This window comes from Naasia sp. (assembly GCF_025465545.1).
Classification (GTDB): Bacteria; Actinomycetota; Actinomycetes; order Actinomycetales; family Microbacteriaceae; genus Naasia.
In genome coordinates, this window is record NZ_JAODMK010000001.1 from 57,672 (window position 1) to 113,559 (window position 55,888).

Here is a 55,888-nt window from a genome sequence, read left to right on the forward strand (position 1 = left end):
GGGCGGAGCCGGCTCGACGGTGTTCGGTGAGCCGGCGGAGCGGCGGGTCTCGCCGGAGTGGGCGGCCTGGGCGAACGGCGTCGCGGTGCGCGAGCTCGACTACCACGACACCTTCCTCGCCGCGGAGTACTCGCATCCGGGAGACAACATCCCGCCGCTCGTCGCCGTCGCGCAGCACGCCGGCAGTGATGGGGCTGCTCTCCTCCGCGGCATCGCCACCGGCTACGAGATCCAGATCGACCTGGTGCGGGCGATCAGCCTGCACGCCCACAAGATCGACCATGTCGCCCATCTCGGCCCGTCGGCGGCCGCGGGCATCGGCACCCTTCTGGGATCGGATCCTGCGACGATCTTCCAGGCCGTGGGGCAGGCCCTGCACACGACCACCGCCACCCGTCAGTCGCGCAAGGGCGAGATCTCCAGCTGGAAGGCGCATGCGCCCGCCTTCGCGGGGAAGATGGCGGTGGAGGCGGTCGACCGGGCCCTCCGCGGCGAGACGAGCCCCACCCCCATCTACGAGGGAGAGGACGGCGTGATCGCCTGGCTGCTGGATGGTCCCGACGCGCACTACGAGGTGCCGCTGCCGGAGCCTGGAGAGTCGAAGCGGGCGATCCTCGACAGCTACACCAAGGAGCACTCCGCCGAGTACCAGGCCCAGGCGCTGATCGACCTCGCCCGGCGGCTGCATCGCGAGCACCCTGAGCTCGCCGACCCGGACCGGGTCGAATCGATCCTCATCGCCACGTCGCACCACACCCACAACGTGATCGGCACCGGCTCGGGCGATCCGCAGAAGTACGACCCGACCGCGACGCGGGAGACGCTCGACCACTCCATCCCGTACATCTTCACCGTGGCGCTCCAGGACGGTGAGTGGCACCACACCCGCAGCTACGCCCCGGAGCGTGCGCAGCGGCCCGGCACGGTGGCCCTCTGGCAGAAGGTGCGCACCGCGGAGGACCCCGAGTGGACGCGCCGCTACCACTCCGTCGACCCCGCCGAGAAGGCGTTCGGCGGGCGGGTGGTGGTCACCCTCACCGACGGCACCACCATCGCGGACGAGATCGCCGTCGCGGATGCGCACCCCCTCGGGGCGCGGCCGTTCGCCCGGGACCAGTACGTCGCCAAGTTCCGCACCCTGGCGCAGGATGTGCTGGAGCCCGCGGAGATCGAGCGGTTCCTCGACGTCGCCCAGCGGCTCCCGCAGCTGCGACCCGAGGACCTGGGCGGCCTCACTCTCACCGCCCGCCCGGGACTGCTCGACGCGGTTCCCCTGCCGAAGGGACTCTTCTGATGCTGCACTCCTCGACCCCTGCGGCGGAGAAGCGCGCGGCACTGCGCGCCCGACTGGCCGAGGGCGGCCTGCTTCAGCTGCCCGGCGCCTTCAACCCGCTCTCCGCGCGCCTCATCGAGCAGAAGGGCTTCGACGGCGTGTACGTGTCCGGCGCCGTGCTCTCCGCAGACCTCGGGCTGCCCGACATCGGGCTCACCACGCTCACCGAGGTCGCCGCCCGCTCCGGCCAGATCGCCCGCGTCACCTCGCTGCCGACCCTCGTCGACGCGGACACCGGATTCGGCGAGCCGATGAACGTCGCCCGCACGGTGCAGATCCTCGAGGACGCCGGAGTCGCGGGCCTGCACATCGAGGACCAGGTGAACCCCAAGCGCTGCGGTCACCTCGACGGCAAGCAGGTGGTGGGCTCGGACGTGGCCATCAAGCGCATCCGCGCCGCCGTCGAGGGCCGGCGAGACCCGAACCTCCTGGTGCTCGCGCGCACCGACATCCGCGCCGTGGAGGGCCTGCCTGCCGCGCTCGACCGCGCCAAGCAGCTCGTGGACGCCGGTGCGGACGCGATCTTCCCCGAGGCGATGCTCGATCTGGGCGAGTTCGAGGCGATGCGGGAGGCGGTGGGCGTGCCGATCCTCGCCAACATGACCGAGTTCGGCAAGAGCGAGCTGTTCACCCGAAGCCAGCTGGAGAGCGCCGGCGTCTCGATCGTCATCTACCCCGTCTCGCTGCTGCGTCTGGCCATGGGAGCTGCCATGCGGGGACTCGATACCCTCACGGAACAGGGCTCGCTGGCGAGCGCTGTGCCGGAGATGCAGACCCGCGCCGAGCTGTACGACCTGCTGGACTATGCGGGCTACAACCGGTTCGACGACGGGATCTTCAACTTCACCCTCGAGGGCTCCTCGGGGCTCTGACGGACGGGAAGAACGGACGCGAAGGAGCGGACATGAGCGACGACCAGGAGATCCGCAAGGGCCTCGCCGGCGTGGTGGTCGACCGGACTGCCATCTCCAAGGTGAACCCGGAGACCAACTCGCTGCTGTACCGGGGCTACCCGGTGCAGGAGCTGGCGGCGGGGGTGAGCTTCGAGGAGGTGGCCTACCTGCTCTGGCACGGCGAGCTGCCGGACGCCGAGCAGCTGGCGGCCCTCGTGGCGCGCGAGCGGGCGCAGCGCGCCCTCGACCCGCGCCTGCGGGAGCTCCTCTCCGGGCTCCCGCTGACCGCCCATCCGATGGATGTCGTGCGCACTGCGGTGAGCGTGCTCGGCACCCTCGACGCCGGCACCGAGGACAGCTCCCCCGCGGCGAACCAGGCCAAGGCCGAGCTGCTCTGGGCCGCCCTGCCCGCGGTCGTGGCGTGGGATCAGCGCCGTCGGCAAGGTCTCCCGCCGGTGGACCCGCGCGACGACCTGGACTACTCGGCCAACTTCCTCTGGATGACCTTCGGCGAGGAGCCGGGCGACATCGAGGTGGACGCCTTCCGCGTCTCGATGGTGCTCTACGCCGAGCACTCGTTCAACGCCTCCACCTTCGCCGCCCGGGTCATCACCTCCACCCTCGCCGACCTCTACTCGGCCGTGACCGGAGCGGTGGGCGCGCTGAAGGGCGCGCTGCACGGCGGCGCGAACGAGGCCGTGATGCACACCTTCGACGAGATCGGCTTCGGCCCCGGATCAGCGGATCGCGCCACCGCCTGGCTGGACGAGGCGCTCCGCGAGAAGCGCAAGATCATGGGATTCGGCCACCGCGTCTACAAGCACGGGGACTCCCGGGTGCCGACCATGCGGGCGGCGCTCGACCGGCTGGTCGCGCACTACGGCCGCCCGGACGTGACCGAGCTGTACGACGCGCTGGAGGCGGGCATGACCGAGCGGAAGAACATCCTGCCGAACCTCGACTACCCGTCCGGTCCCGCCTACTACCTGCTGGGCTTTGACACCCTGACCTTCACCCCGCTGTTCGTCGCGTCCCGCGTGGTCGGCTGGACGGCCCACATCATGGAGCAGCTCTCCGCCAACGCCCTGATCCGGCCACTGTCCGCCTACGTGGGCCCCGACGAGCGCCACCTGGACGCGCCGCCGCCCTCCTAGCACTCCGCACCTTCGCTCAGCAGGCAGAATGACCGCCACCCCGCCTATGGGGCCGGTTCTGCCTGTTCAGGGCAGAACCGCCTGCTGAGCGAGAGGTCCGGCGGAACTGCCTGCTGAGCGAGAGGTCCGGCAGACCTAGTCGCGGCGGGAGAGCGCTGCGAGGCGCTCGTTGTAGGCGGCGAGCTCCGCGTCGCCGTCGCGCTCCGCGGCCCGGTCGGTGCGGCGCGCCGTGCGGGTGTCCGAGGAGATCCACTGGCGCACGACCATCATCGCGACGAGCACGGTGGGCACCTCCCCCGCACCCCAGGCCAGGCCGCCGCCCGTGTTCTGGTCGGCGAGCAGCGCCGCGTCGTCCGTTCGGCCCAGCGCATGCCACCAGTCGAGCGCGAGCACCTCGGTCTGCGACATCAGGGCGAGCCCGAAGAAGGCGTGGAAGGCGATGGTCGCGAGCAGCACCAGGAGCCGCAGCGGCGGGCTGGGCCGCTGCGGACCGGGGTCGACGCCGATCAGCACCCAGTAGAAGAGGTAGCCGCTGAGGAGGAAGTGCAGCACCATCAGGACGTGACCCTGGTGCTCCGAGAGGGAGAACGGGAACCAGCCGGTGTAGTAGAACGCGACGAGGCTGGTGGCGAAGATGCCTGCGGCGACGATCGGGGTGGAGACGACCCCGGCGACGCGCGAGTGCACGAGGAGCAGCAGCCACTCGCGGAGGCCGCGGCTGGCGTCGTGCCGCACCGGCAGCGCCCGCATCGCGAGCAGGATCGGGGCGCCGAGCACGAGGAGCGGCGGCACGCCCATCATCAGGCCCATGTGCTGGATCATGTGGGTGCTGAAGCTGGTGGGCCCGTAGACGCCGGGGCCCCCGCTCGTGAGGTAGACGAGAGCCAGGCAGCCGGCGACCCAGGACACTCCTCGCAGCACGGGCCAGGGATCCCCGCGGCGGCGCAGCTTGACGACGCCGGCCAGGTAGGTGCCGAGCAGGATGCCGGCGAGGGTCAGGAAGGCCCAGTCGGGGTGCCACTCGGTGAGCATCCGGCCGAGGGTGAGCGGCGGCGGCTCCGGGTAGCCGACCAGGCCGCGGAACGCGTCGGCGGCGGGCGCCGCCTGGGACACCGGCGGGGTGGATCGGGACAGCGCGACGGCGAGGCCCATCGCGGCGGTGAGGAGCAGCACCTCGGCGAGGGCGAGCCGAACGAATGCGCGCCGGTCGGCGGGCGCCGCCGCGAGCCGCGGGAGGATGCGACGCCGATGCCAGATGCCGGCCAGACCGAGCAGCACGAGCAGCACCGACTTGGCGAGAACGAGCAGTCCGTAGCCGGTGAGCAGGTCCGCCGGGGACTCCAGCCGGAGGGAGGCGTTGACGATGCCGGAGAGGGCGACCGCGAAGAAGGCCCAGCCGGCCAGCACCGAGTAGCGAGCGGCGACCGATCCGAACGCCGCTCCCACCCGACGGCGCAGCAGGAGCAGGGCGACCAGCCCGCCCGACCAGGCGGTCACCCCGACGAGGTGGATGGCGAGGCTGCTCACGGCGTTGCCATGCTCGTCGGAGCCGGCGGCGTGCCCGGAGAGGGAGAGGGGCAGGAGCGCGAACACTGCGAGCGCCCCCGCGAAGGCGATCCAGGAGACGCGGCGGGTGCACAGCAGCGTGAGCAGGACGATCGCGACGCAGGCGAGCGAGAGCAGCAGGGCCTGACCGAGCTCGAGCCGGGTGGCGAAGAACAGGAACTGGGTGCGGAACGCGGCGCTGCCGAGCGGTCCGCCGAGCACGTCCGCGCCGGTCAGCACGAGCACCGCGGCCGACGCGAGGAGCCAGACCGCCGCGGAGCGCCGGGCGAAGCGGAGCGCGGCGCGCTGGCTCTCGCTCGCTTCGCCGGGGATCGCGCGCTGCCCGGGCAGGGCGAAGGTCGACAGCAGCAGGAGCCCGATCGTGACCGCGGCGGCCCCGTCCGACACGAGCCGCGCGACAGGAAGGCCGCGCGTCACGAGCGGGCCGGGATCGGCGAGGAGAGCGCCACCCAGGGCTCCCGTCATGAGGAGCCCGGCGAAGAGGAGGAGGGCGGCGAGCGGGATGCAGCCGAGGAGCACCGCCTCGACCGCGCCGACGCGGCTCGCGGTCGGCACCGCGGGCGCCGGAGGCGCCTGCAGGTCCTCGGCGGTCATCGACTGCTCACCCCTCCAGGGTAGACCGGCGCTCCTGCGGGGTTCGCGTGCGCCGCCGGAGCCGTCAGCGGCGGCCGTCAGTCGTAGACGCGGACGACCCGCCAGCCCCGGTCGCCCTCGACGATCTCGAACATCAGCGAGAAGCCGTTCGCGGTCGTCCCCTGGAAGCGCCAGCCCACGATGCGCCGTGCGGCGTGCGTGAGGAGCGGGCTCCAGGCGTCCTCGGCGAGCGGCGTGGGGGTATCGGTCACCCGATAGCGCACCCGATCCCAGACGAGCCGTGCCGGGATCCCGTTGACCAGCCAGACCGCTACATCGGTCGTCGCCACCACCATGCTCATCAGCCGCTCCGTTCGAAGATATGTTCGAATGAAGGAACGATAAGCCGTCCTGGCGCGACACGCCAAACGCGGCGCGGCGCAGGGCGGCCCGCGGGACCGGAGGGATTGCGGGCACCCGGTATCGTCGGGGGATCATGGCGTGGCGCACCGCAATGGGCTCGGCGCGCCTGCTCGCCGCAGCGGCCGGCATCGTCGCACTCGTCGCGCGCTTCCTCTACGGTCTGGGGTTCCCGAGCTTCGGATCAGCGAACTACTTCGCCTACCTCACGATGCAGAGCAACATCGCGGCGGTCGTCGTGAGCGCCGTCGCGGGGATCCGTCTCCTCCGCGGCGTGCCGGAGACCCGGGCGCTGTCGACCGCGCGTGCGCTGGTGGCCAGCTTCCTGATCGTCGCGGGATTCGTGTTCGCGCTGCTCGCCAGCCAGGCGCCGGCTCAGGGGTACCGGCTGGACGTGCCATGGTCGGACCAGGTCCTGCACTTCTATCTGCCGGCCTTCGCGCTGGCCGACTGGCTGATCACGCCGGGGCGCCGACCGGTCCGCTGGCGTGCCCTCGTCGGCGCGCTCGGCTACCCGACGGTGTGGGGCATCGGGACGATTCTCCGCGGCCAGCTGGTCGGGTGGTACCCCTACTTCTTCCTCGACCCGAGGCTGCCCGGCTATCCGCTGTCGTTTCTCGCCTACTCGGCCGGCGCCCTCGCGCTCTTCGTGGCAGTGGCCGCGGGTCTGATCGCCGCGAGCCGGACCTCGCCCCTCGGTCAGCGGGAGCTGCCCCGGCGTCGGCACGGGGCGGACCACGGCCCGACCCTGCTCGGCCTGGCGCTGCTGCTGCTCAGCCGACCGGCACGAAGGGTGCGAGGCTCGCGAGCGCGGCGGCCGTGAGGGCGGCGTCGTCGAGGACGGCGAGCGCGTCGGCCGTCCCCGCTCCCATGAGGCCCACGAGGATCGGCTGCCCGGTCAGCGGCTGGAGGTTGATCCAGTCGGTGATGGGCAGCGCGCTGTCGAGGACCACCCAGCGCACCGCATCGGTGTCCCAGAACGCCTCGGCGAAGCTCAGCCAGACGGCGTCAGCCGATCCCACCCCGAGTTCGGCGATCGCGGTGCGCTGCGCGAACGGCAGAGCAGGGTCGAAGGCGATGGCCCGGTCCTTGAGGACTCCCAGCGGAGCCGTGACGATCACCCGGTCGACGCTGACCCCCTCGCCGGTGGCGAGGCGCAGGCTCACCCCCGAGTCGCTGTAGCCGACCCCGGTGACCGGGGTGGAGAGGGACACCGGGATGCCCTCGAGCAGCTCGCGGATGATTCCGTCGAAGCCGCCGAGCACCAGGTCGCCGCTCGTCGCCGAGGCGTCCAGGCGTGCATACCAGGACGAGAGCTGATCGGCTTCGGCGCCGAGCGGGATGCCGACGCGGTCGCGGAGGTAGGCGTCGAGCCGGTCCTCCGGGGACGGATCGCCCTCCGCGCTCGGCGTGCCCGCCGTCGCCGTCACGGCGTCGGCGAGCGAGACGTCGGCGGCCTGGTCGAGCGCCCAGCGGAGCGCGGCGGCCACCGCGTCCTCGCCGTCGGCGGACTGGGACTGCGCCAGCCCGGCTCCGCTCACGAGCAGCGCGGGGTCTGCCACCGGCGCGGTCGCGATGCCGAGGGATTCGAGCCGCGCGCTGAGGCTGGCCGCGTCGGCGCCCCGCACCCACGCCGCACCGCGTTCTACCGGCACTGGCCAGCTCTCGGTCTGCGTCGTCCAGATCCGGCCGCCCACCCGGTCCCGCGCCTCGAGCACGGTGACCTCGTGGCCGTAGGTGGTGAGCCGACGCGCGGCCGCCGCTCCGGCGGCACCGGCCCCGATCACCGCGACGCGCTCGGTGCCGGAGGTCAGCGCCTCGATCTCCGCCGCGGCCCGCAGGCCAGAGTCGAGCGCTCCGGCCACCGTCGAGGGCTGGTCGTCGGAGGTCGCCTCCCCCGCGAAGAACACGCGGTCGCCGAGCGGGGTCCGCAGCACGGCGCGCTGCTCGGGCGACGCGCCCAGGGCGACGAAGCTGTGGGCCCCACGGGCGAACTGGTCCTCACCCCACGCGCTTCGTGCCATCGCGGTCGGCGACGGCACGGCGGGCGACGGCACGGGCGAGGGCGGCGCGGACGGGGTGCCGGACGGGACGGACCGGGTCGGCGTGCATGCGGCCAGCACCAGCACCGAGAGGCCGGAGGCGGCGCCGGCGAGGAGGGTTCGTCGCGTGAAGCTCATCCTGGGCACAGCCTACTTCCCCCCTCCTCCCGCCCGAGGGGGACGCCGCACGCCTCTCCCCTGGGACATCTCATATCCGATTCGAGGCCTTTCCCCACCTCCACCGGGCCGAAGTGCCCGGGACGGCGGGTACGGTTGTCGGCGTTTGTGTCCACTCCTCGGAAGGAAGCCGCGTGCGCCGCGCCCTGCCCCTCTTCGCCGCCTCCGCACTGCTGGTCGGCCTCTCCGCGTGCTCAGCCACGCCATCGCCGACGCCGTCGGGCAGTGCCGCCCCGAGCGCTCAAGACGCTGCGGCCGCCATCGACGTCTGCTCCGCGGATGCCGGCACCGCGTCGGAGGCGGTGAAGGTGTCAGGAGACCTCGGCGCGGCGCCGGAGGTGAGCTTCGACAAGGGCATCGACGCGAAGACCACCGAGCGCAGCATCCTCGTCAGCGGGACCGGCGATGAGGTCGCCGCGGGGACCAGCGCGGAGGTCGCCTACTCGATCTACAACGGCGCAACGGGCGACCTGATCGAGAGCTACGGCTACCAGGACGACCAGCCCGTCACCTTCGCAGCGGACGCTGCGGCGCTGCTCCCCGGCCTGGCCAAGACCATCGGCTGCCAGACCGTGGGGTCCCGGATCGTCTCCGTCATCCCGGCCGCGGAGGCGTGGGGCGCCTCCGGCAACGATCAGGTCGGTGTCGCGGCCGGCGCGTCCCTCGTCGCGGTCATCGATGTGAAGTCCGTGGTTCCCACTCGCGCGACGGGCGTGGATCAGGACGTGCCTGCGGGCCTGCCGAAGGTGACCCTCGCGGACGACGGCACTCCGAGCGTCGCCATCCCGTCGGCGGATGCGCCCGCCGACCTGAAGGTCGCCGTGCTCAAGAAGGGTGACGGCGACGTGGTGCCGGACACCGCCACCGTGACGGTCCAGTACCTCGGCGTCGACTGGGAGACCGGCGAGACGTTCGACACGAGCTGGGGCAAGCCGGCTGCCACCTTCGCGCTCTCCGGCGTCGTCCCCGGCTTCGCCCAGGCGATCGCCGGCCAGACGGTCGGCTCCCAGGTGCTCGCGGTGATCCCGCCCGACCTCGGCTACGGCAAGGCCGGCACGGACAACACCAGCGCACTCGCGGGCAAGACGCTCGTCTTCGTGATCGACATCCTCGCCGTCAACTGACGGGGACACGAGGAACGGCCTCCGCTCGAGCGAGCGGAGGCCGTTCCTCGTGTCTGGCGACACGGTCAGCGCAGGCCCTCGACCTCCAGGGTCGCGGAGCCGCCGAGGCTGAGAGCGTCTCCGGGAACGACGAGCACCGGGGTGTCGGTGGGGACCAGCTGGGGCGGATTCCCGGGGCGCAGAAGGATCGTGCCGTTGGTCGAGCCCAGGTCGCGAGCCAGCAGGGCGTCGCCGTCGCTGCGGATCTCGAGGTGATTGCGCGAGATGTCCGTGAGGGTCGCGGGCAGGGCGATCAGCTCGGGCGACTCCGCCTCGTAGCCGGCCGCGCTGGGGCTGCGGCCGACGAGGACCGCGCCCTCCACCGCCACATGCCGTCCATCCGGGAGCACCAGCCCCGCGGAGCGGAACGGCCCCTCCGGTGCGACCCGGTCGGGCAGCGAGGGAAGGGACGAGCCGCGCTCGAAGCCGGCCACTCGATCGGTCCGATCGGCGTCCTCCTCAGCGTCCTCCGCGTCGTCGTCGTCCGCGGCGTCGTCCGCGGCGTCGGCCTGCGGCTGCTCGTCGGCCTGCGGCTGCTCGTCGGCCACCGCGGCGGGCTCGGCGACACCCACCGCCGCCGCGAGTGCGGCCTGAGCCTCGGCCGACGCCGGTGACGCCGTCTGCTCGATGGACGCGGGCAGCGGCTGCACCTCGGCCTCAGTGATCTGCAGGGGAAGTGCTGCGTCCTCGCCGACCGGCGCGCCGTCCTGGTCCTGGAGGACGAGGCGCCCCTCGGAGAAGATCCGGAGCCGGCCGCCCTCACGGACGACGAGCACGAAGTCGTCGGCGGAGTCGAGCGCGGCGAGGGCCGGCACTCGATCGTGTGCCTCCACCGCCCGCTGCGCCTCGCGCTGCCGGCGACGGCTGGGCGCCGGCGCCTCAGTGATCTCAGTGACCGCCGCGACCGCCGAGACCGGAGCCGGCGGGGCCATCGGGGCGTCGAGAGCCTCGTCAAGAGCGTCGTCGTCGAGCATCATTCCTGTGGTTGTCATGCGTGCGCCACCTTCCTCCGGGTTCTCGCCATGGCCAGGAGTGTCCATCATGGTGAGGACAAGCCGGGGCACGACGCGCGGGGAAATCGCGAGTCGGGTGGGGCTTTCGCCCAGCGGGGGTCCGTGCTACTCGCGAGATTCGGCAGCCCCTTCCCCCGTCGATGCCCCGGCCGTGTAGTCTGTTCCGAGTAGTTGTGTTGTGAATTTGCATTTCTCGGCTGCCGGTCAGCCGGCGCCGGTTCGGAATCGCGGAATCGACAGCGTGACAGAGGCGCCGCGGTACCGCGTCGTCACACCGAGAAATGGAAAGAGAACGACATGCCTACTGGCACCGTTAAGTGGTTCAACGCCGAAAAGGGCTTCGGCTTCATCGCTCCCGATGACGGAGGCGCCGACGTCTTCGCTCATCACTCCGCCATCGACGCGCGCGGCTTCCGCTCGCTCGAGGAGAACCAGCGCGTCGAGTTCGAGGTCGTCGCCGGCGCCAAGGGCCCGCAGGCTGCGAACATCCGCGGCCTCGCCTGAGCTCGATCAGCTGAGCTGATCCACGAAAGGCCCTCGTCCTCGGACGGGGGCCTTTCTGCATCCGAGCGGAGACCCCATGGAACCGACCGCACGCGCCCCGGTCACGGTGGCCGTGGTCATCCCCGTGAAGGACGATGCGACGCCCCTGGCCCGCTGCCTGCGAGACCTCGGGCGCCAGTCCCGCCGCGCCGACCGGGTGATCGTGGTCGACAACGGGAGTGCGGACGAGAGCCGGTCCGTGGCCGTGCGCGCCGGCGCCGTCGTCCTTGCCGAGCTCCGTCCGGGGATCCCGGTCGTCGCAGCGACGGGCTACGACGCGGTCACCGAGGAACTGATCCTGCGGATCGACGCCGACACCCGCCTGCCCCCCGACTGGATCGAGCGGGTGGTCGACGCCTTCCGCGATCCTCGACTGGGCGCACTGTCCGGCCCCGGCCGCTTCTACGACCTCCCCGCGCCGCTGCGCCGCCTGTCGCGCCCGTTCAGCGCGCTCTACCTGGGCGCCTATGTGGTCGCGTGCGGCGTCGCCCTGGGCCACGCCCCGCTGTTCGGCTCCAACCTCGGGATGCGGAGCAGCGCGTGGCGGTCCGTGCGCGAGGACGTGCACCGTCTCGACCCCGAGGTGCACGACGACCTCGACCTCAGCGTGCACCTCGGCACGCGGACGCGGCTGCGCTTCTCCCCCGGCCTCGTGGTCGGCATCTCCGCCCGGCCCTTCTTCGACCGCGTCGCGCTGGCGCGGCGATTCCGGCGTGGCCTGCACACGATCGTGCTGCACTGGCCGGACGAGCTCCCGCCGTATCGGCTGTCCCGGGCGCTGCGCCGCCGGCGGGGCTCCGCGCGTGCGCATCCTCGCGAGCCGGCCGGGGAATGATCCCGACCGGTCGGCGGTTCCCTCTCCCATGCCCCTGGACGCCGAGTACGCACCGAGCACCTCCGACTGGGCCCGCGAGCAGGCCGAGCTCTTCGAGCGCACGGGCGGAGCGGAGGGCGGGCTGCTGGCCGGGCGGCCGATCATCGTCCTCAGCACGATCGGCGCACGCTCCGGGAAGCTCCGGAAGACGCCGCTCATGCGGGTGGAGCACGAGGGCGAATATGCCGTGGTCGCCTCCAAGGGCGGAGCCCCCGAGCACCCGGTGTGGTACTACAACCTCATCGCCCATCCCCATGTCGAGCTGCAGGACGGGCCAGTCAAGCGCGACTACCTCGCCCGCGAGGTCTCCGCGGAGGAGCGCGACGTGTGGTGGGCCCGGTCCGTGCAGGCGTATCCGCCGTACGCGGACTACCAGAAGCGCACCGAGCGGCTGATCCCGGTCTTCGTGCTCACGCCGATCGAGGCCTGAGGCCCCCCACGGCGCTCGCGCGGGTCAGGCGGCGGCGACGGGGAGCGGGATGGCCGCTGCCCGCAGCTCGACCTCGTTCCGCACCATCGCGGCGAGGTCCTCGAGGGTCTGGATCTCGTCCGGCGAGATCGTCCGGGACGTGAAGTCGAGCACGCAGAGCGTCCCGATGATGCGTCCCTCCGAGGTGCGCAGCGGCACCCCCGCGTAGAACTGCACGCCGAAGTCGCCCGCGACCAGCGGATTCCTCGCCGCCCTCGGGTCGGTGCGCATGTCCTCGATGATCCACGGCGACGTCCGCAGGAGCGCGGCCGCACGACGGCCGGCCTCGCGGGAGAGCTCCCCGACGTCGACGCCGGGACGAGCCGCGGACCAGACCCGGTCCTCGTCGAGGAGGCTGACCATCGACACCGGAGCGCTGAGGACGCGCGCCGCGAGGGCGGTCAGCAGGTCGAAGGTCTCGTCGGTTCGAGAGTCGAGCACCTCGTACTGCCGGGCGGCAGTGAGCCGGGTGTCCTCCGAGGTCCGATCCGCCGTCGGCTCGGCATCCCGGTGCCGGCCGCTCTCCTCCTTCGCCGCCTGGCGGAAGGCCAGCAGCAGCTCGGGCACGGTGGGCCGGTCCGCCTGGTCGCGGGCGGTCATCGCTCGGAGCAGGGCTCGCCAGTGCTCGGGGAGGAACTCGGGCACCTCCGGGTCCTCGGTGAGTCTGCGCAGCGCCGACTCGACCCGCGTCGCCCCGGGGAAGGCGACGACCCCGGTGAGGGCTTCGAGCAGGACCAGCCCGAGCGAGTACACGTCGCTGGCCGGCGCGACCGGCTCGCGGCGCGCCTGCTCCGGACTGAGATAGGCCGCGGTTCCCGTCATCAGCTCAGTGGGTCCCGGCACGCGCCCTTCGACCTCGGCGATGCCGAAGTCGGTCAGCTTGGCCCGCGCCTGACGGCCCGTCCCCGGCTCACCGAGAAGGATGTTCGCAGGAGTGATGTCGCGGTGCACGACCCCGACGCCGTGCATGTACTCGAGCCCGTCGGCGAGGTCGCAGCCGATCTCCGCCGCCTCGAGGAGTGAGACCGGACCCTCCGCGATGCGCTGTTTGAGGTCGAGTCCGCGCACGAGCTCCATGACGAGGTAGATCCGCGGTGTGCCGTCGTCGTCGAGATCCACCCCCGCGTCGAGCAGCGTCACGACGCTGTGATGCGAGAGGCCGGCGAGGAGCTTCACCTCCGTGCGCTGACGCCGGACCTCGTCGTCGGTCAGCCCGCTGGAGCGGAAGACCTTGATGGCCACGTCCCTGCCGAGGAGCTCGTCGCGGGCCTCGTAGACGGCCGCCATCCCGCCGTGCCCGAGCGCGGCGCCCAGCCGGTAGCGGCCGTGCAGGGACGCCTCGGCCTGGCTCTGCACTGTGCTCACTTCCGACCCCCGCTCATCCCGATTCAGTCAAGCACATGCTCCCCGACGGGGGCGTTCGGTCTCCGCGAAAACTCGGGGAACTGGGGCGTCCGCGGGGATCAGCAGCAGGGAGAGTCCGGGCCCTTCGCCGAGCACCCCCCGGTCTCGGGAAGCACCAGCTCCACCCTCCGGGCGGCCTCGTCGTCCCCTGCCAGCTCTGCCGCGATCGACCGCACCTGCTCATAGCCGGTCAGGAGAAGGAAGGTGGGCGCCCGGCCGTAGCTCTTCATGCCCGCGAGGTAGAAGCCGGGCTCCGGGTGGGCGAGCTCGGCCGCCCCGTGGGCCGGCACGGTTCCGCAGCTGTGCAGTTCCGGATCGATGAGGGGGGCCAGGTGCACCGGCGCCTCGACCACGTCGTCGAGGGCCAGGCGCAGCTCGCGCAGAATGCCGAGCTCGGGACGGAATCCGGTGGCGGTGACCGCGATGTCGGCCTCGATGATGTCCCCGGCGCTGCTGACGAGCCGAACCCCGTCGGAGGTGTGCACCACGTCGGACACGGCGAAGCCGGCGATCCTCCTCACCCGGCCCTTCTCGACCAGCTCGCGGACCGCCGAGCCGAGCGACGCGCGTGCCGTCAGCTCGTCCTCCGCCGATCCGTAGAGCCGGTCGGAGTCGGCGCTGCGCAGGACCCAGACCGCCTCGGTGCCGGGCTCCAGCCGCGACAGCTCGTCGAGCGCGAGGAGGAGGTGGGCGGCGGTGTGGCCGGATCCGACGACCGCCACCCGGCGGCCGGCGAAGCGGCGGCGGTCGACGCCGAGGACGTCCGGGATGCCCGAGACGAGCCGGTCCCCGGCCGCGGAGAGCGGCGGCAGTCCGCTCGCCGTGACAGGACTCGGCGATGTCGTGGTGCCGGAGGCATCGATGACCGCTCCGGCGAGCAGCTCCTCGTCGCCGGACCCGGTGCGGAGGCGGAGCAGGAACGGCGCGGCGGCGCGCCCTCTGGTCCTCGTCCGGTCGAGGCCCTGCCGGGTGACTGCGGTGACCGCGGTCCCGTAGCGGATGCGGGGTCGGAGCGGCGCGGCGTCGGCGAGGGGGGCCAGATACTGCTCCGCGACGTCCCTCCCCGTGGGCAGAGCCTCCCGGTCCGGGGCGCGCCAGCCCTGCTCCGCGAGCAGACGCTCGGCGGCGGCGTCGACCACCGAGCGCCACGGGGAGAAGAGTCGCACGTGGCCCCACGCGTGCATGGCCGATCCCGCCGAAGCCCCGGCCTCGAGGACCACGACCTCAAGGCCGCGCTCGAGCAGATGCGCCGCCGCGGCCAGCCCCACGGGTCCGGCGCCGATCACGGCGACGGGAAGCCCCCGGACGACGCGGGGCGCGCGGACCACGGGGCTGTCGAGCAGGGACAGCGTCACCGTGCCACCTCGCCGGGCACGAGGCCGGCAAGGAGCGCCGCAACGCGGTCGCGGATGGCGTCGCGGATCGGGCGGACCTCGTCGATCCCGAGCCCGGCCGGATCCGGGAGCTCCCAGTCCTCGTAGCGCGTGCCGGGGAAGACCGGGCACACGTCGCCGCAGCCCATGGTGATGACGACATCGGATTCGCGGACCGCGTCGACGGTGAGGAGCTCCGGCTGCTTGCCGGCGATGTCGATGCCCTCCTCCGCCATGGCGGCGACCGCGACGGGGTTCACCCGATCGGCGGGTTCGCTGCCGGCCGAGAGCACCCGGACTCCCTGCTCGGACAGGGCGGCGGTGAAGCCTGCCGCCATCTGGGACCGTCCGGCATTGTGGACGCAGACGAACAGGACGGTGGGACGGGAGTCGGTCATGGGGCCTTCCTCATTCATCGACAGGGCTCGATGCATCGAGTATTCCCTCGTTCATCGACGTCCGTCAATGTTTGCGGCACACTGAGAACATGCCCGTCGCGGAACTGCTCCCCCTCACCGATGTGACGGCCTGCTGCGCGCCGCTCACCCGCGCGGCGATGCCCGCCTCAGCTGCCGAGGGGCTGGCCCGCGCCCTCAAGGCGCTCGCCGACCCGGCACGGCTGCGCCTCGTGTCCCTGGTGGCTGCCCACGCGGACCAGGAGGCGTGCGTGTGCGATCTGACCGAGCCGCTCGGCCTCGCGCAGCCGACCGTGTCGCACCACCTCAAGGTGCTGGTGGACGCCGGCTTCCTCACCCGGTCCAAGCGCGGCACCTGGGCCTATTACCGCCTCGTCCCCGGATCGCTCGACTCCGTCGCCGCGATCCTGCGGACGGTCTGAGCCGGCACCGTCTGACGTGACGACCGCCTCCCTCTCCCGTCGGCTGGGCACCGCCGACGCGGTGGTGCTCGGACTCGCCTCGATGATCGGGGCTGGCGTCTTCACGGTCTTCGCCCCGGCCGCCGCAGCGGCCGGGAGCGCCCTGCTGCTCGCCCTGCTGCTGGCCGCCGCAGTCGCGTTCTGCAACGCGACCTCCACGGCCCAGCTCGCGGCAGCGCACCCCGTGGCCGGTGGAGCCTACGCCTACGGCCGCACCGAACTCGGGCCATGGTGGGGGTTCCTGGCCGGCTGGAGCTTCGTGATCGGCAAGACCGCGAGCTGCGCGGCGATGGCCACCGCCTTCGGGGCCTACGTCGCCCCAGGGGGCTGGGAGCGCCCGTTCGGCATCGCGGCCGTCGCCGTCCTGACTCTCGTGAACTGCCTCGGCATCACCCGCACCGCGAGCGCCGCCCGGGCGATCGTGAGCGTGGCGGTCGCGGCCCTGATCGTCGCCGTCGCGGCCGGCTTCGCGAGCTGGCGCCCGGGCGCGGCGGCCGAGTCGGCGCTGCAGGGCAGCCCGTACGGGATCCTGCAGGCCGCCGGCCTGCTCTTCTTCGCCTTCGCAGGCTACGCCAGGATCGCGACCCTCGGCGAGGAGGTGCGCGATCCGGCGAAGACCATCCCCCGGGCCATCGGGATCGCCTTCGCCGGCGCCCTCCTGCTCTACCTGCTGGTCGCGGTGGCGCTCCTCGGCGGTCTCGGCGTCGACCGGCTCAGCGCCTCGGCGGCCCCCCTCGCCGAGCTGGCGGAACGGAGCGGGTGGCCAGGAGCGGCCGTCGCCGTCGGCATCGGAGCGGCCGCCGCGGCACTGGGGGCACTGCTGGCGCTCACGGCCGGGATCAGCCGCACGATGCTCGCGATGGCCCGCGAAGCCGACCTTCCCCGCCTGCTCGCCCACGTGCATCCCGGCTCGGGCGTGCCCCGCCGCGCGCAGCTCGCCGTCGGGATCGCGGCGTGCCTCCTGGTCGCCCTGACGGATCTTCGCACCGCGATCGGGTTCTCGTCCTTCGGGGTGCTCCTCTACTACTTCGTCGCCAACCTGTCCGCCCTCCGCCAGGCACCCGCGGCCCGCCGATACCCTCGGCTCCTCGCGGCAGGAGGCGCGATCGGCTGCCTGCTGCTCGTCGCGACCGTCCCCCTGCCGGCGCTGCTGACCGGCATCGCCGTGCTCGCCGCCGGGATCGGCGCACGCCTGCTCCTCGGCCCCGCTCGGAATCGCCGGTCGAGCTCCTAGCCCGCGCTGCGGAGGAGATCGGCCCGGCACACGCCGGCAACCGCTGACCGCCGCAATGCGGATCGCCCGCGACCGGACGGGGGCGCCCGCCGTCGATGCCTTCTCGCAGACGCCCCCGGCGTCAATCCCTGGTCTCGGCGTCCTGCCGGATGGTTCGGTGAGGGCATGACGATTCGCGACGCGCCCGGCACCGACATCCTCGAACTGGTCGCGGTCAGCGACACCGAATGGCGGGTGGGCGACAGCCGCATCGCCCCAGGAAACGGCGCGCGCGTGTTCGCCCGGGTCGAGCGCACCCCCCAGTACTTCCTGGTGAGCTGGAACGCTCCCAGCGAGGGCTGGGCCGCCTTCCGCACGTTCGAGGACGCGAAGCGGGCGCTTCAGCGCAGCCTCTCGGTCGGCTCCCTCGCCGCCTGACCCCTGCCGAGCAGGGCGTTCGGGCGGGCGCGGCAGCAGGACGGCCAGGGCCGGTCGGTGACAGGGCCGGTAGGTCAGTCGTCGGTGCGGTCGGTCGCTTGGCGAGTCGCTTCAGGCAGAGCCTGCCGGCGGGTCAGCGCCGTCCCACGGTCGCGTGATCCAGTTCCGCCTCCGATGGGGCGGTCACCTGGTGCAGCTCGAGCGGAACCCCGGGCGTGATCAGGAGCTGAGCCGCGTTCGGCAGTCCCTCGCCCACGTTGACCTCGAGCCAGCCGGGCGTCCCCGACGCGAGCACCGACTCGATCTGGGCGCGGACCTCATCGATGCGCTCGCCCGCCACCGAGTATTCGCGACCGCCGTAGTAGACGTAGACCCTACTGCCCATCGTCGGACTCCTTCTTGCCCGGCTCTGCGGGCTCCGGCACGAGTCGCAGACCGGCCGCCGAGTTCGCCGCCGTCATCAGGTCGTCGATCCAGGCGCGGTTGATCGCCGGCGGACGGCCGCCGTAGAACTTGTAGAAGATCGGAATGGCCGGGTGCAGCCAGATGACCGAGCGCCCGTCGCCGATCTGCGAGTCGTCCCGCCAGGAGAAGTAGAACGACTCGTTCCGGCGCAGCTTCGCGCCGATCACGATCTGCAGATGTGCGAGAACCCTGTCATCGAAGTCCACAACCAGAGTGGAGTCATACGTCAGCTTTCCCATGATTGCCCCTCGATCGATCGCAACCACCAGAGCGGCAGGGGCGCGAGGCCGCGACCTCTGCTCTTCACGTTCCCCCATCGTAGGCCTTCCGTCAACCGGGTTTGCATGCGGGTTTCCCCTCCCCATCAGCCCCTGTCTGCTGCGGCGCGGCCGTTCGGCGGGCCGCCGTACACGCCCTGCCGATACGGCCCGGGCGGGGAGAACAGGACGGAGCGATCCGCGGCCTCGAGGGACGTGTAGCGGCCGATGAGCCGCCGCCGGGCCGGGTCGAGGTCGAAGGACACCACGCGGTAGTGCTCATCCGGTCCCCCGCGGTCGATGAGCCTCACCACAGCGGCAGGAACGCGCGGCTCGTCCCGCATCAGCACCCATTCGTCACGTCCGATCCGGACGGGACCGTCGCCGATCCACAGTGCCACCGAGCTCCCTCCCCAGGCGCCCGGCCGCGCGGCTTCCATGCTACGAGCGCGGCCCGACAGCGGCCGCCTCGAGCCGCAAGGGGGTTCCTCCTCGCGCCCGGCTCCGCCTCGTCCACCTGGGATGCGGTGCTCGGCCGGTTCGGTCCGGACGTGGCCGCGGTCCACCGGGCTCGGGGCCTCGTCGTCGACCGCGTCGCCCTCGACCCGGAGTGGATCGGATCGGATCGCGCTCTCCGGCTTGTCGGACGGGGCGTCCGACGCCCTCTCGCTCGGCCTGCCGAACGGCGGGCCGCGCTCCGCGCTCGTCAGGGCCGGCGAGCGGACAGGGGCGCTACACCGTGCGGTAGGCGGCGGCGAGCGGGCAGTCGAACGGGTCGGCCGCGCCGATGCCCACCTTGTGGATGTACCGCACGATGATCCGGTAGGAGTCGAGCAGCTTGGTCTCCGTGTATGGCACGTCGAGCTTCTCGCAGTACGCCATCACGATCGGGCGGGCCTTGCGGAGGTTGACGCTCGGCATGTTGGGGAACAGGTGGTGCTCCACCTGGTAGTTGAGGCCGCCCATCGCGGTGGGGATGACCCACGAGCCGCTGATGTTGCGCGAGGTGAGCACCTGGCGGCGGAGGAAGTCGATGTTGACGTCCTCGCCGATGATCATCATGCCCTTGTGGTTGGGGGCGAAGCTCCCGGCCATGTAGAGCCCGAACGAGAAGAGCTGGACGAGCATGAACACGGCACCGAGGAGGGGACCGAGCGCGAGGAAGACGAGCACCGGGAAGCCGATGAGGCGCAGGGCGAGGAGGCTGGCCTCGACGGCACGGTGCTTCAGCGGCTCCTTGCCGAGAACGAGCTTGACCGCGTTGACGTGCAGGTCGATGCCGGCCAGCAGCAGGATCGGGATGAAGAAGTAGCCCTGCTTGCGGGTGATCCAGCGGGCGGCGCCGGTGCGCTGCTCGGCATCCTCCTTGGTGAAGGCGATGGCGCCCGGCGTGATGTCGTTGTCCTTGCCGACCTTGTTCGGGTTGGCGTGGTGACGGGAGTGCTTGTTCATCCACCAGCCGTAGCTGAGGCCCACGAGCGAGTTGCCGACGATGCGGGAGAACCACTCGTTGCGCTTGCCCGACTCGAACATCTGCCGGTGCGCGGCATCGTGCGACAGGAAGGCGACCTGGGTGAAGACGATGGAGAAGTAGACGGCGACCAGCAGCTGCCACCAGGTCTGACCGAGCGTGAACAGCAGCACGAAGCCGAGCGCCACGGCGGCCGCGAGGACCAGGCAGCGGACGGCATACCAGAGGGGCCGGCGCTCGAGCAGGCCGGCGGCCTTGATCTCGTTGGCCAGGGCGGTGTAGTCGCTCGCGTGGGCCGCCTGCGCGCCGCCCGGCCGGGTGCGGCGAGGAACGGTGGTGCGGAACCCGGGAGTGGTGGTGCTGGTCATGTTTTCGACAGTACGTTCGCAAAGCGAAGGCCGCGTCACTCCCCGGTGCCGTCGTAGTGATACCCCCGTAGGGGGCCGCGAGCTGGGCCCGACGGAGGCCGCCCTGTCACCCCCTCGTCTCAGTCCTGAGCGGAGGGGACGACGAGACCGGACTCGTACGCGACGACGACCGCCTGGGCGCGGTCGCGCACGCCGAGCTTGCCCAGCACCCGGCTCACGTGGGTCTTCACGGTCTGCTCGGCGATGAACAGGGTGTGCGCGATCTCGAGGTTCGTCTTGCCGCTGGCCACCTGCACGAGCACCTCGCGCTCGCGGTCCGTCAGTCCCGCCAGCACCTCCGGAGCCGGCCGGCGCACGGCGGGCACCGTGGCGAAGCGCTCGATCATCCGCCGGGTGACGCTCGGCGCGAGCAGGGCGTCGCCGCGGGCCACGACCCGCACGGCCGTGACGAGCTCGGCGGGCAGGGCATCCTTCAGCAGGAACCCGCTCGCCCCCGCCCGGATGGCCGCGAACACGTAGTCGTCGATGTCGAAGGTGGTGAGCATGATCACGCGGACCGAGGTGTCGTACTCGGCGATCCTCCTCGTGGCCTCGATGCCGTCGAGGACCGGCATGCGCACGTCCATGAGCACGACGTCGGGCGCGAGCTCCCGCACCACCTCCACCGCCTCCTCGCCGTCGCGCGCCTCGCCGACGACGTCGATGCCCTCCTGGGCGCCGAGCAGCGCGGCGAACCCCGCCCGGACCATGGCCTGGTCGTCGGCGATCACCACCCGCACGCTCACGGCTGGTCACCGATGTCGGGCACGCCGTGCAGGGGCAGGACGGCGCGGACCAGGAAGCCGCCGTCGGGCGCATCGCCCGCGGTCACCGTTCCGCCGACGCTCGCGGCGCGCTCCGTCATCCCGATCAACCCGAGCCTCGATCCGCTGGTGCCCCCGGTCGAGGAAGGCGTCGTGTTCTGCACAGTCAACACGAGGTCGTCTCCCGCTCGCTCGCAGCGCACCGTGACCGCGGTCCCCGCCGCGTGCCGGGAGGCGTTGGTCAGGGCCTCCTGAACGATGCGGTACGCGGCGAGGCCGACGACCTCGGTCATCTCCTCGCCCAGCTCCGGCGCCGAGTCCAGGGTCACCTGCATCCCGGCGCGGGCCGCCTGGTCGATCAGCTCGGGGATCCTCTCGAGCCCCGGCTGCGGATCGAGCTCCCTGGGCCCCTCCGTCGTGCGCAGGACCCCGAGCAGCCCACGCATCTCGCGGAGCGCCTGCCGGGAGGAGGCGGCGATCTCCTCGAACTCCTCCACCGAGCGCTCGTCGATGTCCGGGTTGCGGTAGCGCGCGGTGCTCGCCTGGATGTTGATCATCGACATGCTGTGCGCCACCACGTCGTGCAGCTCGCGGGCGATGCGCGCCCGGTCCTCCGCCAGCGTGCGCCGCGAGTACTCCTCGGCGCTCACCTCGCGCTCCCGCAGCAGCTGACGGCGGATCAGCTGCCACTGGCCGAGGATGATGCCGACGATCAGCGCTCCGCCGGAGATCGAGACGTAGATCACCAGGTTGGCGGACACCTCGTCGGTGCTGGCGGGGTGCAGCGCGACGGCGACGAGCGTGGAGAGGACCACGCTGGCGAGCCAGCCGGCGATCGAGACCTGCCAGACGGCGCGCAGCGCGACGAGGAACACCACGAGGGTCTGGGTGATGAGCAGCACGACCCACCACGGCCACGGTCCCGCCTCCAGTCTCGAGCCGAGGGTCTGCAGGCCGAGGGTCGCGGCGAGAGAGATCAGGGTCGCCAGAGTGGGGCGGAGGACTGCGAGGGGCAGGGCGCCGACGTGCAGGCCGGCGAGGGCGAACGCGACGATGAGCGGCACGTCGTAGACGCGGACGGCGATCGGGGTCTCGACGGCGAGCAGGACGATGGCCGCGAGGCAGGCGAGCACCACGGTGCCCGCCGTCAGGTCGATGCGGCTGACGAGCTGCGCCGTGCGGATGGCCGCGCGGACGAGGGGTGCCCGGCGCCGTCCCGGGGCGGTACTCGTTCCGTCCATGCCTACGTCTATACCGCAGTTGCGCTCCGGTTGGAGGCGGGGCGCCCCGAGCGGCGCACGGCGAGGCAGTCGCGCACGCGCGAGGGCGGCGGCGCGGGCGCGCCGTAGTCTCGAGGGGTGACCGAACCGGTGCGGGTGGACGTGTGGCTGTGGGCCGTCCGGGTCTTCACGACGCGCTCGATCGCGACGGCCGCCTGCCGGGCTGGGCACGTGCGGATCAACGGGGACCGGGTGAAGGCCGCCGCTCAGGTGCGGGTCGGCGACGAGGTCCGGGCGCGGACCGACCGCGAGCACATCCTCGTGGTCCGGGCCCTGCTGCGGAAGCGGGTCGGCGCCGCGGTCGCCGCGGAGGCGGTCGAGGATCGGACGCCCCCTCCCCCGCCGCGCACCGAGGTCGCCCTCGGCATGGTGCGCGACCGAGGAAGCGGCAGGCCGACCAAGCGGGACCGCCGGGAGATCGAGCGGCTCCTCGGCTCGGCATCCTCCGAGCCGGGGCGCTCCTCCGAGCGGAGCTGAGGGATCAGCTCGACGCGTAGGAGGCGGCGAGCCGGCGGAGGCCCTCGTCGAGATCGACGGCGGGCGCCCAGCGCAGGTCCCGCCGGGTGAGCCGCTGGTCGAACCAGTGCGCCGTGGAGAGCTGCTCGGCCAGGAATCGGGTCATCGGCGGCTCGTCGGCGCCGGGGCGCACGCGCCAGGCGGCTTCGACGAGCGAGCCCGCGAACCGGGCGAGGCCCGGAGGCACGCTCCAGGCCGGCGCCGGGACTCCGGCCGCCGCGCAGATGCCCGCGAGCATCTCGGCGACCGGGCGCGGCTCCCCGTTGGTGACCACGTAGGCGCGCCCGTGCACGTCGTCGACGCGGTCGAGGGCGGCCCGCAGCGCCGACGCGGCGTTGTCCACGTAGGTGGTGTCGATGAGTGCGGCGCCGGAGCCGAGGAGCGGCAGGCGCCGCCTGCGGGCGCGCTCGACGATCCGCGCCACGAGCTGGGTGTCCCCGGGTCCCCACACCAGGTGCGGGCGCACCGCGACCACCCGCAGCTCGGGCGAGTCGGCGGCGAGGGCGAGGAGCTCCGCCCGCGCCTTCGTTCGCGCGTACTCGCCGCGGGCCCGATCCGGGTCGGCGGGCGCTGCGCCCTGCCCCGCGAGCGAGCTTCCACCATGGGCCACCGAGGGCGAGGACACGTGGACGAGCCGGGGCACCCCTGCTGCCCGGGCGGCATCCAGCACCGCACGGGTCCCCTGCACGTTGACCGCTGCGAACTCGGCGGGGTCTCCGGCCAGCGACACCTTCGCGGCGAGGTGCACGATCGCGTCGGTCCCCGCCACGGCGCAGCGGACGTCGGCGGCGGACGTGAGCGTGCCGAGGGCGTCCTCGGCCCCGGCGATCCCCGAGGGGCGACGCTGGAGGGTGCGCACCTCGTGGCCTGCGGCGAGAAGGGCCCGCGCGGTCGCCCGGCCGAGGAGCCCGCTGGCCCCCGTCACGAGGACCTTCACGGCGCCGTCATCCGCTTCCCCGAGAGCACGCGCTCCGCCCAGCGCGAGAGCCGGGCACGGTCGATCTTCGAGTTGTGCCGGATGTCGGTGGGCAGGCGCGGCACGGCGAGGACCGCGGCGAGCGGGACGCCGGCAGCCTCCCGCACGCGGGCGGCGAGCTGCGGTGCGGCGAGGGCGGGCCGGCGAGTGGCGGGCTCCGTCTCGACGACCGCCACCGCCTGCTGAGTGCCCAGCGGGCCGACGCCCGCGAGGCCGGCGCGACGCACGCCCGGCACCCGCCCGATCCGCTGCTCGGGCGCCACCGGGGTGAGGACGCCGTCGGCCGTGCTGAGGACGTGCACCAGTCGGCCTTCGATCCAGAGCCGCCCCCCGTGGTCGAACGACCCGACGTCGCCGGTGCGGTGCCCGCGGGCGCCGTCGGGGAAGCGGAAGTCGGCGTCGCGATCGGTGACCCAGAGACGGGAGTAGCCGCGCTTCAGGTGCGCGGCCGACACCACGATCTCGCCCGGAGCGCCGGGCCGGGCTGTGGCGGTCGCCGACGGGACTCCCCGGTCGTCGAGTGGAGCGACGGCGATGCGCACGCCGGGGATGGGTGTGCCCACGCAGACTCCGGGGCCGTCGCCGACCGAGCGGAGCTCGTCGAGCGTGATGTCGGTCAGCAGCAGGCCCTCGGTCATGCCGTAGGGGGTCGATGCGGTGGCGTTGGGCATCAGCCGGGCGATGCCCTCGAGCAGCCCCCGGTCGACGGGAGCGCCTGCCGACAGGACGGTGCGGACCCCCGTGAGCGCGGTGCGGTCCGCCGGGGTCAGCGACTTCGAGGTCGCCACGACGTTCGCGACGGCGGCCGGCGAGAGGAACACGACCGTGGCGTCCACGGCGGCGACCGCCGCCGCGACGGCCGGCGCGGTGAGCGTTGCGGGCGCGGTGACGTCCATGTCGGGCGTCGCCGAGCGGGCGCCGAGCGCGGGACCGAGCAGGGCGAAAGGCGCGAAGCCCGCGACCAGGCCGGTGCCGACGCCCACGCCGTAGTGCACGGCGAGCACGTCCCGGAGGGCCTGGAGCCGGCCGTGGGTGTAGACCACGCCTTTCGCGGGCCCGGTGGAGCCCGAGGTGAAGAGGATCGCCGCGATGTCCTCGGCGGACGGCTCGGCAGCCAGGATCTCGTCGCGCCCCAGCTCGAGGAGCTCGCCGAAGGTGGCGGAGACGCCGAGGGCGCGCCGCAGAGGCGCCGAGAGCTCACCGGTGGAGATGCGCTGTCCGGGCCAGCCGAGGGCGCGTGCGGCGGCCAGTCCGGGCCGGGCGCCGATGATGTGATCGGGCCAGGTGCCGACCACCGCACGGCTGAGCCCTCGGAGGCCGAGCCCGGCGTCGGCGACCACGACCACCGCGCCGATCCGCAGGCAGGCGTAGAGGGCGGCCGTGAGGTCGGCTCCCGGCGGCACGAGGAGCGACACCCGATCGCCCGGGCGCACGCCGGAGCGCACCAGGCCAGCGGCGAGCTGCCGGACCCGGCGGGAGAGCAGCCGCCAGGAGACCGTCCGCGGCTCGGCGCGTCCGGACGGTGCGAGCTCGACCAGGGCGACGTCGTCGCTCTCGCGCAGCTCGTCGAGGCGGCTCCAGAGGGGCGGCGAGACAACCTCGGGATCGTCCGCTGCGTCACCCTCGGCCGGCGTCGCTGCCTCACCCGGCTGCGCCACCTCGGCCGCGGTCGGTCCCTTCCTGGACAGCCAGGAGAGGGCCGCCTCGGCATAGTCGGCGTCCTCGGCGACGAGGTGTCCGGCGCCGGTGAAGCGGTGCACGTCGCCGCCGAGGCGATCGGACAGGTCGTCCAGGTAGCGGTCGCTGAAGATCGGGTCCTTCGGCCCCCAGAGCAGGAGGGATGGAACGCCGAGCGCACGCGCCCCCTCCGCGATGCGCTGGAGCTCCGGCCGGCTCGGGTGGCGCTCGTCGACCGGGATGTCCGCGACGAAGTCCCGGATCCCGCTCCGCCGGGCCGGCTCCCGGTACGGGGCACGGAACGCGTCCTTGACGTCGGGGCCGAGCGCCGGCGAGGCGAGCGCGAGAGTGGTCTCCAGGAAGGCGGGAGTGCTGCGGGTGGCCAGGTCGAGCACGCCGGGCCGGAGGGCGAGGCGCAGCGGCGCGGGGATCGGGTACCCCTCCGGCTGGTGCACGGCGGTGTTCAGGGACAGGACCGCCGCAAGCAGGTCGGGGTGGTCGACTGCCCAGCCGAGGGCGACGACCCCGCCCCAGTCGTGACCCAGAGAGACGACCGGGTCCTCCAGCTGCAGGGCATCCGTGAGGTCACCGAGGTCCCTCACCCGCCGGGCGAGCGGGCGGACCGTGCCGGTGCGCTCCGAGAAGCCCATCTCGAGCTGGTCCGGAGCGATCACCCGCCAGGCATCGCCGCCTGCCGCGGCCTGCTCGACCGCGGCGGAGAGCAGCCGACGCCAGAGGTAGGACCAGGTGGGATTGCCGTGCACCGCGACGATCGTGCCGACCGCGGTCGTGCCGAGCGCGGCGAGGGCGGGACCGTTGTCGAGCAGGTGCCAGGTGCGCACGGCGCCGCTGCCGCTCTCCGGCACGTCGAGGAGCCGGGAGAAGGCCGGATCGAGCCCGGGCAGCCCCCGAGGGGGCACGGCGGCGGGCAGCGAGGCGGGCGTCGCCCGCGAAGGCGACTCCCCCGCGCTCACCAGGCGAGTTCCAGCATCGAGGTGTTGAGCCCCGAGCCGACGCCCATCAGCAGCACCCGATGCCCCGGGCGGAGCTTCTCGGCCTCGTCCACCAGGGTCATCGGGATGGAGGCGGGTCCCACGTTCCCGTAGCGCGGGTAGGTGAGCGGGACCCGGGCGCGATCGAGGCCGACCGCCTTCACGATGGCGTTGGTGTGCACGTCCGACACCTGATGCAGGATGTAGCGGTCCATGCTCTGCCACTTCCAGTCGCGGGTGGCTTCCTTCCAGGCGGACACGACGAGCTCCATGCCGCCCTTCAGGAGCGCCTTGGCGTCGGTGAACATGCCGTCGACGCTGCCGACGCAGAGCTCGTTGAACTGGGTGGCGGCCCGCGTCACCCCGCCGACGAGGCGGTGACCGTCGGGGTGCCGGTCGGTGCGCCCGAGCACCGCGGCCGCCGCGCCGGAGCCGAGGGTGAGGCTCGCGAACTCGCTCATGAAGTCGGCGCGGCCGATGTCCTCGCGGGTCAGCCGCTCGATGGTGTTGGCCTGGATCTCGTCCGCATCCTCGCCGTCGATGACGACCGCATAGTCGATCTGGCCCGAGTCGATCATCTGGGCGGCGAGGCTCATGCCGTTGACGAAGCCGAGACAGGCGTTGGCGATGTCGAAGTTGATCGCCGACGACGGCAGGCCGAGCCCGTGGTGCAGGCGGACGGCGACCGACGGCTCGAGGTGCTTGCGGGTGACGGAGGTGTTGATCAGCAGGCCGACGGACTCGGGGGCGACTCCGGCCTCGCGCAGGGCCCGCCGTCCCGCGTCGATGGCGGCGTCGTCGAACTGCTGCTCGCTGCCCCAGTTGCGCCGCTCGTAGATCCCGGCGACGCGCTGGAGCAGCCCCTCGGGCAGCCGCAGGCGACGGAGCACCGGACGGAGCCGGTTGTCGATCTGCTCAGAGGTCGTGACTCGTGGAGCAACCGTGCTCGCCACCGAAAGCAGCGACACGTTGTGATGTCTCCACGTTGCGTTCCCGTCCACACGGCTCCTGTCGACTTGCCGGCGCGCAGGTTCTTTCGGCGCGCCGCACCCATTTTCCCCTGCGTCGGCGATCATTCCGACCACCTTGCGGTGCGCGGGCGTGCGGATGCAGGGGCGTGAGCCAGTGCAACCGCGGCGCAGGCCACAGAATTCCGGGGGCGTGCGAGCGGGGGCGCGGGTCAGCGCGTGGCCGCCTTCTTCCCCGAACTGGTCCTGGAGACGGCGGTGTAGCCCGACTTGGAGCCCGTCACCGTGACGGTGATCGTCCTGCCGGCATCAGCGGAGCGGACCCTGTAGGTGGAGGCGGTGGCGCCCGTGATCGCGACGCCGTCTCGTCGCCACTCGTAGCGGATCGCGACCGCTGCGGGCGCCCAGGCGCCGGCGGCGGCGGACAGGGTCCTGCCCACGACTGCCGTCCCCGAGATGGTCGGCCGAGGTGTCGCGGTCAGCACCCGGCCGATCGCGACCTCGGCGCTCCTGCGGGCGGCTGACGCGTAGCCCGGCTTGCTCGCGATGACCGTGACGCTGATCGATCGTCCGGCGTCCGCGGCGGAGAGCGTGTACGTCCGGCCGGTGGCACCGGGGATGACGGCGCCCGAGCGCCTCCACTGGAAGGTGCCCGTGACCGATCCGGGTCCCCAGGTCCCGATGGACATGGTCAGCGTCTCGCCGACGGCCGGGATTCCGCGCAGGATGGGAACGGGCCCGAGGGACAGTGCGAGGGGAGCTGCGGCAACGACGCGACTCGGCGCACTCTCTGCGGAGGTGCCGCCCGGGTTCGTGGCGCGCACGGTGAAGCTGCGCGGGAGGCTCCCGACCCCGGGGAAGAGCAGGCGGGTGGCGGTGCCCGCGGATCGGGACAGCGGTCCTCCCGCGGCGGGCGGCCCGGACATGCTGACCGTGTAGTCCGTGACGGGAGCGTCCGGGGAGGACACCGCGTCCCAGGTGACGAGCACGTTTCCGCCGGACGGCACGGCGGTGAGTCCGGTCGGGGCTGAGGGCGGCGCGGGCGGCGCGAAGCCCGCCGGATCGGCGAAGATCAAGAGGTTGGGAGTGCCAGGGCCGACGTCGGAGATCCTCGCCGGCGTGGCCGCGCCGAGCAGCGCGGTCGCCACCTCTGCCGGCGTGGCCCGCGGGAACTGCGAGAGGTAGCGCGCGGCGACCCCGGCGACGTGCGGTGCCGCCATCGACGTGCCGATCATCCCGGCGAGTCCGGTCGTGCTTCCCGTGGACGCCGAGTAGATCGGCTTGGAGTAGTCGCCGCCGGGTGCGAAGACGTCGACGCAGGTGCCCCAGTTCGAATAGGACGCGCGAGCGTCGGTCGGGCTCGCGGCGGCCACGGTCAGGGCGTCGGGCGCGCTCGCGGGCGAGGTGCGGCAGGCATCCGAGTTCTCGTTGCCGGCTGCGGCGACCACGGTGATGCCGTCCGCGACGGCGGCGGCGACCGCGTCGTTGAACCAGTGGCTCACGGGGCCGCCGATGCTCATGTTGAGCACGGCCGGCGCGCCCGCCTGGTGGTTCGCCACGACCCACTCCAGGCCGTCCAGCACCTCGAATCCGGTGCTGGTGGAGCCGGAGCAGTTGAGGACCCGCACAGGGATCAGCCGCGCCTCGGGCGCCACGCCGACGGTCGTGCCCGCGATGGTCCCCGCCACGTGCGTGCCGTGACCGTTGCAGTCGGTGGCGGTCCGCCCGTCCTCAACGGCGTTGTAGCCGGCGGCCACCCGCCCGGAGAACTGGCCGTGATCGGCTCGGATGCCGGTGTCCACGACGTACACGTCGACGCCCAGGCCACGAGTGCCGGCCGGCGCGGTGTAGGTCCCGGAGAGCGGCAGATCCCGCTGGTCGAGGCGGTCGATGCCGTAGGAGGGCACGGCGAGCGCGGTGATGGGAAGGTTGGGCTCGAGGAGCATGTCACGGCGGCGGTCGAGTGCCTCCGCTGCGACGTCCGGGAGGGTCACGGCCAGCACGTCGAGCCTGTCGTAGACGTCCTCGACGGTTCCGCCGGCCGCGGCGATCGTGGACCGGAAGTCGGTCGCGTCGCCGGTCACGGAGACGAGGTACTCGCTCTCCGATGCGTCGGCGAGTGCGGGCGTGGCGACCAGCGCGGAGAGCACCACGGCGAGCGCGGCGATCCCCGCCGACACGGTGCGTGCCGCGGACCGCCCCGAGCGAGACTTCCGATTGCTTGACTCCACGACTTTCCCCCGCGGCAACGATAAAGGCTGGTGGGAGCCCCAGTTCAGGCCCAGTTGGAGGGGCACGCCTCCGGGGGCCGCTCATCCGGGTGCCGATAGTGTGGGCCTCCCCCCCACGGCGGGCAGCACTGAAGGGACGCGATGGCCGAGCAGACCGAACGCTCACTCCTGTCGATCGTGGAGGCCTCCATCGCGGAGCTCCGGCATGCGCTCGACGACCGCACGGTGACGAGCGTTGAGCTCGTGGCCGCGTCGCTGGATCGGATCGGCGTCTACGACCGCAGGGGCATCCGCCTCAACTCGATCCCGGTGCTCTCCCCCCACGCGTTCGCCGATGCGGCCGCCTCCGACGAGCGCCGCCGCCGAGGCGCGACGCGCGGTCCGCTGGACGGGATCCCCTACACCGTGAAGGCGAGCTACGCCGTGGCGGGCATGCCGCTGACGAGCGGCTCCCCCGCATTCGAGACGCTCGTCGCACGCCAGGACTCGTTCCTCGTGTCCCGGCTCCGGGCCGCGGGGGCCGTGCTGATCGGGCTGACGAACATGCCCCCCATGGCCGACGGGGGAATGCAGCGTGGCCTCTACGGCCGCGCCGAGAGCCCGTACAACGGCGACTTCCTCGCCGCCGCCTGGGTGTCCGGCTCCTCCAACGGCTCGGGCACGTCGACCGCCGCGAGCTTCGCCGCGTTCGGGCTCGGCTCGGAGACGTGGTCGTCGGGGCGCGCGCCCGCATCGAACAGCGGACTCGTCGCCTACACGCCCTCGCGCGGGATCCTCTCGGTGCGCGGCCTCTGGCCGCTCTGCCCCTCCCTCGATGTGGCCGTGCCGCACACCCGAAGCGTCGCGGACCTGCTCGAGGTGCTCGAGGTGATCGTGGCGGACGACGCCGACCCCAGCGGGGACTTCTGGCGGGTGCAGCCATACGTGGAGCTGCCGCGGCCGAGCGATGTGCGGCCCGGCGACTATCGGGGGCTCGCCGACTCCGGCGCCCTGTCCGGCGTGCGCCTCGGCGTTCCCCGGATGTTCCTCGGCGAGGATCCGGAGCAGCGGGACCCGATCGTGCCGCGGCCCTCAGTGCTGGAACTCTGGAGCTCGGCCCGGCGCGACCTGGAGGCGCTCGGCGCGACCATCGTCGACGTGGACTTCCCCGCCCTGTCCAACGACGAGGAGGACCGGCCCGGCGCCCGGAACGCGGTCTCGCGGGGCATCCTTCCGCCCACCTACCTCGAGGACGAGGTGGACTCGCTCGAGCGGTACTCGTGGGAGGACTTCCTCCGCCGCAACGGCGACCCGCAGCTGTCGGGCCTCGACCAGGTGGACGGGCGCCTGGTGTTCCCCGTCGCCTCCGGAGAGCTGCCGGACCGGTTCGACGATCAGGACCGGAACGAGAAGCTCATCGCGCGGGCCCAGGAGGTCGGGCCGATCGGCCTCGACGACATCCCCGACCTGGAGTGGACCGTGCGGGGGCTCGAGGAGGTGCGCCGGGTGGACTTCGAGGACTGGCTGGACTCGCTCGGCCTCGACGGTCTCGTCTTCCCGACCGCCGTCGATGTGGCGCCCGCCAACGCGGACCGGGACGTGGCGGCCAACGACATCGCGCTCCGCAACGGCGTGCGGGTCGCGACGGGCAACGTGATGGTGCGCCGCCTCGGCATCCCCACGGTCACCGTGACCATGGGCCGGATGAGCGACATCGGCATGCCGGTCGGGCTCACCTTCGCCGCCGCCGCCTACCGGGACTCCGACCTGCTCCGCTACGCGAGCGCCTTCGAGGCGTCGGGAGCCCGGCGCGCGGCTCCCCCGCGGACGCCGGCACTGCACGGGCTGCCGGAGCGCGAGGTGGGCGACGGCGACGCGCCCGAGGTGGCCCTCAGCGCCTCGGTGTCCGAGGCAGGCGAGGACGGCCTGGTGACGGTCTGGGTGTCCGGCAGCGTCGAGGGCGGCGGCCGGCTCGAGTCTCTGACGGTCTCGGTCGACGGACGACCGGTGGAGGTGCTCCGGGAGGGCACGAGCTTCCGGGCGGAAGCGTCGGTCCCGGCGCCCGCCGAGCCGCTGAGCGCCTGGATCGGTCCCTACGGCGCCCTCGTGGTGGCGGTCGCACGCACGACCGACGGGGCGGCGGGCGGCGCCCACGTGATCGTCGGCGGCGTCTAGACCGACCCCGCCCGGGTGGCCGGCCTCGCCGGGTGGCCCGCGCCGCCGGGTGCCCGCGCCCTGTCGCTCAGCAGGCATTCCTCGCGAGAGTGGCCTCCCAGACCGGCCTTCCGCCTGCTGGAGCGAATTCTGCCTGCTGGGCGAGAGACCACAACGGTGCTGGCCGAGCACCGACAGCAGTTAGCGCACTAACGGTCGTCGTATCATGAGATCGTGGCCGATCTCCTCGCCCTGGACCGCCAGGTGTGCTTCGCGCTCGCGGCCACCAGCCGGAGCGTGGTGGGCCTCTACCGGCCCATCCTGGAACCGCTGGGGCTCACTCACCCGCAGTACCTCGTGATGCTCGCGCTGTGGGAGCGGAGCCCGCGGACCGTCCGGAACATCGCCGACGCGCTGTACCTGGAGTCCGCCACGCTGACGCCGCTGCTGCGCCGGCTCGAGGCTGCGGGGCACGTGACGCGGGTGCGGAACCCGGACAACGAGCGCGAGCTGAGCGTGGGCCTCACCGACAGCGGCCGCACCCTGAGGGCGGCTGCCGAGGCGGTTCCCGGCGCGGTCGTGCAGCGGCTGGGCCTGCCGGTCGAGTTCCTGCAGAGCATCCGCGACGAGCTCACCGAGCTGCTCGATGCCACCCGCAAGGCCTCCGGCGACGCGGCCCCGGGCCTCGGCGAGCAGGGCCCTCTGCCGTCGGAGTGAGCCTCCGAGTCCGCTGCCGGGGGCGGTCGCTCACAGCCTCTGGCCGTGCCGCTGCAGGAAGCATTCACCGCAGTGCCGCATGTAGCTGTCCGCGAGCGAGTCGATCGCCTCATGGGTGATCTCGGGAGGGTGCGGCTGCACCACCTGGGTGCGGCATGCGAAGCACCACTGGGCGAGGCCATCGCCCGTGAAGGCGAGGATGCCGCCGAGCAGAAGCCGGTCGTAGCGCTGTGCGGGAGTCTCAAGAACCTGCATGAGTCACGGTTGCAGTGGCATCCGCTCGGCACGGGGAGGCGCGCGGCGACCCGGCCGCGCCGCGGCGCCCCAAAGCGGGGTCAGACCTGCACCTCGGACTCGGCGCTCAGCCGCCGCCGGCCGCCGGGGGCTCAGGCGTCGCTGGTGACCGCACGGAGGGCGTACTCCGCGGTGAGACCGCCCTGCGGTCCCCAGGAGAAGTGGATGACGCCCTGCAGACCGGGATCGTCCGGATCGGGGAGCTCGTAGCTGTCGACCTGCACGCCGCGGTCGCGGAAGGCGTGCTCGGTCACGCAGGTGCCGCTCGCGGCCGCCGCATCCCGGACCGTAGCGACGCAGATCAGGCCGCCGGGAACCTGCCCCGCGTACACGCTGACCCCTCGGCTGCTGCCGAGCAGCCGGATGTCCTGCTGGGCCTCCACCCAGGCGGCCTCCGTGCGGTCGATGAGGTCGTTCGCGACCAGCAGGTGGCGGAACAGGCTGGGGTCCCCTCGGTCCTCCGCGGTCTGCGCGCGGTCGAACACGGCCATCGAGTCCCCCTGCTGGCCTGGCCGCAGGGCGGGAAGGGCCAGCGCAGCGAGGAGCGCGGCCGCGAGCACCCCGGCCACCGGTGCGCGGGGAAAGCGTCGCCGCAGCGGACCCGCGTCGCCGACCGGATCGTCGCCCCCGGAGCGGCCGCCCCCGTCCTCGGACGGCGGGTCGCGGGTCAGGAGGAAGGCATCGACTGCCCGGGAGACCGCGTCACGGTCGGCCGCGATGTCCCGCTCGAGTGCGCTCAGCCGTGCGCGAGCGGCCCTGCGGTCCGTCTCGGTCGCATGACGTCCGTATGCGACGGCCTGATCCCGCTGCACCTCCTCCCGCCGCTCGAAGACCGCGCGACCCTCCCCCGTCGCCACCCAGTGCAAGGCGGAAAGGGCGTCGAGCGTCCCGGGGTGGAGACTCACGAAGCGCGACAGCAGAGCCGGGTCGTGCCGGACCGCGGCGAGCACCTCCGCCGCACGTGCGGCTGCGCCGGGTGCGGCGGCGCCGGTTGCGCTGCCGATGCCGCTCCGCTCGTTCCACGCACTCACGGGCGGAAGTCTAGGAACTCGTCCTGCGCGGTGCCGCCCGAGCTTTTCCCCGCGGAGGGCGACGGCCGATCCTGGGGCGCGGAAACACGGCAGGCACCAGGGCGGGTACCGTTGGAAGGTGTCATCTTCCGAGTCCGCCGCCCATGATGAGGCGGAAGCACCCGCCCTCCAGTCCTTCGCCGACCTCGGTCTCTCCGACTCGGTGCTCAAAGCGCTGAAGGACGTCGGCTACGAGACCCCGTCCGCAATCCAGGCGGCCACCATCCCGCCGCTCCTCGCCGGACGCGACGTCGTCGGCCTGGCGCAGACCGGCACGGGCAAGACGGCAGCCTTCGCACTGCCGATCCTCTCCCGCCTCGACGTCTCCCAGACCACGCCCCAGGCCCTCGTGCTGGCACCCACCCGCGAGCTGGCCCTGCAGGTCTGCGAGGCGTTCGAGAAGTACGCCGCGCATCTCCGCGGCGTGCGGGTGCTGCCGGTCTACGGCGGCCAGGGCTACGGCACCCAGCTGTCCGCGCTGCGGCGCGGGGTGCACGTCGTCGTCGGGACCCCGGGCCGCATTATGGACCACCTCGACAAGGGCACTCTCGATCTCACGCACCTCAAGTATCTGGTGCTCGACGAGGCCGACGAGATGCTCAAGATGGGCTTCGCCGAGGATGTCGAGACGATCCTCGCCGACACGCCGGCCGACAAGCAGGTCGCCCTGTTCTCGGCGACGATGCCTGCGCAGATCCGCCGCATCTCCACCAAGTACCTGCACGACGCAGAAGAGATCACCGTCAAGAACAAGACGACGACCTCGGCGAACACCACCCAGCGCTACCTCGTGGTGTCCTACCCGCAGAAGGTGGATGCCCTCACCCGCATCCTCGAGGTGGAGAACTTCGAGGGCATGATCGTCTTCGTCCGCACCAAGAACGAGACCGAGACGCTCGCCGAGAAGCTGCGCGCCCGCGGCTACACCGCGGCAGCCATCAGCGGCGACGTCGTGCAGGCGCAGCGCGAGAAGACGGTCAATCAGCTGAAGTCCGGCAAGCTCGACATCCTCGTCGCCACCGACGTGGCGGCGCGCGGACTCGACGTGGACCGCATCAGCCATGTGGTCAACTACGACCTTCCCATCGACACCGAGTCGTACGTGCACCGCATCGGGCGCACGGGCCGCGCCGGCCGGTCGGGCGACGCGATCAGCTTCGTCACCCCGCGCGAGCGCCGCATGCTCACCGCCATCGAGAAGGCCACGCGTCAGCCGCTCAAGCAGATGCAGCTGCCCACCGCCGAGGACGTCAACGCCACCCGGCTCAGCCGCTTCGACGACCAGATCACGGCCGCCCTCGAGCAGAGCGAGCGGATCGCGCGGTTCCGCGACATCATCGGCCACTACGTCGAGCACCACGACGTTCCCGAGGCCGACGTCGCGGCCGCACTCGCCGTCGTCGCCCAGGGTGAGACGCCGCTGCTGCTCTCCCCGGAGGATGAGCGCAAGCAGCGCTTCGACGACCGCGAGCGGCCGGACCGCGGGGACCGCGACCGGGGCGACCGCGACCGCGGCACTCGAGCCCCGCGCGGCGACAGCGATCGTCGCGACGACGGAGAGCGCCCGGAGCGGCGCAACCGACCCTCCAGCTCGACCCTCGCCACGTATCGCATCGAGGTGGGCAAGCGCCAGATGGTCGAACCCCGCCAGATCGTGGGCGCACTCGCCAACGAGGGTGGCCTCACCCGGGACGACTTCGGAGGCATCGACATCCGCCCCGACTTCTCCCTGGTCGAGCTCCCTGCCGACCTCTCCGACGAGGTGCTCAACAAGCTGAGCGGCACGCGGATCAGCGGGAAGCTCATCCAGCTGCGCCCCGACCGTGGCGCAGCAGGGGCCCGCCGCGAGGGCCCCGCAAGGAAGCCCCGACACTCCTGACGGGGGCCTCCCCTGCGCCGTCGTCGGTGCGTGCCCGCACGGATCAGCGACAGTGCCGGGAGAGCATTCCGGTGGTCGAGGAGCGCCGAAGGCGGGTGGGCACTCGTGCTGGAAGCTAGAACGGTGGCGGGTCGTCCTCACGCCACTCGGTCTGCGGCATCGGTGCGTCGGGGAGCGCGAGTTCGGGGTGGGTGCGGTGGCGGCGGCCCAGCGCGGAGGTCCACTCCAGCGTGCCCGCCGTGTCGACGTGCTCCGGTCTCCAGCTGCTCGCGTGTTTCAGGTGGTGGTGACTCCGGCAGAGATGCGCGAGGTTGCCGGCGTTCGTCTCGCCCTGGTAGAGCCAGTCTCTGGTGTGGTCGAGGTCGCAGAACCGGGCCGGCCTGCCGCAGCCGACGAACCGGCAGGTCCCGTCCCGAGCCCGCAGGTAGGCCCTCAACTCGGCCGGGACCGCGTACCGGTCGCGGCCGAAGGAGACCACCGCACCGGTTCCCGGGTTGGTGAGGATCCGGTGGAAACCGGTCGCAGCACCACACAGCTCGCGGGCCGTCTCCGGATCGATCGGCCCGTACCCTTCCAGAATGCCCGGTTCGTCGCTTCGGCCGGTCAGGGTGAGCGCCGGAACGGTGACATGCACCGTCGGGACGATCCCGCGGCCCTTGGTCCGCTCGCGGAGCTCGGCCTCGCCCTCGCCGGGCGGAAGCAGCGCGCCGTCGTCCAGCAGCAGGTCGGCGAGCACATCGGCCCGCAGCTGGGTCAGGGTGCGCTCCTCGCCCTCCACCTGCAGGCTCCGGCTCAGCTCGGTGAGATAGCCGTCGATGGCCAGCACCTTCGGAGCCGGCAGCAGTGCCGTCAGGTAGGCCATCCCATCGCGGGCCGGCTGGGTGCGCACCTCCCGCTCCGCGACCGCGGCACGGTGCCGCTCCGTCGCCGCCGAGGGCTGCAGCATCTCCCGCAGAGTGCGGATCTTCCTGTCGAACTTCGCCACCGTGAGGCAGTCCGCCCAGTCCAGCGCGCGACGCTCGAACTCCGCCAGCACCCCCTTCTCCAGGCCCGCCGCGACCTCGGCGAGGACCCGGGCATGGCGTTCACTGAACCGACCCTCGGCAAGACGATCCAACGTTGTGGGCAGTGACGAGACCAGGATCTCCGCGATCCCGAGCATCGACTCCACCGTCCGCTCCGGCAGGGCGAGCGCTGCCGCGATCTCCGCACGGAGGCTGCGGAAGGAGATCCGTGCAGGGTCGCTGGCGGTGTCGCGGTCCGCGTCCCACTGCCGCTGCAGGCCGTGCAGCAGACGGAACCGGGTCGCCGCCAACGACGCAGCGGTCCGGGTGTTGCCCTCGATCAGGTCGAGCAGGCGGCCCGCCGGAACCGCGATCCGGCCCTCGGGAAAGACCAGCTCCTCGATCCCCTCGAGACTCTCCCCGTTGTTCTCCATACCCGCAGTAGATCACCAGCCACCGACACCGGGTCCGCAGACGAAAGCAGGTTCCCCACAGGGAAAACAGTGCTCGCGGAAGTGGCTCGATGCAGTGCACGCCGACACCGATCCTCACCCCGCGGAAGTCGGGGTTGCGCCCAACCCGCGCGGCTGGCGGAAGTGCCCGCACCGCCAGGACACCTGGTGACCCCGCCCGACACGCGGGGAGGTGCGGATGTCGAATCCTTCCCCAACCCTCGACCTATCGCTAAGGTTCAACCCTCGGGATATGTTCTCGAGCCCGCGCGCCAGCGGTTGAACGAATCGAAAAGAACGGATAAGCAATGAGCAATTCACTCATCATCGCCATCGCCGTAGTGGCCGTCATTCTTCTGTTGATCGGCGGCTTCACGCAGGCGGTGCAGTTCCTGCTCTACGTCGGAATCGTGCTCCTCATCATCGCGGTCGTCCTGTTCATCCTCGGCCGCGTTCGCGGCGGCCGCGGAAGGGTCTGAACCGCAGCGCACAACGAGGAAAGCTCCCGCATCGAAGACGATGCGGGAGCTTTCCTTTTGTGGGCGAGAAGCCCGTCCGCGTCAGACGAGCGGGTCGCGATCCGTGACGCGCTCGGTCACGCGTTCGCCGCCGACAGGGTCGACTGCCGAGCGTGTGGTCGAGACGGACTGGCGGCGACGCAGGAGGAGCACCAGTCCGAGGACGACGCCCACGACGCCGGCGATCATCAGGATGTAGCCGACCACGTCGAGGTCAATGAAATCCAGCTGGAAATCAGTGGCGAAGACGAGGATCGCGCCGATGACAAACAAAACGATTCCAGTACCGAGACTCATTTTCTTTGCTCGCTTTCTTCGACCGCGGCATGACGAATCTCGTCAGCCTGGCCACGTAATATCTACCGCTGAGAGCCGCCGATTGTAAACCCCCCGAATCCGGGCTTTACTTCCCGGCTCGCCTTCCCGCAAGCCAAGCGGCGACACTATTCCCGCCGGATTGAGTACCGTGTTCCGGCAGTCTCGACGAAACGGAATGCGCGGGCGTACCTCCCCCCGGCGCGTCCGCTTGCGACCGCCCAAGTAGCCTGGCTATCCATTCGGGGACGGAGCAGCGGATGACCACAGGACACCCGCGTCTCAGCCCCCTGTACGCGGCGGGCTTCGTCACCGCCGCGGGCGCCCACAGCGTCGCCGCGGGCTTCGGCGCGAACACCGAGAACGCCGGGCTGACCCTGCTCACGCTGGGCATCTTCCTTGCGGTCTACGACCTTGCGGAGGTCCTGCTCAAGCCGCTGTTCGGGACGCTGAGCGACCGCATCGGACCGAAGCCGGTGATCGTCGGCGGGCTGATCGGCTTCACCGTCGCGTCCCTTCTCGGCATCTGGGCGGCAGGACCGGTCGCGCTGGCCGCCGTGCGGTTCGCTCAAGGGGCGGCCGCCTCCGCCTTCTCTCCGGCATCGTCTGCCTCCGTGTCCCGGCTGACCGCCCCAGGGCAGGCGGGCCGCTACTTCGGCCGGTACGGGTCTTGGAAGGGGCTCGGCTACGCCGCGGGACCGATCCTCGGCGCCGCATTGATCGCTTGGGGCGGCACCGGCTGGCTCTTCGGCGCCCTCGCGCTGGTGTCCGCGGGCACCGCGGTGGCGGTGGCCGCCCTGCTGCCGACGATCCCGCCGCTGCCCCGCGTGCGCTACACCGTGATGGACCTGGTGAGGCAGGTGACCGATCGGGACTTCCTCCTTCCCGCGGTGGCCCTGGCAGCCGCCGCGGGCGCCCTCGGCACGGCCACCGGACTTCTCCCCGCGCTCGGCAGGCAGGTCGGCCTGAACGTCTTCGGCGCGACGGCGGCCGTGACCGTTCTCGCCGTGGCATCGGCGGTCACGCAGCCTCTCGTGGGGCGCCTCCGGGACGCCGGCAGGCTCGGAGTACGTGCGGGCGTCGTCGTCGGGCTCGCCCTGATCACGGTCGCGCTCCTCGCCGCCGCCCTCGTCCCCTCAGCGATCACGGTCTTCGTCGCTGGAGCCGCGCTGGGTGTCGGCATCGGCACCGCGACCCCCTTGGCGTTCACGCATCTCTCCGCGACCACACCGCCCGATCGAATCGGGCGCACGATGGGAACGGCGGAGCTGGGGCGCGAGACGGGCGACGCGGCCGGCCCGCTCCTGGTCGGCGGCGTCGCGGCGGCTGCCTCACTGCCCGTCGGCTTGCTCGCACTGTCCCTCGCCTCCGCGGTCGCGATGACCGCCGCGCTCTTCCTGCGTTCTGGCCCGAGCCTCGAGCCGGCGTCCGATGCCGCCAACGACGGCGGTTGAGGACCTCAGCCGAGGGACTGAGAGCGGCAGCGCGGACCGGAATCGCACCTCCGCCTGCTCCGCACGAGCAGAGGCGGCCACGAAGCCGTCGGACCGGATCAGATAGAGCCGCGTCGATCGAAGGCCGTTGCGTCCCGGATCCGGGAAGCCGGCCGACGCGATGCCGATAGCCTCCCCAACCCGTTGCGCCTCCGCCGTGAATCGCCGGTCGTAGGCGTGCACCTGCCAGCGGAGAGAACGGAGGGCCCCGTAGTTCTCTCTGTTCCAGGGCAGTCGGCGGCCCACGACGCGACCGCGCCCCCTGTGCCGGCCAGGCGTCATGTCGTACCGGATTCGGGTCTGCGAGAGGTACCCGAAGAGACGGGAGGAGCCGGGCAGCAGCCGGATGACGCGCGGTGCAAGCGGAGCGACCAGCGGCACGATCCGCTCGCGCACGAATCGCGGCAGCGGCTCTTGCGAGGTGATCACGCCGAACATCCGGTCCGTCGTGGTGACAAGCCGCACCGCCACCGGTCGTCGCTCGGCGCCGTAGCGGTCCAGATACCGGTCGGACGCCCCGGAGAGGAGCACATCCGCCAGTTTGCAGGCGAGATTGTGGCCGTCCTGGATGCCCGTGTTCATTCCCTGGGCACCGACCGGCGAGTGGACGTGGGCGGCGTCGCCCGCGAGGAAGACCGGACCCGCACGGAACCGGGCGGCGACGCGATGGTGCACCCGGTAGGTCGAGAACCAGTTGATCGCCGAGTAGTCGACTCCGAAGACCCGGCGCAAGCGCCCGCGCACCTCGGCCTCCAGCGCGCCGGGCGGCGGGGGCTCCGCCGTCCGCACCACTCCCAGCAGCCGGTTCCGGCCGCCGTCCCCCATCGGAAAGGTGAGCAGGAAATCGTCCCCGGCGAAGCGCATGTTGATCCGGCCGCCAACCAGGCCGGTGACCCCCACCGCGTCGGCGACGTAGTAGGTGTGCGGATTGGTGACCCCGGTGAACGGGATCCCGATCAGTTCGCGGACCCGGGACGAGGCGCCGTCCGCGCCGACGCAGTATCGGGCCCGGAGAACGGAGCAGCCGCCCTGCTCGTCGAGCACCGTCGCCCGCACCGGGTGCTCGGTGCCAGGCGTGACATCGAGCGACTCGAGGGTTCGGCCCCACTCGACCGGTGCGCCGGCAGACGCGAGGGCGTCCGTGACGATCCGCTCATTGCGGCTCTGTTCGAGGACATACAGCCGCGGATACGGGCTCAGCCCTCGCCCGAGTTCCCGGAGCGGGATAGGAGTGAAGGCCCTGCGACCGTAGCCAGGAACGATTGCGTCGGCGACGACCGCCTCCGCGAGAGCCGCACCGGCGATACCGAGCTGGTCGTAGACCTCCATCGTCCGCGCCTGCACGGCGAGGGCCCGCGACTCGCGAGTCGGGCCGCTCTTCCCGTCCACGACGATCACTCGGACGCCACGGCGACGCAGCGTGAGGGCGGCCACCAGCCCTGTCGGCCCCGCGCCGACGACCAGCACGTCGGTGACCTCGTCGTCACTCATCAGCGCTCCGACTACTGCACGGGCGTCAGGCCGACACCCTGCCGCCCATCCGACCACTCTGCAGGCTCGTGAACAAGGGCTTCGGCGGGTGCGACGGGCGCCTGCTCAGCCGCGCATCGGCAACAGGAGCGGCGAGCGGGACGACGGTGCCATTCGGGTGCCGGCGCTCCCGATCAGCAGCAGGCGCAGCCGTCGGCGCAGGCCCCACTGCAGCAGCTTCCATCGCAGCATGCGTCCATTCCGTCACCTCCGGCCGCTCTCGTCGTCGTGGTCGTGGTCGTGGACCACCTGAACTTCGCCACGCCACCCTGGCCCTGTGCAGGGCGAAGGGGTCGACGAGAACCACATCGCTCGTCGTATAGGCTGTCATGCGCAGCGGACGCCCAGGTGTCCTTCCCCTGCCCAGCCGGACACGTGTCGGCGGCCAGGAGAAGCCCCGAGGATCCGCTCGTCACGGGATGTGGCGCAGCTTGGTAGCGCACCTGACTGGGGGTCAGGGGGTCGCAGGTTCAAATCCTGTCATCCCGACAGAGAGGTCCCGGAGACTCGAGGGTTTCCGGGACTGAGCGCTCCCCCGGCTTCGGTCCCGGTCCTCCGGCAGGCCGGGCCATCTCGGCGTGCCGGTCCCGACCGACGGCTGGCGCCCCGCGGGAATGGCCGGCTCGGGCAGGCACCGCAGGGGCGCCCGAACGGCCGGCAGGGCGGGATGGGCCCGCTCAGGTCGCTGCGACGACTCCGGTGGCCAGCAGCGCCGCCACCAGTAGACCCAGCGCGACGCGATACCAGATGAACACCGTGATGCTGTGCCGGCTCACGAGCCGCAGCAGCCACGCGATGGAGACATAGGCCACGGCGAAGCTGACCACGGTCGCGAGGAGGGTCGGACCCCAGCCGACCGAGTCCGACACCGCGCTGGCCTGGGACAGCCCCTCGTAGGCGCCGGCCGCGACAAGGGCTGGGATGGCGAGGAAGAACGAGATGCGGGTTGCGGCTACCCGGTCGAGGCCACGGAAGAGCCCGGCGCTGATCGTCGCCCCGGAGCGGGAGACGCCGGGGATCAGGGCGACGCACTGCAGGACGCCGATGACCAGCGCGTCCCGCAGGGTCAGGCTCTCCTCCGGCCGCTTTCGGCTGGCGACCCGCTCGGCGATCGCCATCACGACGCTCCAGCCGATCAGTCCGGCCACCACGATCCACAGATTCCGCAACGGCCCGGAGACGACGTCGCGGAGGAGGAAGCCGACGATGCCGATGGGCACCGAACCGGCGATCACGTACCAGGCGAACCGGTAGTCGTGCTCCTGCCGCGCATCTCGGTTCACGAGGCCGCGGAAGAATGCTGCCGCCAGCCGGCCGATGTCCCGGCGGAAGTAGAGGATGACCGCGAGGATGGCCCCCACCTGGATGATGGCGGTGAAGGCGGTCACACCGGGCTCATCCACGGGGAGCCCGAGAAGCTTCTCGGCGACGGTGAGGTGGCCCGTGCTGGAGACGGGCAGAAACTCGGTCACCCCTTCGATCACGCCGAGGAGGACCGCGGTCAGGAAGTTCATCGCGCCTCGCCCGTCTGGATCTGCTTCTTCCTCGATGTCAGGTAGAGCCGGTGCGCGGTGATGACGACCGCAAGCCAACCGAGCCCCAGCATCCAGGCGACCAGCACGTCCGTGAACCAGTGGTGTCCCAGGTAGATGCGGCTCAGCCCGATGGTGAAGGCGAAGACCACGGCCACCGCCACCGTCAGCGCCCGAGTTGCTCGCCGAGCTTGTCGCAGCACCAGAACGTAGGCGATCGCGCCCGCGATCGCCGTCGCGTTGAGCGTGTGGCCGCTGGGGAAGGACGGCGAGTGCTCGAAGGGCGGCACGGCATCGGCCAGCTTCGGCCTTGCCCGCCCCACGAGGCCCTTACCGGCGACGGTCATGAGCAGGGATCCCACTCCCGCCCCGCCGATGACGAGGAGGGGCGTCCACTCCCTGCGCTGGATCACCAGCGCGACGATCGCAAGGCTGGCGAGGATCGGCATCACGATCACGCCGCCGATGTCCGTGTAGTAGGTGGCGGCCGTGTCCAGCCAGGGCGAGCGCACATTCATCGCGGCGTGCAGCATGGGCCGGTCCAGGCCGGCGACGCCGTCCACCTCCGTGACGGCGTCGTAGATTCCGGCAACGGCGACGGTGGCGCCCGCTGCGATGGCTGCCCCGATGGCGAGGATCAGGATGAGGGCCCCGTGCGCGCCGAGCAGACCACTCAGGCGGTGCTCGGCGGCGGCGACCGCCCGGCCCAACCTGCTGTCCCAGCGGGTCAGATCCTTGGCACCGACGTAGCGCTCAGCCGCGACTTCCGTTCGGGCCTCCGGCCGTGAGTCCGCCTTCCCGGCCGGCGACTCAGCATCCGACATCACAGATCTCCGATCCCCTCGGCCGCAGCCGCGGAAGCGCGGCAGCCGTCAGCATAGGCAGATGGAAGCCCTTTCCCGTTCGGACTCAGGGGCCGGCCACCTGAAGGAACTCTCACCCTCTCAGCATCGGTCCTCGTGCTATGCGCCCTCCGGGAGGCGGGAGTTCGGCGGGGGCACCGGCGTTCCTGTTCGGCTTCCCGACGACTCGCGGCGCAGCAGGATCGTGAAGCGGGTCGTGGGCTCCCGAGCGGAGAGCAGAAGCGTTCCGCCCAGCTCGTCGGCCAACTGGCGTGCAAGAGCCAGCCCGACACCGCTCCGGCGCGCGGTCGAGTACCCACGCTGAAAGATGTCGTCCTCCAGCCGAATGCCGCCGCCCTGGTCCTCGACGTCGATGGCCAAGGCGCCGTGGGTCTCTCGCGCCCTCACCTCGACCATTCCCGCCCCATGCACGAGGGCGTTCTCGAGCAGTGCGTCGAGGACCTGGTGCAACGTGCGAGCGACCGTCACGACGGGCTCGACATGCAGCGGGGCGTCGATCCGGAGAGGGCGACCGGCCTCCGCGAACACGCCGTGCCAGCGCCGGCTCAGCTCGCGAAGCTCGGTGCCGACATCGATCGAGCGGCCAGGGGCCCGATGTTCCGTCGAGAGGAAGTCATCGATGGTCCGGCTGAGTGTGTCGACCCGCTCGAGGGCTTGAGGAAAGAGCGGATCATGCGGCCCGCCCGGCTGGGATTGCGCCTGCTCGAGAAGGGCACGCAGTCCGGCGAGTGGGGTGCGCAGTTGGTGCGATGCATCCTGCGACAGGTGTCGCTCGTGTTCTACGAGCGCACCCAAGCGATTCGCGGTATCCGCCAGAGCGACACCGGCGGCATCGATCTCCGCAACTCCGGATGGCGTGGTGCGCGCCGTGAATTCGCCGTTGCCCAGCGCCCGCACCGTGGAGATGAGGTCGTCGACCGGCGCGACGACCGCCCGGACCGAGGCCCGCGCAATGAGGATCCCGACGAGCATGCAGAACGACGCCGCCGCCAGCATGATCAGCCACACCCCGACATCGGCCAGGATCACGGAGCTGAGGGGAAGTGCGGCCCGGACCGCACCGACCGTCTGCTCCGCTTGACTGACCGGGATGACCTCGATCAGGAGCCCGCCGCTGGTTCCTTGGGTCGATGTCCCGGCGAGCGCCTGCCGGACCGGCAAGTCGGCACGCGCCGGTCCGGTGCCCACGACTCTGGTGCCCCCCCTGTCGTAGAGGGCGAGTTGGGTTGCGGGATTCGACGGTGCCGGGACCTCGGGCGGGTCCGTCGTGGAGAACTGCGGATCGATCTGCGCCACGGCGTTGAGAGCGTCCTGCGCCAGCCTCGAGCGAGCGTCCGCCACCGACAGGTCGAACACCGCCAGCGCGAGCGGGATCAGGAAGAGGAGGAGTGCGATCGCCGTGCTGAGCACGGCCACCCGCATGATGCGGTTTCTCACCCGAGCCCTCGATTCTCAGCCACGCCTTACCCTCCGCTTGCTCAGCAGGGAACGTCGGCTTCCCGACCGGTTCCTAGATTTGACCCGACGCTCGACCCGGTCGGAGGACCCATGCCATCAGCTCGTATTCTGTCGCGATCCGCGAATGTCAGCACACTGGTGGGCATCGCACTCGTCCTGGCCCTGGGGGTGGCGGGATGCGGAGCTCAGCCTTCCTCCACGCCATCCTCGGCGGCTGTCCCATCCGAGGTGAATCCGGCGGGCGACATCCCCGACAACCAGGCCTTCGTCTCGTACACGCCGGCGAGCGCGACCTACACGGTGACTGTGCCTGAGGGCTGGGCACAGAGTTCTTCCGGGGCGGCGACGACCTTCACCGACAAGCTCAACGCGGCGCGGTTCGAGGAGGCCGGTTCGACGACGGCACCGACGGTCGAGTCCGCGACGAGCACGATCGTGGCTCGACTTGCGACCGATCAGCCCGGCTTCACCCTGACTGATGTCACGTCGGTCACTCGCTCGGCCGGGGACGCTGTCCTGATCCGATACGAGCAGGACGCGCCCAAGAACGCGGTGACCAGCTCCACCGGGCGGGAGGCCGTCGAGGAGTACCTCTTCTGGAAGTCGGGGACCCTGGTCACCGTCACCCTGACCTCACCGGTCGGGGCGGACAACGTGGATCCCTGGCGCGAGATCACCGACTCGTTCTCATGGCGGTGACAGCGACGCCGGCGCTGCGAGCCGAGAACCTCTACCGCTTCTTCCGAGCGGGCGACGAGGAGACCCTCGCGCTCCAGGGGGTCAGCTTCGAGGTGGCAGCCGGCGAGACGCTCGCGGTGACCGGGCCATCGGGCTCGGGGAAGTCCACCCTCCTCGCCTGCTTGGCGGGAGTCGACGAGCCGGACGGCGGTACGGTACGGGTGGACGGCGAGCGGATGAGCCACCGGCCCGAAGTGGAGCGGGCGGCTCTCCGTGCCCGGCGCCTCGGCCTGCTGTTCCAGTCCTCGAACCTCTTCGATCATCTGTCGGTGCGGGACAACGTCCGGCTCGCGCAGCGACTGAGCAGCGGCACGCCCGTCCCGGTCGACGACGTGCTCGAGCAGCTCGGGCTGCGCTCGCGCAGCGCGGCCTTCCCCCCTCAGCTCTCCGGCGGGGAGGCGGCCCGCGCCGGGCTCGCCGTCGCCATCGCCAACCGGCCGGCGGTCCTCCTCGCCGACGAGCCGACCGGCGAGCTCGACACCGCGACCGAGGAGCAAGTGCTGGCCTTGCTTCAGGAGCACGCCTCCACCGGTGCAGCCGTGGTGCTTGTCACCCACAGTCACGCGGTCGTCTCGCACGCCGACCGTGCCCTCAACCTGGTCGACGGGCGGTTCAGCTGATGGCCGCCGCCGGCGCCCTGGTGCTCTGCCAGGACATGGGTCACACCTATGGGCGTGGAACGACCGCGGTTGTCGCTGTCCATGGGCTCTCCTGCGCGGTGCATCGAGGAGACCGGATAGCGATCACGGGTCCCAGCGGATCCGGGAAGTCCACCCTTCTGTTTCTCCTCGCAGGCCTCGAGCGGCCCACCTCGGGCTCCATCGAGTGGCCTGCGTTCGCGGGCACGCCGCTCGGGCGGCCGCGGAGCGCCGGCATGGTCTACCAGGGGCTCAGCCTCATTCCGGCGCTCAGCGTCGTGGAGAACGTCGGTCTGCCGCTCGTGCTCGCCGGCACCGGCGACGACGAGGCTCGCGACATCGCCGTCTCGGCGCTCCGCACGCTGGGAATCGAGTGGCTGGCCGACAAGCTGCCCGACGGCCTCTCCGGAGGCCAGTCCCAGCGAGTGGCGATTGCCCGAGTCCTCGCCGCGGCACCCGAGCTGATCCTCGCGGACGAGCCGACCGGGCAGCTGGATCATGAGACCGGCGCCCAGGTGGTGCAGGCCCTGCTCGACGCCGCCGATTCGGTCGGCGCCGCCCTGGTGGTGAGCACTCATGACACGTCGGTCGCACGACGACTCGACGTCGAATGGCGCCTCGTGGACGGCGCACTCGCCGCCTCGCAAGGCATCTCCCGCGAGGGGGTCCGGCGATGACCTGGTTGTGGATCCGCGGACTCCTGCTCCGCAGGCCGGGCACTTTCCTGGCCACCTCAGCAGGGATCGCGATCGCGGTCGCACTGCTGGCAAGCCTCGGCTCCTTCCTGGCTGCGGCGAACGGGTCGATGACTGAGCGCGCCGTGGCCACCGTGGCAGTCGACTGGCAGGTCCAGGTCGCCGCCGGCGCCGATCCGGCCAACGTCTCGCGCACGGCGCTGGCCGCTCCCGGCGTGCGCGCGGCGCTCCCGGTCGCCTTCGCCCAGCTGGCCGGGCTCACAGCAACAACCGGCGGCACGACGCAGACGACCGGAGCAGCGGTGGCGCTGGAGATCCCACCCGGCTACAGCACGACGTTTCCGGGCCAAGTGCGGTTCCTCACGGGCCGACATGAGGGGGTGCTGCTGGCGCAGCAGACCGCCTCCAACCTGCACGCCGGACCGGGCGACCGCATCACCATTGGGCTGGCGGACGCCGGGACGGTCGACGTCACGGTGGACGGCGTGGTGGACCTCCCCCAGGCGAACAGCCTGTTCCAGATCGTGGGAGCATCGCCCCAGTCGCAGCCGATAGCCCCACCGGACAATGTCGTGCTGCTTCCCCCGGCCGCGTTCGACGCGATCAGAGCGAAGCTCGCGGCCGGCCATGCCGATCTGATCTCGACTCAGGTGCACGTGGCGCGCTCGCATGCACTCCCGGCCGACCCGGCGTCCGCCTTCACCGCGATCGGCGCAGCGGCGCACAACCTCGACGCCGCACTCGTCGGGACGGGCCAGGTCGGCGACAACCTGGGGGCGGCGCTGGATGCCGCACGCGGTGATGCCGCGTACGCCACGGTGCTGTTCCTCTTCCTCGGCCTTCCCGGAGCCGTCCTCAGCGGCATGCTCACGCTGGCCATCGCCAACGCAGCACGTCCCCGTCGGAGGCGGGATCAGGCGCTGCTTCGCACACGCGGCGGAAGCGTGCGTTCCATCGGCAGGCTGGTGGCAACGGAAGCGATGCTCTCCGGGCTTCTGGGCGCGGTAGTCGGGCTCGCAGGCGCCGCACTCATCGGCGCGCTCCTGTTCGGTTCCCCGAGCTACGGCTCGTCGGGCAGCGCGAGCGCGGGCTGGGCCGTCGGCGCCGTGATCGCCGGTCTCCTCATCGCGGTGCTCGCAGTCCTGATCCCCGCGCTTCGCGATGTCCGCGGGCTGGTCATCTCCAGCGCCCGCGCGGAGGTGCCCGAGCGCCGCGCCCCGTGGTGGATCCGCACCTTCGTGGACCTGATCCTGATCGGGATCGCCCTCGTCGTCATCTCGATCACGGCCCAGAACGGGTATTCGATCGTGCTCGCCCCGGAAGGCGTCGCAGCGATCCGAGTCGACTACTGGGCGTTCTTCGGCCCCGGGCTGCTGTGGATCGGGATCGGTCTGCTTCTCTGGCGGCTCGCGAGCCTTCTCCTGGGCCGCGGCCGACGCCTGATGACGATGCTGTCCCGCCCCATCGCGCGGAACCTTGCCGGCACGGCGACCGCGAGCATGGCACGCCAGCGGTCACTCTTCGCGAGCTCCATCGTGATGCTCGCTCTCGCGTTCGCCTTCGCGGGGTCGACCGCCACATTCAACGCCACCTACCAGCAGCAGTCCGAGGTCGACGCGCGCCTCACCAACGGGGCAGACGTCACGATGAACTTTCCCCCCGGATCCGATTCGTCGGCTTCCGCCGCCCAGAGGTACCGGGGGGTCGCCGGAGTGGCGGCGGTCGAGCCCCTGCAGCATCGCTTCGCCTATGTGGGCAGCGACCTGCAGGACTTGTTCGGGGTGCGCGCGACATCCATCGACTCCGCCACCTCGCTCCAGGACGCCTATTTCCAGGGCGGCACCGCGGCGGATCTCATGAAGGCGCTCGCCGCGACACCCGAGGCGATCCTCGTCAGCGCCGAGACCGTCCAGGACTACCAGCTGCATACGGGCGACGCCGTCAACCTGCGTCTGCAGAAGCCCGGCACCGGCGACCTCGTCACGGTGCCCTTCCGGTACATCGGGATCGCCAAGGAGTTCCCGACCGCTCCGAAGGACAGCTTCTTCGTGGCCAACGCGGACTATGTCGCTCAGCAGACCCGCGATGACTCCGTCGCGTCCCTGCTGATCAGCACGGGCGGGGCCGACCCCTCGACCGTGGCAGACACCCTGCAGAAGATGGTCGGCACGTCCGCGTCGGTCGTGCCGATCGGGGCCGCACGGTCCTCGGTGGGATCCAGCCTCACCTCCGTCGATCTCGGTGGGCTGACCCGCATCGAGCTGGTCTTCGCCTTCCTGCTGGCTGCGGGGTCGGGCGGAGTGGTCTTCGCCCTCGGGCTGGCCGAGCGTCGGCGCTCGTACGCCATCGCCTCCGTGCTCGGGGCGAGCAGAAAGCAGCTGCGCAGCCTTGCCCTGGTCGAGGCCAGCACAGTGGCGGCCGGTGGCCTCGTCGGTGGAGTCGTCCTGGGCTGGGCCCTGTCCTCGACACTGGTGTCTGTGCTGAGTGGGGTCTTCGATCCTCCGCCCGACGCGCTGGCGGTTCCCTGGGGCGGGCTGGCAGCGATCGCGGGTGTCGCGATCGCGACCATCTGCGCCAGCGCCCTCCTCGCCGCCCACCGATCCGCGGAACCGCCTGTCGAATCCCTGCGCGGGGCCTGATCCGCCTCAGGACACCTCGCGCTCGCTCCTAGAGGTCCAACCGGTACCCGTGCCCGCGGAGGGTGGTGATCCGGGGCGATGGTCCGCCGTTTCCGCCGTCCTCCTCCGTGGCCGCCGCCAGCCGCTGTCGCAGCGCCGCGACGTGCACGTCGAGGGTCTTCGTGGAGCCGAACCAGTTGCTGTCCCACACGTCGGACATGAGCTCTTCGCGGCCGGCGGCGACTCCGGGAGTCCGAGCCAGTCGGGCGAGGAGGTCGAACTCGCGCGCCCGCAGAGTCATCTCTCGGCTGCCGATGAAGGCACGACGGGCGGCGAGGTCCACGGTGAGGGACCCGACGACGATCCGCTCCGTCTCGACGTCGCCCCGGTGGCGGCGCAGATGAGCTCGAACTCGAGCCAGGATCTCGACGAGTGTGAACGGCTTGGTCAGGTAGTCGTCCGCCCCGGACTCGAGGCCCGAGACCACATCCAGCTGGTCGCGGCGCGAGGTCAGGATCACGATGACGGCGGACGGGAGGAGCGCCCTCAGCTCCCGGCACACGACCAGGCCCTCGAGGTCGGGCAGCCCGAGATCCAGCAGGACGAGGTCCGGTGCCGCCCGCTCTGCGGAGCGGAGTGCGGAGCCGCCCTCCTTCTCCCAGACGACCGCATAGCCGTTGGCGCGCAGCGCCGACGTCAGAGTGGACCCGATCGTGGGGTCATCCTCTACGACCATCAGCGTGAGCATGACCGAAGCCTAGGGCGACTGTCCGGGCCGCTCGACGGGCAGAAGCGCCCGCTGACCGGGCGGACTCCGGGCGGCGTCGACCGGGAACCGGAGCGCCGATCGGGCCTGTGGGTAACGACCGGCAGCTCAGTCGGCCCGGCGACGCCGAGCGCGGAAGGTCTCGATGACGATGGGGATGATCGACAGGACAACGATGCCGACAGCGATGAGTTCGACGTTGTCGGCGATGACGGGAATCCGACCGAGCCAGAATCCGGCGAGGACCGCGATCACGACCCAGCCGACCCCGCCGATCACGTTCCACAACACGAACTTTCGGTAGGGCAGCTGCGACATCCCGACGATCGGCGGGATGAAGGTCCGGACGATGGGAACGAAGCGGGCGAGCACCAGCGCTTGGGGGCCGTGCTTGGTGAAGAACGCGTCCGCCTTGTCGAGGTAGACGGTCTTGAGCACCCGCGCGTCGGGCTTGAACAGCCGGCGCCCGAACCGTCTCCCGATGAGGTAGCCGACCTGGTCCCCGCCGACGGCGGCCACCGCCGCGGTGAGTATGACGACCGGAAGGGACAGACCCATCTGCGTCGCGAGGAGCCCCGCAGTGAAGAGGAGGCTGTCGCCGGGGAGGAAGGGGAACAGCAGGCCGGTCTCGATGAAGATGATGGCGGCGATGACGACGAGAACCCACGGACCGGCGGCGGTCAGCAGGCCCGAGGGATCGAGCAGACCGCCGGCGGCAAGGGCGGAGTCGGGTGAGATCACAGGTCCACGCTTTCTCCCGTGAATTGCAGGGCGATCACGCCTGGCCGGCTGCGAGGGCAGGGCTCTCGGCCCCACCCCACAACGGTATCAGCGACGTGGCGCCGCCGACGGCGGAACCCCAGCCCATGGAGTCCCGCCGCCGGCCGGCGCCGTCGAGGTCAGTCGTTGGAGTTCTCGGCGCCGTTCTCGGTGGCGTCGCCGCTGCTGTCCTCTGTGCCGTCCTGGGCCTCCTGGGCGAGCACCTTTCCGTTGCCCGCGTCGACCTTGACGTCGGTCACCGTGCCGTCGACCGCCGTCACCTCGACCCCGTAGACGACAGAACCGTTCTCATCCTCGAGCACTGCCGTCGCCGCCGTGCCAGGGACCGCGGCGAGGGCCGCCGCGGTTGCCGCGTCAGCCGATACCTTGGCCAGACCCTGCAGGCTCGCAGACTCGTCGGCCTCGGACGCCTCTGTGCCTGCCGCTTCCGAGGTGCTGCTCTGCGGGGCCGCGACACTGCCGGTGTAGGACGGGTCCTGCTGCTCGCTGCCCGACGACGCTGCGTCTGTGCTGGCGCTGGTGGATGCCATGGCGACGCCGGCTCCGCCGAGCGCGAGGGCGCCGGCGAGAATCCCGGTCACGGCCGCCCGCTTGGAGATGCGCATCATCTTGTGCTCCTTCTGTTGGTGATCCCGGTCTGCACATCTGGCATCCGGATGAGTGCCATGCTCCGCGATCGGTCCTGTGGCGACTCTGAGACGACCTGAGAGCCCGCCCAGCCTTCCTCCGATGCGCGAACCTCCGCCACGGTAGGGTGCGGCAATGACAGTGGACCCGCCGCAGGTGCGCGCGGCGGCGGGTCTCGACGCCGACAGGGCTCCCTGGTGGCAGCGCTTCGTCGGAGTCAGGGCTCGCTCTGCCGTGGCAGCCAGCCTGATCGTCGCGGTCGCACTGGCGGTGGCCTCCGGTGCGCTCATCCTTCTCCTGCAGCGCACCCTCGCGGACAGCATCGACGCTGCCGTCACCGACCGCATCCGGGAGGTGGCCAGTCAGCTCCAAGCGCTTCCCGACGACCCGAGCACGCCCGCCGGCGCGGATGCGGTGGGAGAGGTGGTGCGGGCAGCCTCCCGCCAGGGCGCTGTGCTCCAGGTGCTGTCCTCCAGCGGCTCAGTCGTAGGCCAATCGCCTCAGATCGAGGGAGAGCCACCACTGGCTCCGCCGGTCGCAGTCGCGGACGGGCTCCTCCGTGAGAACCGGACGCTTCCTGTCCAGGAGGAGGAGCTCTTCCATCTGGTGAGCTCCGCGGTGGACACCCCGACGGGCACCTACACGGTCATCGCCGCACAGTCGCTGGAACCAGTCGATGGCAGCACTTCCGCTGTCCTCCCGCTGCTGGCGACGGGTTACCCGATACTGCTCGCGATCGTCGGCGGATCCACCTTCTGGCTGGTAGGGCGGTCGCTACGGCCCGTCGAGGCGATCAGAGCGAAGGTCGCCCGCATCGGAGGGCACCAGCTCGGCGAACGGGTGCCGGTTCCGCCCACCCGCGACGAGGTTGCCCGTCTGGCAGTGACCATGAACGAGATGCTCGATCGACTGGAAGCCGCTCAGCTCGCCCAACGCCGGTTCGTTGCGGACGCGAGTCACGAACTCCGCAGCCCGGTGGCCACGCTGAAGGCGAGCGCCGAAGTCGCCCTCCTCCATCCTCAGCAGCGGGATGACACCGAACTCGCCGAGGGGTTCGTCGCCGAGGCGACGCGGCTGGAACGACTGGTGAACGATCTGCTGCTGCTCGCCCATGCCGACGAGAGGGGCCTGCCCGTCGAGCGTCGACAGGTCGACCTCGACGACCTTCTGACGGCCGAGTTGGAGCGCATGAGGGCGATCGGCTCGGTCGAGGTGACCGCGCGGATCGAGGCTGTGCAGATCTGGGGCTCGCCGCATCAGCTGGCGCAGCTGCTCCGGAACCTCGTGGACAACGCCCTGAGCCATGCCGCCAGCAGCATCACGCTGACCCTGCGGGCGGAAGGGGGGAAGGCCGTGCTCGAGGTTCTGGACGACGGGCCGGGCATTCCGCCGGAACTGCGGGAGCAGGTGTTCGATCGCTTCGTTCGGCTCGACGAGAGCAGGGGTCGCGCGGGCGGCGGGACGGGCCTCGGGTTGGCCATCGTTCGGGAGATCGTGCACGCTCACAGCGGCACGGTTGCCGTGGTCGACAGCGACGTGGGGGCGGCGCTGCGGGTCGTCCTTCCCGTCACCCCGCCCGGCTCCGGCGCTCCCGCCCGGCGGTGACCGATCACCGGCGTCACCCTCCCTCGGCCAGGCGATAGCCCACGCCCCTGATGGTCTCGATGGATCTGCGGCCGAACGGCTCGTCGATCTTCCGGCGCAGATAGCCGACATACACCTCCACGACGTTCGGGTCGCCCTCGTAGTAGGGATCCCATACGCCCTCGAGGATCTGGGTCTTGCTCACGACCTCCCCCCGGTGATGCATGAGGTACTCCAGCAGCCCGAACTCCCGCGGCGTGAGGGTGAGTTCCGTCTCTCCGCGCTGCACCCGGTGCCGGACGGAATCCAGGGACAGGTCACCGGCTCGCAACACGACAGGCCGATCGCCGCCGCCGCGTCGGATCAGCGCGCGCAACCGCGCGACCAGAACGAGGAACGAGAAAGGCTTGATGAGGTAGTCGTCCGCACCCAGATCGAAGGCGTCCGTCTGGTCGTACTCGCCGTCCTTCGCGGTCAACATGAGCACGGGCGTCCAGACCCCGGCTTCCCGGAGGTTCTCGCAGACTTTGTAGCCGTTCATCCCCGGCAGCATGATGTCGAGGACGATCACGTCATACGCGTTCTCCTTCGCCTTCCAGAGGCCGTCGATTCCGTTGTCGGCGCGATCGACGTTGAAACCTTCCGCCGAGAGGCCCCGCTGGATCGCCTCAGCCAGGCGGGTCTCGTCCTCGACGATCAGTACTCTCATTGTTTCCTCCCTGGAGCAGGAGCACTCCAGCCCGAGCACTCACGCGGCGACGACCACACCGACCGCAACTCGACACCAGCAGAGCACAGTGCGGCTCTGCCGTCCTGGGAACGGCGGACATTCCTGTGCACTCGCGGGCGCCCTGCCTTGGAACTCCCCCGGACCAACGCGCCAGGGGGATCGCGCTCGTTAGAGTGCCTGGATGTCGTTCCGACGGACTGCGACAGCGGTTTCGCTTCTCCTCTGCGGGCTCGCGCTCGCCGGATGCGGCCCGTCCGGCCGACACACGGAGGCTTCCGCGACTCCAGCCGCCGGCGGGTCCCCCTCGGAGTCCGCCCTGATCCCTTCGGGGACACCGACGGCCCTGACACCTCCCGATCACATCGTGATCATCGTGGAGGAGAACAAGCCCGCCGATGACGTCCTGGGCGGGAATGCGGCGCCCTATCTCTCAGAGCTGGCATCGAAGTACGCCGTCGCTGCCAACTATTCCGCGATAGCCAATCCGAGCCTGCCGAACTACATCGCGCTCACCAGCGGCACCACCGCCGGCATCACCACCGATTGCCTGCCCGGCGACTGCACCGTCGACGTCCCGAACATCGCCGATCTGGTCGAGGCATCAGGCCGGGATTGGCGGATCTACGGTGAGGGCATGCCCCAGCCGTGTGGCACCGAGAACACGGGGAAGTACGCGACGAAGCACATCCCATTCGTGTACTACGAGGACGTGGGGCGCGACGTTGCGCGCTGCCGGGAGCACGTCGTTCCCTACGACACGCTCGCTCAGGACCTCGCTGCCGACACCCTGCCCGACCTCGTCTTCATCACCCCGGACCTCTGCAACGACATGCACGACTGCTCCATCGGAACCGGGGACGAATGGCTCTCCCGCGAGGTGCCGAAGATCCTGGAGTCGCCCGGCTTCAGCCGCAACTCGCTGCTCGTGGTGACCTTCGACGAGGGCAATCGGGCGAGCAACGATGTCGTCACGATCTTCGCCGGCCCGGCTGCGAAGCGGGGCTACTCGTCGGACCGCGCCTACACGCACTACTCGCTGCTGCACACGGTGGAAGCAGTCTGGGACCTTCAACCACTCACGGCCAACGACGCCGGCGCTCCCGTCATGCAGGATCTCCTGCAGAGCGCGGGGTAGCGGAGAGGGCTAGGCCGTCAGCGCGGAATCAGGGTGCGCGGAGGGGCAGCTCATCCGCTGGCCGCGGCGTTTCGCGTTCCGTCGCGTGTATCCGGTAGACCCGTGCCTGTTCTCGCAGGAACGCGCTCGTGTGTGCGACACCCCACCGCAGGTACGGGTCAGCCGAGTGGCTGGCCTGGAGTTGGTGGGCAGCCTGTTCGAGGGCCTCGGCGCGAATGATGTCCTCGTCCATCCAAGCCCTCCTATTCGGTCGAGTCGATATGGGTCGGGTTTACTCTTCTGCCCGACGCCTTGTGATTCCTCTCATTATCGGCATTTCGAGTTTCCAGAGAAAGACACCCATTCGGTGGTGAAAGAAAGGCACATATATCGAGCATTCGCCCGGTCGTATCGGCGACTCGGTGAATGCGCTTCGCGGTTATCACGAACGGTCGATCGGAGGCGGCGTGTGCGGCGCAGTCACCGGCGGCTCCGGGCCGGCCCACTCGGGTGATGATCTGGCCTCGTTCGTCCGCGCACAGGGATGCCAGCCGCTCTTGCCACGCCTCCAGCGCCTCTGGCGTCAGGCGCGTCCCATCAGGAACCTCGCCGAGGATCCTGATGAGTGGGACCGAAACCCATCCGTAGAAAGATCACCGGCCTGAAGATCGCCTTTCGTGCCATGAAAGAACGGCCCATCGTCCAGCGCTTCGCTCAGTGCGGCGCCTTGATGCGACGGGATCGGGGGGCGCGGAACGTCCCTGTCGCTCTCAGGGGAAGAACGGGGTACCCCGCGCAGTTGGCGTCTCTG

General features: G+C 71.5%; 53 protein-coding genes, 1 tRNA gene and 1 pseudogene (1 of these 55 running past the window's edge). 24 read left to right on the top strand and 31 right to left on the bottom strand.

The window, feature by feature from the left end:
- The 3 genes in view from JWR33_RS00270 to JWR33_RS00280 are tightly spaced (at most 32 nt apart) and all read left to right on the top strand, a layout consistent with a single transcriptional unit that may run on beyond the window.
- A protein-coding gene (locus tag JWR33_RS00270; RefSeq protein ID WP_297408471.1) for an MmgE/PrpD family protein crosses the window boundary here: on the top strand, positions 1-1,294 show its 3' portion. The gene continues 230 nt to the left of window position 1, outside the view; 1,294 of the gene's 1,524 nt are visible here — the last part of the coding sequence; the start codon falls outside the window, past its left edge; its stop codon occupies positions 1,292-1,294.
- A complete protein-coding gene (gene prpB / locus JWR33_RS00275) occupies positions 1,294-2,205 on the top strand; it encodes a methylisocitrate lyase (protein ID WP_297408472.1) in 912 nt (303 codons plus the stop codon). The genes JWR33_RS00270 and prpB overlap by 1 nt, the downstream gene beginning before the upstream one ends.
- A gap of 32 nt (positions 2,206-2,237) precedes the next feature.
- Positions 2,238-3,380, top strand: coding sequence for a bifunctional 2-methylcitrate synthase/citrate synthase (locus tag JWR33_RS00280; protein WP_297408473.1), 1,143 nt, complete (start codon positions 2,238-2,240; stop codon positions 3,378-3,380).
- 135 nt (positions 3,381-3,515) lie between these two features.
- Here the strand turns inward: JWR33_RS00280 and JWR33_RS00285 are convergent, their stop codons facing one another.
- Both JWR33_RS00285 and JWR33_RS00290 read right to left on the bottom strand, forming a co-directional pair.
- Positions 3,516-5,540 (bottom strand): cytochrome c oxidase assembly protein, encoded by a 2,025-nt coding sequence (locus JWR33_RS00285; protein WP_297408474.1) that lies wholly within the window; start codon positions 5,538-5,540, stop codon positions 3,516-3,518.
- Between the two features lie 77 nt (positions 5,541-5,617).
- The gene (locus JWR33_RS00290) at positions 5,618-5,881 is read right to left on the bottom strand and encodes a hypothetical protein (RefSeq protein WP_297408475.1); all 264 of its coding nucleotides are present in this window, start codon (positions 5,879-5,881) and stop codon (positions 5,618-5,620) included.
- A gap of 134 nt (positions 5,882-6,015) precedes the next feature.
- Here JWR33_RS00290 and JWR33_RS00295 point away from each other — a divergent pair, with 134 nt between their 5' ends.
- Entirely contained in the window at positions 6,016-6,762 is a 747-nt protein-coding gene (locus JWR33_RS00295; protein ID WP_297408476.1) for a Pr6Pr family membrane protein, read from the top strand.
- Here the strand turns inward: JWR33_RS00295 and JWR33_RS00300 are convergent.
- A complete protein-coding gene (locus JWR33_RS00300; RefSeq protein WP_297408477.1) occupies positions 6,713-8,119 on the bottom strand; it encodes an FAD-dependent oxidoreductase in 1,407 nt (468 codons plus the stop codon). The two genes, JWR33_RS00295 and JWR33_RS00300, sit on opposite strands and share 50 nt — an antisense overlap.
- 173 nt (positions 8,120-8,292) lie before the next feature.
- On the opposite strand from JWR33_RS00300, the gene JWR33_RS00305 reads away from it, so the two are divergent.
- Positions 8,293-9,282, top strand: a complete 990-nt coding sequence (locus JWR33_RS00305; protein WP_297408478.1) for an FKBP-type peptidyl-prolyl cis-trans isomerase — start codon at positions 8,293-8,295, stop codon at positions 9,280-9,282.
- A 65-nt stretch (positions 9,283-9,347) separates the two neighbouring features.
- Here JWR33_RS00305 and JWR33_RS00310 read toward each other — a convergent pair whose 3' ends face one another.
- Positions 9,348-10,313, bottom strand: a complete 966-nt coding sequence (locus JWR33_RS00310) for an FHA domain-containing protein (RefSeq protein WP_297408479.1) — start codon at positions 10,311-10,313, stop codon at positions 9,348-9,350.
- A gap of 318 nt (positions 10,314-10,631) precedes the next feature.
- Between JWR33_RS00310 and JWR33_RS00315 the strand changes: the two genes are divergently transcribed.
- The 3 genes from JWR33_RS00315 to JWR33_RS00325 all read left to right on the top strand — a co-directional run bounded on the left by JWR33_RS00315 (position 10,632) and on the right by JWR33_RS00325 (position 12,181).
- Positions 10,632-10,838, top strand: a complete 207-nt coding sequence (locus JWR33_RS00315; protein WP_297408480.1) for a cold-shock protein — start codon at positions 10,632-10,634, stop codon at positions 10,836-10,838.
- 76 nt (positions 10,839-10,914) lie between these two features.
- On the top strand, positions 10,915-11,712 hold the full coding sequence (locus tag JWR33_RS00320) for a glycosyltransferase family 2 protein (protein ID WP_297408481.1): 798 nt from the start codon (positions 10,915-10,917) through the stop codon (positions 11,710-11,712).
- 28 nt (positions 11,713-11,740) lie between these two features.
- Complete coding sequence (locus JWR33_RS00325; RefSeq protein WP_297408482.1) at positions 11,741-12,181, top strand: nitroreductase family deazaflavin-dependent oxidoreductase; 441 nt, start codon at positions 11,741-11,743, stop codon at positions 12,179-12,181.
- 24 nt (positions 12,182-12,205) lie between these two features.
- On the opposite strand, the gene JWR33_RS00330 is transcribed toward JWR33_RS00325, so the two are convergent.
- The 3 genes from JWR33_RS00330 to JWR33_RS00340 all read right to left on the bottom strand — a co-directional run bounded on the left by JWR33_RS00330 (position 12,206) and on the right by JWR33_RS00340 (position 15,395).
- Positions 12,206-13,585, bottom strand: coding sequence for a protein kinase (locus JWR33_RS00330; RefSeq protein WP_297408483.1), 1,380 nt, complete (start codon positions 13,583-13,585; stop codon positions 12,206-12,208).
- A gap of 98 nt (positions 13,586-13,683) precedes the next feature.
- Positions 13,684-14,979, bottom strand: a complete 1,296-nt coding sequence (locus JWR33_RS00335; RefSeq protein ID WP_297408484.1) for an NAD(P)-binding domain-containing protein — start codon at positions 14,977-14,979, stop codon at positions 13,684-13,686.
- Positions 14,976-15,395 (bottom strand): arsenate reductase ArsC, encoded by a 420-nt coding sequence (locus tag JWR33_RS00340; RefSeq protein ID WP_297408485.1) that lies wholly within the window; start codon positions 15,393-15,395, stop codon positions 14,976-14,978. The genes JWR33_RS00335 and JWR33_RS00340 overlap by 4 nt, the downstream gene beginning before the upstream one ends.
- Positions 15,396-15,484: 89 nt before the next feature.
- Here JWR33_RS00340 and JWR33_RS00345 point away from each other — a divergent pair, with 89 nt between their 5' ends.
- The 3 genes from JWR33_RS00345 (at position 15,485) to JWR33_RS00355 (ending at position 17,525) form a co-directional block, all read left to right on the top strand.
- Complete coding sequence (locus JWR33_RS00345; RefSeq protein ID WP_297408486.1) at positions 15,485-15,835, top strand: metalloregulator ArsR/SmtB family transcription factor; 351 nt, start codon at positions 15,485-15,487, stop codon at positions 15,833-15,835.
- A 16-nt stretch (positions 15,836-15,851) separates the two neighbouring features.
- The gene (locus tag JWR33_RS00350) at positions 15,852-17,108 is read left to right on the top strand and encodes an APC family permease (RefSeq protein ID WP_297408487.1); all 1,257 of its coding nucleotides are present in this window, start codon (positions 15,852-15,854) and stop codon (positions 17,106-17,108) included.
- A 165-nt stretch (positions 17,109-17,273) separates the two neighbouring features.
- Positions 17,274-17,525 (top strand): hypothetical protein, encoded by a 252-nt coding sequence (locus JWR33_RS00355; RefSeq protein WP_297408488.1) that lies wholly within the window; start codon positions 17,274-17,276, stop codon positions 17,523-17,525.
- 133 nt (positions 17,526-17,658) lie between these two features.
- On the opposite strand, the gene JWR33_RS00360 is transcribed toward JWR33_RS00355, so the two are convergent.
- From JWR33_RS00360 to JWR33_RS00385, 6 genes are all read right to left on the bottom strand, one after another.
- Positions 17,659-17,910 (bottom strand): hypothetical protein, encoded by a 252-nt coding sequence (locus JWR33_RS00360; protein ID WP_297408489.1) that lies wholly within the window; start codon positions 17,908-17,910, stop codon positions 17,659-17,661.
- Positions 17,900-18,229: an ATP-dependent DNA ligase gene (locus tag JWR33_RS00365; RefSeq protein ID WP_297408490.1), complete on the bottom strand. Its 330-nt coding sequence runs from the start codon at positions 18,227-18,229 to the stop codon at positions 17,900-17,902. The genes JWR33_RS00360 and JWR33_RS00365 overlap by 11 nt, the downstream gene beginning before the upstream one ends.
- Positions 18,230-18,354: 125 nt before the next feature.
- On the bottom strand, positions 18,355-18,648 hold the full coding sequence (locus JWR33_RS00370; RefSeq protein ID WP_297408491.1) for a hypothetical protein: 294 nt from the start codon (positions 18,646-18,648) through the stop codon (positions 18,355-18,357).
- A 331-nt stretch (positions 18,649-18,979) separates the two neighbouring features.
- Positions 18,980-20,086, bottom strand: a complete 1,107-nt coding sequence (locus JWR33_RS00375; protein ID WP_297408492.1) for an acyl-CoA desaturase — start codon at positions 20,084-20,086, stop codon at positions 18,980-18,982.
- Positions 20,087-20,205: 119 nt separating this feature from the next.
- The gene (locus tag JWR33_RS00380) at positions 20,206-20,871 is read right to left on the bottom strand and encodes a response regulator transcription factor (protein ID WP_297408493.1); all 666 of its coding nucleotides are present in this window, start codon (positions 20,869-20,871) and stop codon (positions 20,206-20,208) included.
- Positions 20,868-22,130, bottom strand: coding sequence for a sensor histidine kinase (locus JWR33_RS00385; RefSeq protein ID WP_297408494.1), 1,263 nt, complete (start codon positions 22,128-22,130; stop codon positions 20,868-20,870). Before JWR33_RS00385 ends, JWR33_RS00380 begins: the two co-directional genes overlap by 4 nt.
- Before the next feature lie 117 nt (positions 22,131-22,247).
- Between JWR33_RS00385 and JWR33_RS00390 the strand changes: the two genes are divergently transcribed.
- Positions 22,248-22,646 (top strand): S4 domain-containing protein, encoded by a 399-nt coding sequence (locus JWR33_RS00390; protein WP_297408495.1) that lies wholly within the window; start codon positions 22,248-22,250, stop codon positions 22,644-22,646.
- Between the two features lie 4 nt (positions 22,647-22,650).
- Here the strand turns inward: JWR33_RS00390 and JWR33_RS00395 are convergent, their stop codons facing one another.
- The 4 genes from JWR33_RS00395 to JWR33_RS00410 all read right to left on the bottom strand — a co-directional run bounded on the left by JWR33_RS00395 (position 22,651) and on the right by JWR33_RS00410 (position 29,478).
- Positions 22,651-23,622 carry an NAD-dependent epimerase/dehydratase family protein gene (locus tag JWR33_RS00395; RefSeq protein WP_297408496.1) on the bottom strand — a complete coding sequence of 324 codons (972 nt, stop codon included), beginning with the start codon at positions 23,620-23,622 and terminating at the stop codon, positions 22,651-22,653.
- Entirely contained in the window at positions 23,619-26,312 is a 2,694-nt protein-coding gene (locus tag JWR33_RS00400; protein WP_297408497.1) for an alpha/beta fold hydrolase, read from the bottom strand. The genes JWR33_RS00395 and JWR33_RS00400 overlap by 4 nt, the downstream gene beginning before the upstream one ends.
- The gene (locus tag JWR33_RS00405) at positions 26,309-27,331 is read right to left on the bottom strand and encodes a 3-oxoacyl-ACP synthase III (protein WP_297408498.1); all 1,023 of its coding nucleotides are present in this window, start codon (positions 27,329-27,331) and stop codon (positions 26,309-26,311) included. Before JWR33_RS00405 ends, JWR33_RS00400 begins: the two co-directional genes overlap by 4 nt.
- A 179-nt stretch (positions 27,332-27,510) precedes the next feature.
- Positions 27,511-29,478 (bottom strand): S8 family serine peptidase, encoded by a 1,968-nt coding sequence (locus tag JWR33_RS00410; RefSeq protein WP_297408499.1) that lies wholly within the window; start codon positions 29,476-29,478, stop codon positions 27,511-27,513.
- Positions 29,479-29,670: 192 nt separating this feature from the next.
- On the opposite strand from JWR33_RS00410, the gene JWR33_RS00415 reads away from it, so the two are divergent.
- Positions 29,671-31,683 (top strand): amidase, encoded by a 2,013-nt coding sequence (locus JWR33_RS00415; RefSeq protein ID WP_366073447.1) that lies wholly within the window; start codon positions 29,671-29,673, stop codon positions 31,681-31,683.
- A 210-nt stretch (positions 31,684-31,893) separates the two neighbouring features.
- Positions 31,894-32,379: a MarR family transcriptional regulator gene (locus tag JWR33_RS00420; protein ID WP_297408527.1), complete on the top strand. Its 486-nt coding sequence runs from the start codon at positions 31,894-31,896 to the stop codon at positions 32,377-32,379.
- 30 nt (positions 32,380-32,409) lie between these two features.
- Here the strand turns inward: JWR33_RS00420 and JWR33_RS00425 are convergent, their stop codons facing one another.
- Both JWR33_RS00425 and JWR33_RS00430 read right to left on the bottom strand, forming a co-directional pair.
- The gene (locus JWR33_RS00425; RefSeq protein ID WP_297408500.1) at positions 32,410-32,634 is read right to left on the bottom strand and encodes a hypothetical protein; all 225 of its coding nucleotides are present in this window, start codon (positions 32,632-32,634) and stop codon (positions 32,410-32,412) included.
- Between the two features lie 131 nt (positions 32,635-32,765).
- Positions 32,766-33,704: a hypothetical protein gene (locus JWR33_RS00430; protein ID WP_297408501.1), complete on the bottom strand. Its 939-nt coding sequence runs from the start codon at positions 33,702-33,704 to the stop codon at positions 32,766-32,768.
- A 118-nt stretch (positions 33,705-33,822) separates the two neighbouring features.
- Between JWR33_RS00430 and JWR33_RS00435 the strand changes: the two genes are divergently transcribed.
- Entirely contained in the window at positions 33,823-35,622 is a 1,800-nt protein-coding gene (locus JWR33_RS00435) for a DEAD/DEAH box helicase (protein ID WP_297408502.1), read from the top strand.
- A gap of 115 nt (positions 35,623-35,737) precedes the next feature.
- Here the strand turns inward: JWR33_RS00435 and JWR33_RS00440 are convergent, their stop codons facing one another.
- Positions 35,738-37,060, bottom strand: coding sequence for an HNH endonuclease signature motif containing protein (locus JWR33_RS00440; protein ID WP_297408503.1), 1,323 nt, complete (start codon positions 37,058-37,060; stop codon positions 35,738-35,740).
- A 326-nt stretch (positions 37,061-37,386) separates the two neighbouring features.
- Here JWR33_RS00440 and JWR33_RS00445 point away from each other — a divergent pair, with 326 nt between their 5' ends.
- A complete protein-coding gene (locus JWR33_RS00445) occupies positions 37,387-37,557 on the top strand; it encodes a hypothetical protein (protein WP_297408504.1) in 171 nt (56 codons plus the stop codon).
- 81 nt (positions 37,558-37,638) lie between these two features.
- On the opposite strand, the gene JWR33_RS00450 is transcribed toward JWR33_RS00445, so the two are convergent.
- On the bottom strand, positions 37,639-37,893 hold the full coding sequence (locus tag JWR33_RS00450; RefSeq protein WP_297408505.1) for a DUF6458 family protein: 255 nt from the start codon (positions 37,891-37,893) through the stop codon (positions 37,639-37,641).
- A 278-nt stretch (positions 37,894-38,171) separates the two neighbouring features.
- Between JWR33_RS00450 and JWR33_RS00455 the strand changes: the two genes are divergently transcribed.
- Complete coding sequence (locus JWR33_RS00455; RefSeq protein WP_297408506.1) at positions 38,172-39,365, top strand: MFS transporter; 1,194 nt, start codon at positions 38,172-38,174, stop codon at positions 39,363-39,365.
- A 498-nt stretch (positions 39,366-39,863) separates the two neighbouring features.
- Here the strand turns inward: JWR33_RS00455 and JWR33_RS00460 are convergent.
- Positions 39,864-40,895: pseudogene (locus tag JWR33_RS00460) on the bottom strand (FAD-dependent monooxygenase); the annotation flags it as partial.
- A 105-nt stretch (positions 40,896-41,000) separates the two neighbouring features.
- A complete protein-coding gene (locus tag JWR33_RS00465) occupies positions 41,001-41,126 on the bottom strand; it encodes a hypothetical protein (protein WP_297408507.1) in 126 nt (41 codons plus the stop codon).
- 223 nt (positions 41,127-41,349) lie between these two features.
- On the opposite strand from JWR33_RS00465, the gene JWR33_RS00470 reads away from it, so the two are divergent.
- Positions 41,350-41,423 (top strand) — tRNA-Pro (locus JWR33_RS00470).
- 188 nt (positions 41,424-41,611) lie between these two features.
- On the opposite strand, the gene JWR33_RS00475 is transcribed toward JWR33_RS00470, so the two are convergent.
- The 3 genes from JWR33_RS00475 to JWR33_RS00485 all read right to left on the bottom strand — a co-directional run bounded on the left by JWR33_RS00475 (position 41,612) and on the right by JWR33_RS00485 (position 44,766).
- The gene (locus JWR33_RS00475) at positions 41,612-42,448 is read right to left on the bottom strand and encodes an undecaprenyl-diphosphate phosphatase (protein ID WP_297408508.1); all 837 of its coding nucleotides are present in this window, start codon (positions 42,446-42,448) and stop codon (positions 41,612-41,614) included.
- Positions 42,445-43,290, bottom strand: coding sequence for a phosphatase PAP2 family protein (locus tag JWR33_RS00480; protein ID WP_297408509.1), 846 nt, complete (start codon positions 43,288-43,290; stop codon positions 42,445-42,447). Before JWR33_RS00480 ends, JWR33_RS00475 begins: the two co-directional genes overlap by 4 nt.
- 138 nt (positions 43,291-43,428) lie before the next feature.
- Positions 43,429-44,766 carry a HAMP domain-containing sensor histidine kinase gene (locus JWR33_RS00485; protein ID WP_297408510.1) on the bottom strand — a complete coding sequence of 446 codons (1,338 nt, stop codon included), beginning with the start codon at positions 44,764-44,766 and terminating at the stop codon, positions 43,429-43,431.
- 249 nt (positions 44,767-45,015) lie between these two features.
- Between JWR33_RS00485 and JWR33_RS00490 the strand changes: the two genes are divergently transcribed.
- The 4 genes from JWR33_RS00490 to JWR33_RS00505 are packed head-to-tail and all read left to right on the top strand — an operon-like array spanning position 45,016 to position 49,497.
- Complete coding sequence (locus JWR33_RS00490) at positions 45,016-45,486, top strand: hypothetical protein (RefSeq protein ID WP_297408511.1); 471 nt, start codon at positions 45,016-45,018, stop codon at positions 45,484-45,486.
- Positions 45,477-46,145: an ABC transporter ATP-binding protein gene (locus JWR33_RS00495; RefSeq protein WP_297408512.1), complete on the top strand. Its 669-nt coding sequence runs from the start codon at positions 45,477-45,479 to the stop codon at positions 46,143-46,145. Before JWR33_RS00490 ends, JWR33_RS00495 begins: the two co-directional genes overlap by 10 nt.
- Positions 46,145-46,840 carry an ATP-binding cassette domain-containing protein gene (locus tag JWR33_RS00500; protein WP_297408513.1) on the top strand — a complete coding sequence of 232 codons (696 nt, stop codon included), beginning with the start codon at positions 46,145-46,147 and terminating at the stop codon, positions 46,838-46,840. Before JWR33_RS00495 ends, JWR33_RS00500 begins: the two co-directional genes overlap by 1 nt.
- Positions 46,837-49,497, top strand: a complete 2,661-nt coding sequence (locus JWR33_RS00505; protein WP_297408514.1) for an ABC transporter permease — start codon at positions 46,837-46,839, stop codon at positions 49,495-49,497. The genes JWR33_RS00500 and JWR33_RS00505 overlap by 4 nt, the downstream gene beginning before the upstream one ends.
- A 28-nt stretch (positions 49,498-49,525) precedes the next feature.
- Here JWR33_RS00505 and JWR33_RS00510 read toward each other — a convergent pair whose 3' ends face one another.
- The 3 genes from JWR33_RS00510 to JWR33_RS00520 form a co-directional block, all read right to left on the bottom strand.
- On the bottom strand, positions 49,526-50,224 hold the full coding sequence (locus tag JWR33_RS00510) for a response regulator transcription factor (RefSeq protein ID WP_297408515.1): 699 nt from the start codon (positions 50,222-50,224) through the stop codon (positions 49,526-49,528).
- Positions 50,225-50,350: 126 nt separating this feature from the next.
- Positions 50,351-50,983 carry a VTT domain-containing protein gene (locus tag JWR33_RS00515; protein ID WP_297408516.1) on the bottom strand — a complete coding sequence of 211 codons (633 nt, stop codon included), beginning with the start codon at positions 50,981-50,983 and terminating at the stop codon, positions 50,351-50,353.
- Positions 50,984-51,141: 158 nt separating this feature from the next.
- Positions 51,142-51,630, bottom strand: a complete 489-nt coding sequence (locus JWR33_RS00520; RefSeq protein ID WP_297408517.1) for a PepSY domain-containing protein — start codon at positions 51,628-51,630, stop codon at positions 51,142-51,144.
- A 154-nt stretch (positions 51,631-51,784) separates the two neighbouring features.
- Here JWR33_RS00520 and JWR33_RS00525 point away from each other — a divergent pair, with 154 nt between their 5' ends.
- On the top strand, positions 51,785-53,254 hold the full coding sequence (locus JWR33_RS00525) for an ATP-binding protein (protein WP_297408518.1): 1,470 nt from the start codon (positions 51,785-51,787) through the stop codon (positions 53,252-53,254).
- Positions 53,255-53,267: 13 nt separating this feature from the next.
- Here JWR33_RS00525 and JWR33_RS00530 read toward each other — a convergent pair whose 3' ends face one another.
- Positions 53,268-53,942, bottom strand: a complete 675-nt coding sequence (locus tag JWR33_RS00530; protein ID WP_297408519.1) for a response regulator transcription factor — start codon at positions 53,940-53,942, stop codon at positions 53,268-53,270.
- Positions 53,943-54,327: 385 nt separating this feature from the next.
- Between JWR33_RS00530 and JWR33_RS00535 the strand changes: the two genes are divergently transcribed.
- A complete protein-coding gene (locus tag JWR33_RS00535; protein ID WP_297408520.1) occupies positions 54,328-55,098 on the top strand; it encodes an alkaline phosphatase family protein in 771 nt (256 codons plus the stop codon).
- A 28-nt stretch (positions 55,099-55,126) separates the two neighbouring features.
- Here the strand turns inward: JWR33_RS00535 and JWR33_RS00540 are convergent, their stop codons facing one another.
- Positions 55,127-55,330 carry a hypothetical protein gene (locus tag JWR33_RS00540; RefSeq protein WP_297408521.1) on the bottom strand — a complete coding sequence of 68 codons (204 nt, stop codon included), beginning with the start codon at positions 55,328-55,330 and terminating at the stop codon, positions 55,127-55,129.
- Between the last annotated feature and the right edge of the window lie 558 nt (positions 55,331-55,888).

Coding starts and splice junctions, on each gene's coding strand:
- prpB (WP_297408472.1), top strand. CDS start 1,294: ATGCTGCACTCCTCGACCCCTGCGGCGGAGAAGCGCGCGGCACTGCGC.
- JWR33_RS00280 (WP_297408473.1), top strand. CDS start 2,238: ATGAGCGACGACCAGGAGATCCGCAAGGGCCTCGCCGGCGTGGTGGTC.
- JWR33_RS00285 (WP_297408474.1), bottom strand. CDS start 5,540: ATGACCGCCGAGGACCTGCAGGCGCCTCCGGCGCCCGCGGTGCCGACC.
- JWR33_RS00290 (WP_297408475.1), bottom strand. CDS start 5,881: ATGAGCATGGTGGTGGCGACGACCGATGTAGCGGTCTGGCTGGTCAAC.
- JWR33_RS00295 (WP_297408476.1), top strand. CDS start 6,016: ATGGCGTGGCGCACCGCAATGGGCTCGGCGCGCCTGCTCGCCGCAGCG.
- JWR33_RS00300 (WP_297408477.1), bottom strand. CDS start 8,119: ATGAGCTTCACGCGACGAACCCTCCTCGCCGGCGCCGCCTCCGGCCTC.
- JWR33_RS00310 (WP_297408479.1), bottom strand. CDS start 10,313: ATGACAACCACAGGAATGATGCTCGACGACGACGCTCTTGACGAGGCT.
- JWR33_RS00315 (WP_297408480.1), top strand. CDS start 10,632: ATGCCTACTGGCACCGTTAAGTGGTTCAACGCCGAAAAGGGCTTCGGC.
- JWR33_RS00320 (WP_297408481.1), top strand. CDS start 10,915: ATGGAACCGACCGCACGCGCCCCGGTCACGGTGGCCGTGGTCATCCCC.
- JWR33_RS00325 (WP_297408482.1), top strand. CDS start 11,741: ATGCCCCTGGACGCCGAGTACGCACCGAGCACCTCCGACTGGGCCCGC.
- JWR33_RS00340 (WP_297408485.1), bottom strand. CDS start 15,395: ATGACCGACTCCCGTCCCACCGTCCTGTTCGTCTGCGTCCACAATGCC.
- JWR33_RS00345 (WP_297408486.1), top strand. CDS start 15,485: ATGCCCGTCGCGGAACTGCTCCCCCTCACCGATGTGACGGCCTGCTGC.
- JWR33_RS00355 (WP_297408488.1), top strand. CDS start 17,274: ATGACGATTCGCGACGCGCCCGGCACCGACATCCTCGAACTGGTCGCG.
- JWR33_RS00360 (WP_297408489.1), bottom strand. CDS start 17,910: ATGGGCAGTAGGGTCTACGTCTACTACGGCGGTCGCGAATACTCGGTG.
- JWR33_RS00365 (WP_297408490.1), bottom strand. CDS start 18,229: ATGGGAAAGCTGACGTATGACTCCACTCTGGTTGTGGACTTCGATGAC.
- JWR33_RS00375 (WP_297408492.1), bottom strand. CDS start 20,086: ATGACCAGCACCACCACTCCCGGGTTCCGCACCACCGTTCCTCGCCGC.
- JWR33_RS00385 (WP_297408494.1), bottom strand. CDS start 22,130: ATGGACGGAACGAGTACCGCCCCGGGACGGCGCCGGGCACCCCTCGTC.
- JWR33_RS00415 (WP_366073447.1), top strand. CDS start 29,671: ATGGCCGAGCAGACCGAACGCTCACTCCTGTCGATCGTGGAGGCCTCC.
- JWR33_RS00425 (WP_297408500.1), bottom strand. CDS start 32,634: ATGCAGGTTCTTGAGACTCCCGCACAGCGCTACGACCGGCTTCTGCTC.
- JWR33_RS00440 (WP_297408503.1), bottom strand. CDS start 37,060: ATGGAGAACAACGGGGAGAGTCTCGAGGGGATCGAGGAGCTGGTCTTT.
- JWR33_RS00445 (WP_297408504.1), top strand. CDS start 37,387: ATGAGCAATTCACTCATCATCGCCATCGCCGTAGTGGCCGTCATTCTT.
- JWR33_RS00450 (WP_297408505.1), bottom strand. CDS start 37,893: ATGAGTCTCGGTACTGGAATCGTTTTGTTTGTCATCGGCGCGATCCTC.
- JWR33_RS00455 (WP_297408506.1), top strand. CDS start 38,172: ATGACCACAGGACACCCGCGTCTCAGCCCCCTGTACGCGGCGGGCTTC.
- JWR33_RS00465 (WP_297408507.1), bottom strand. CDS start 41,126: ATGCTGCGATGGAAGCTGCTGCAGTGGGGCCTGCGCCGACGGCTGCGC.
- JWR33_RS00475 (WP_297408508.1), bottom strand. CDS start 42,448: ATGAACTTCCTGACCGCGGTCCTCCTCGGCGTGATCGAAGGGGTGACC.
- JWR33_RS00480 (WP_297408509.1), bottom strand. CDS start 43,290: ATGTCGGATGCTGAGTCGCCGGCCGGGAAGGCGGACTCACGGCCGGAG.
- JWR33_RS00495 (WP_297408512.1), top strand. CDS start 45,477: ATGGCGGTGACAGCGACGCCGGCGCTGCGAGCCGAGAACCTCTACCGC.
- JWR33_RS00500 (WP_297408513.1), top strand. CDS start 46,145: ATGGCCGCCGCCGGCGCCCTGGTGCTCTGCCAGGACATGGGTCACACC.
- JWR33_RS00505 (WP_297408514.1), top strand. CDS start 46,837: ATGACCTGGTTGTGGATCCGCGGACTCCTGCTCCGCAGGCCGGGCACT.
- JWR33_RS00510 (WP_297408515.1), bottom strand. CDS start 50,224: ATGCTCACGCTGATGGTCGTAGAGGATGACCCCACGATCGGGTCCACT.
- JWR33_RS00520 (WP_297408517.1), bottom strand. CDS start 51,630: ATGATGCGCATCTCCAAGCGGGCGGCCGTGACCGGGATTCTCGCCGGC.
- JWR33_RS00525 (WP_297408518.1), top strand. CDS start 51,785: ATGACAGTGGACCCGCCGCAGGTGCGCGCGGCGGCGGGTCTCGACGCC.
- JWR33_RS00530 (WP_297408519.1), bottom strand. CDS start 53,942: ATGAGAGTACTGATCGTCGAGGACGAGACCCGCCTGGCTGAGGCGATC.
- JWR33_RS00540 (WP_297408521.1), bottom strand. CDS start 55,330: ATGGACGAGGACATCATTCGCGCCGAGGCCCTCGAACAGGCTGCCCAC.